Annotated in this window: 54 protein-coding genes, 1 tRNA gene and 2 rRNA genes (1 of these 57 cut by a window edge); 31 read left to right on the forward strand and 26 right to left on the reverse strand. The window is 63.9% G+C overall.

Going from position 1 to position 55,939, the window contains the following annotated elements:
- From J2W40_RS09415 to J2W40_RS09425, 3 genes are all read left to right on the forward strand, one after another.
- Positions 1-89 (forward strand): 23S ribosomal RNA (locus J2W40_RS09415); the annotation flags it as partial.
- Positions 90-283: 194 nt separating this feature from the next.
- Positions 284-398: ribosomal RNA gene (rrf, locus tag J2W40_RS09420) — 5S ribosomal RNA — on the forward strand.
- A 107-nt stretch (positions 399-505) separates the two neighbouring features.
- Positions 506-582 (forward strand) — tRNA-Met (locus J2W40_RS09425).
- A gap of 458 nt (positions 583-1,040) precedes the next feature.
- Here the strand turns inward: J2W40_RS09425 and guaA are convergent.
- From guaA to J2W40_RS09445, 4 genes are all read right to left on the reverse strand, one after another.
- Positions 1,041-2,600, reverse strand: a complete 1,560-nt coding sequence (guaA, locus tag J2W40_RS09430) for a glutamine-hydrolyzing GMP synthase (protein ID WP_310223950.1) — start codon at positions 2,598-2,600, stop codon at positions 1,041-1,043.
- A 43-nt stretch (positions 2,601-2,643) separates the two neighbouring features.
- Positions 2,644-3,897, reverse strand: coding sequence for a TCR/Tet family MFS transporter (locus J2W40_RS09435; protein ID WP_310223952.1), 1,254 nt, complete (start codon positions 3,895-3,897; stop codon positions 2,644-2,646).
- Positions 3,898-3,933: 36 nt separating this feature from the next.
- Positions 3,934-5,307, reverse strand: coding sequence for a glutamate--cysteine ligase (locus tag J2W40_RS09440; RefSeq protein ID WP_310223953.1), 1,374 nt, complete (start codon positions 5,305-5,307; stop codon positions 3,934-3,936).
- 98 nt (positions 5,308-5,405) lie between these two features.
- Positions 5,406-6,152 carry a 16S rRNA (uracil(1498)-N(3))-methyltransferase gene (locus tag J2W40_RS09445; RefSeq protein WP_310223955.1) on the reverse strand — a complete coding sequence of 249 codons (747 nt, stop codon included), beginning with the start codon at positions 6,150-6,152 and terminating at the stop codon, positions 5,406-5,408.
- A gap of 94 nt (positions 6,153-6,246) precedes the next feature.
- On the opposite strand from J2W40_RS09445, the gene ubiA reads away from it, so the two are divergent.
- Both ubiA and J2W40_RS09455 read left to right on the forward strand, forming a co-directional pair.
- Entirely contained in the window at positions 6,247-7,149 is a 903-nt protein-coding gene (gene ubiA, locus J2W40_RS09450; protein ID WP_310223957.1) for a 4-hydroxybenzoate octaprenyltransferase, read from the forward strand.
- Positions 7,146-8,615 carry a phospholipase D-like domain-containing protein gene (locus J2W40_RS09455; protein WP_310223959.1) on the forward strand — a complete coding sequence of 490 codons (1,470 nt, stop codon included), beginning with the start codon at positions 7,146-7,148 and terminating at the stop codon, positions 8,613-8,615. The genes ubiA and J2W40_RS09455 overlap by 4 nt, the downstream gene beginning before the upstream one ends.
- 2 nt (positions 8,616-8,617) lie before the next feature.
- Here J2W40_RS09455 and J2W40_RS09460 read toward each other — a convergent pair whose 3' ends face one another.
- The 4 genes from J2W40_RS09460 to J2W40_RS09475 form a co-directional block, all read right to left on the reverse strand.
- Complete coding sequence (locus tag J2W40_RS09460; RefSeq protein ID WP_310223961.1) at positions 8,618-12,061, reverse strand: chromosome segregation SMC family protein; 3,444 nt, start codon at positions 12,059-12,061, stop codon at positions 8,618-8,620.
- Positions 12,062-12,129: 68 nt separating this feature from the next.
- Positions 12,130-12,864, reverse strand: a complete 735-nt coding sequence (locus tag J2W40_RS09465) for a thioredoxin domain-containing protein (RefSeq protein WP_310223963.1) — start codon at positions 12,862-12,864, stop codon at positions 12,130-12,132.
- A 45-nt stretch (positions 12,865-12,909) separates the two neighbouring features.
- Complete coding sequence (locus tag J2W40_RS09470) at positions 12,910-13,581, reverse strand: thioredoxin domain-containing protein (protein WP_310223965.1); 672 nt, start codon at positions 13,579-13,581, stop codon at positions 12,910-12,912.
- A gap of 47 nt (positions 13,582-13,628) precedes the next feature.
- Entirely contained in the window at positions 13,629-14,171 is a 543-nt protein-coding gene (locus J2W40_RS09475) for a DUF721 domain-containing protein (RefSeq protein WP_310223967.1), read from the reverse strand.
- Positions 14,172-14,197: 26 nt separating this feature from the next.
- On the opposite strand from J2W40_RS09475, the gene mutY reads away from it, so the two are divergent.
- From mutY to J2W40_RS09495, 4 genes are read left to right on the forward strand one after another with little or no spacing between them, the layout of a single operon-like run.
- Entirely contained in the window at positions 14,198-15,271 is a 1,074-nt protein-coding gene (gene mutY / locus J2W40_RS09480; RefSeq protein WP_310223969.1) for an A/G-specific adenine glycosylase, read from the forward strand.
- Entirely contained in the window at positions 15,258-16,175 is a 918-nt protein-coding gene (gene nudC / locus J2W40_RS09485) for an NAD(+) diphosphatase (RefSeq protein WP_310223971.1), read from the forward strand. The genes mutY and nudC overlap by 14 nt, the downstream gene beginning before the upstream one ends.
- A gap of 42 nt (positions 16,176-16,217) precedes the next feature.
- On the forward strand, positions 16,218-17,564 hold the full coding sequence (locus J2W40_RS09490; RefSeq protein WP_310223973.1) for a TldD/PmbA family protein: 1,347 nt from the start codon (positions 16,218-16,220) through the stop codon (positions 17,562-17,564).
- Positions 17,551-18,354, forward strand: coding sequence for a 3'(2'),5'-bisphosphate nucleotidase CysQ (locus tag J2W40_RS09495; RefSeq protein ID WP_310223975.1), 804 nt, complete (start codon positions 17,551-17,553; stop codon positions 18,352-18,354). Before J2W40_RS09490 ends, J2W40_RS09495 begins: the two co-directional genes overlap by 14 nt.
- A 10-nt stretch (positions 18,355-18,364) precedes the next feature.
- Here J2W40_RS09495 and J2W40_RS09500 read toward each other — a convergent pair whose 3' ends face one another.
- Positions 18,365-18,895 carry a hypothetical protein gene (locus J2W40_RS09500; RefSeq protein ID WP_310223977.1) on the reverse strand — a complete coding sequence of 177 codons (531 nt, stop codon included), beginning with the start codon at positions 18,893-18,895 and terminating at the stop codon, positions 18,365-18,367.
- 61 nt (positions 18,896-18,956) lie between these two features.
- Complete coding sequence (purD, locus tag J2W40_RS09505; RefSeq protein ID WP_310223979.1) at positions 18,957-20,234, reverse strand: phosphoribosylamine--glycine ligase; 1,278 nt, start codon at positions 20,232-20,234, stop codon at positions 18,957-18,959.
- Between the two features lie 7 nt (positions 20,235-20,241).
- Here purD and xseA point away from each other — a divergent pair, with 7 nt between their 5' ends.
- Genes xseA through J2W40_RS09520 form a run of 3 tightly spaced genes read left to right on the forward strand, consistent with a single transcriptional unit; the run spans position 20,242 to position 22,807 of the window.
- Positions 20,242-21,738, forward strand: a complete 1,497-nt coding sequence (gene xseA, locus J2W40_RS09510) for an exodeoxyribonuclease VII large subunit (RefSeq protein WP_310224449.1) — start codon at positions 20,242-20,244, stop codon at positions 21,736-21,738.
- A 20-nt stretch (positions 21,739-21,758) separates the two neighbouring features.
- Entirely contained in the window at positions 21,759-21,971 is a 213-nt protein-coding gene (locus J2W40_RS09515; protein ID WP_069065681.1) for a DUF2093 domain-containing protein, read from the forward strand.
- Positions 21,968-22,807, forward strand: coding sequence for a M23 family metallopeptidase (locus J2W40_RS09520; protein WP_310223982.1), 840 nt, complete (start codon positions 21,968-21,970; stop codon positions 22,805-22,807). Before J2W40_RS09515 ends, J2W40_RS09520 begins: the two co-directional genes overlap by 4 nt.
- Before the next feature lie 6 nt (positions 22,808-22,813).
- Here J2W40_RS09520 and J2W40_RS09525 read toward each other — a convergent pair whose 3' ends face one another.
- Complete coding sequence (locus J2W40_RS09525) at positions 22,814-23,362, reverse strand: hypothetical protein (protein ID WP_310223984.1); 549 nt, start codon at positions 23,360-23,362, stop codon at positions 22,814-22,816.
- 394 nt (positions 23,363-23,756) lie between these two features.
- Here J2W40_RS09525 and J2W40_RS09530 point away from each other — a divergent pair, with 394 nt between their 5' ends.
- Positions 23,757-26,771 (forward strand): TonB-dependent receptor domain-containing protein, encoded by a 3,015-nt coding sequence (locus tag J2W40_RS09530; RefSeq protein ID WP_310223986.1) that lies wholly within the window; start codon positions 23,757-23,759, stop codon positions 26,769-26,771.
- A 108-nt stretch (positions 26,772-26,879) separates the two neighbouring features.
- Here the strand turns inward: J2W40_RS09530 and J2W40_RS09535 are convergent, their stop codons facing one another.
- Positions 26,880-27,932 carry a hypothetical protein gene (locus J2W40_RS09535; RefSeq protein WP_310223988.1) on the reverse strand — a complete coding sequence of 351 codons (1,053 nt, stop codon included), beginning with the start codon at positions 27,930-27,932 and terminating at the stop codon, positions 26,880-26,882.
- A gap of 91 nt (positions 27,933-28,023) precedes the next feature.
- On the opposite strand from J2W40_RS09535, the gene J2W40_RS09540 reads away from it, so the two are divergent.
- The 3 genes from J2W40_RS09540 to tnpA all read left to right on the forward strand — a co-directional run bounded on the left by J2W40_RS09540 (position 28,024) and on the right by tnpA (position 30,251).
- Complete coding sequence (locus tag J2W40_RS09540) at positions 28,024-29,304, forward strand: aspartyl/asparaginyl beta-hydroxylase domain-containing protein (RefSeq protein ID WP_310223990.1); 1,281 nt, start codon at positions 28,024-28,026, stop codon at positions 29,302-29,304.
- Positions 29,305-29,369: 65 nt separating this feature from the next.
- Positions 29,370-29,627 carry a hypothetical protein gene (locus J2W40_RS09545; protein WP_310223992.1) on the forward strand — a complete coding sequence of 86 codons (258 nt, stop codon included), beginning with the start codon at positions 29,370-29,372 and terminating at the stop codon, positions 29,625-29,627.
- A gap of 135 nt (positions 29,628-29,762) precedes the next feature.
- Complete coding sequence (gene tnpA, locus J2W40_RS09550; protein ID WP_310223994.1) at positions 29,763-30,251, forward strand: IS200/IS605 family transposase; 489 nt, start codon at positions 29,763-29,765, stop codon at positions 30,249-30,251.
- 27 nt (positions 30,252-30,278) lie between these two features.
- Here the strand turns inward: tnpA and clpB are convergent, their stop codons facing one another.
- Both clpB and J2W40_RS09560 read right to left on the reverse strand, forming a co-directional pair.
- Complete coding sequence (gene clpB / locus J2W40_RS09555) at positions 30,279-32,858, reverse strand: ATP-dependent chaperone ClpB (protein WP_310223996.1); 2,580 nt, start codon at positions 32,856-32,858, stop codon at positions 30,279-30,281.
- Between the two features lie 86 nt (positions 32,859-32,944).
- Positions 32,945-34,567: a M28 family metallopeptidase gene (locus tag J2W40_RS09560; RefSeq protein ID WP_310223998.1), complete on the reverse strand. Its 1,623-nt coding sequence runs from the start codon at positions 34,565-34,567 to the stop codon at positions 32,945-32,947.
- A 153-nt stretch (positions 34,568-34,720) separates the two neighbouring features.
- Here J2W40_RS09560 and J2W40_RS09565 point away from each other — a divergent pair, with 153 nt between their 5' ends.
- The 3 genes from J2W40_RS09565 (at position 34,721) to J2W40_RS09575 (ending at position 38,471) form a co-directional block, all read left to right on the forward strand.
- Entirely contained in the window at positions 34,721-37,588 is a 2,868-nt protein-coding gene (locus J2W40_RS09565) for a M16 family metallopeptidase (RefSeq protein ID WP_310224000.1), read from the forward strand.
- Positions 37,589-37,613: 25 nt separating this feature from the next.
- The gene (locus J2W40_RS09570) at positions 37,614-37,916 is read left to right on the forward strand and encodes a hypothetical protein (protein WP_310224001.1); all 303 of its coding nucleotides are present in this window, start codon (positions 37,614-37,616) and stop codon (positions 37,914-37,916) included.
- Positions 37,917-38,018: 102 nt separating this feature from the next.
- Positions 38,019-38,471 (forward strand): MarR family winged helix-turn-helix transcriptional regulator, encoded by a 453-nt coding sequence (locus tag J2W40_RS09575; protein WP_310224004.1) that lies wholly within the window; start codon positions 38,019-38,021, stop codon positions 38,469-38,471.
- A gap of 229 nt (positions 38,472-38,700) precedes the next feature.
- Here J2W40_RS09575 and pal read toward each other — a convergent pair whose 3' ends face one another.
- From pal to J2W40_RS09605, 6 genes are all read right to left on the reverse strand, one after another.
- Positions 38,701-39,213, reverse strand: a complete 513-nt coding sequence (pal, locus tag J2W40_RS09580; protein ID WP_310224006.1) for a peptidoglycan-associated lipoprotein Pal — start codon at positions 39,211-39,213, stop codon at positions 38,701-38,703.
- A gap of 116 nt (positions 39,214-39,329) precedes the next feature.
- Positions 39,330-40,664, reverse strand: a complete 1,335-nt coding sequence (gene tolB, locus J2W40_RS09585; RefSeq protein ID WP_310224008.1) for a Tol-Pal system beta propeller repeat protein TolB — start codon at positions 40,662-40,664, stop codon at positions 39,330-39,332.
- The gene (locus tag J2W40_RS09590; protein WP_310224010.1) at positions 40,661-41,686 is read right to left on the reverse strand and encodes a cell envelope biogenesis protein TolA; all 1,026 of its coding nucleotides are present in this window, start codon (positions 41,684-41,686) and stop codon (positions 40,661-40,663) included. The genes tolB and J2W40_RS09590 overlap by 4 nt, the downstream gene beginning before the upstream one ends.
- Before the next feature lie 19 nt (positions 41,687-41,705).
- A complete protein-coding gene (tolR, locus tag J2W40_RS09595) occupies positions 41,706-42,161 on the reverse strand; it encodes a protein TolR (RefSeq protein WP_310224012.1) in 456 nt (151 codons plus the stop codon).
- A 121-nt stretch (positions 42,162-42,282) separates the two neighbouring features.
- Complete coding sequence (tolQ, locus tag J2W40_RS09600; RefSeq protein WP_310224014.1) at positions 42,283-42,990, reverse strand: protein TolQ; 708 nt, start codon at positions 42,988-42,990, stop codon at positions 42,283-42,285.
- Positions 42,987-43,457, reverse strand: coding sequence for a YbgC/FadM family acyl-CoA thioesterase (locus tag J2W40_RS09605; RefSeq protein ID WP_310224016.1), 471 nt, complete (start codon positions 43,455-43,457; stop codon positions 42,987-42,989). Before J2W40_RS09605 ends, tolQ begins: the two co-directional genes overlap by 4 nt.
- A gap of 169 nt (positions 43,458-43,626) precedes the next feature.
- Here J2W40_RS09605 and J2W40_RS09610 point away from each other — a divergent pair, with 169 nt between their 5' ends.
- The gene (locus J2W40_RS09610) at positions 43,627-44,505 is read left to right on the forward strand and encodes a 3-hydroxyacyl-CoA dehydrogenase NAD-binding domain-containing protein (RefSeq protein ID WP_310224018.1); all 879 of its coding nucleotides are present in this window, start codon (positions 43,627-43,629) and stop codon (positions 44,503-44,505) included.
- Between the two features lie 22 nt (positions 44,506-44,527).
- Here the strand turns inward: J2W40_RS09610 and J2W40_RS09615 are convergent, their stop codons facing one another.
- From J2W40_RS09615 to pspF, 3 genes are all read right to left on the reverse strand, one after another.
- The gene (locus J2W40_RS09615) at positions 44,528-44,785 is read right to left on the reverse strand and encodes a BrnA antitoxin family protein (protein ID WP_037474265.1); all 258 of its coding nucleotides are present in this window, start codon (positions 44,783-44,785) and stop codon (positions 44,528-44,530) included.
- Positions 44,736-44,873 (reverse strand): BrnT family toxin, encoded by a 138-nt coding sequence (locus tag J2W40_RS09620; RefSeq protein WP_310224021.1) that lies wholly within the window; start codon positions 44,871-44,873, stop codon positions 44,736-44,738. The genes J2W40_RS09615 and J2W40_RS09620 overlap by 50 nt, the downstream gene beginning before the upstream one ends.
- Positions 44,874-45,105: 232 nt before the next feature.
- Complete coding sequence (gene pspF, locus J2W40_RS09625) at positions 45,106-46,140, reverse strand: phage shock protein operon transcriptional activator (RefSeq protein ID WP_310224023.1); 1,035 nt, start codon at positions 46,138-46,140, stop codon at positions 45,106-45,108.
- A 185-nt stretch (positions 46,141-46,325) separates the two neighbouring features.
- Between pspF and J2W40_RS09630 the strand changes: the two genes are divergently transcribed.
- Genes J2W40_RS09630 through J2W40_RS09665 form a run of 8 tightly spaced genes read left to right on the forward strand, consistent with a single transcriptional unit; the run spans position 46,326 to position 49,081 of the window.
- Entirely contained in the window at positions 46,326-46,502 is a 177-nt protein-coding gene (locus J2W40_RS09630) for a fimbrial protein (RefSeq protein WP_476470235.1), read from the forward strand.
- A 47-nt stretch (positions 46,503-46,549) separates the two neighbouring features.
- Positions 46,550-47,218, forward strand: coding sequence for a phage shock protein PspA (pspA, locus tag J2W40_RS09635; RefSeq protein WP_310224025.1), 669 nt, complete (start codon positions 46,550-46,552; stop codon positions 47,216-47,218).
- A 4-nt stretch (positions 47,219-47,222) separates the two neighbouring features.
- Positions 47,223-47,489, forward strand: a complete 267-nt coding sequence (gene pspB / locus J2W40_RS09640; protein ID WP_310224027.1) for an envelope stress response membrane protein PspB — start codon at positions 47,223-47,225, stop codon at positions 47,487-47,489.
- Between the two features lies 1 nt (position 47,490).
- Positions 47,491-47,865: an envelope stress response membrane protein PspC gene (gene pspC / locus J2W40_RS09645; protein ID WP_310224029.1), complete on the forward strand. Its 375-nt coding sequence runs from the start codon at positions 47,491-47,493 to the stop codon at positions 47,863-47,865.
- A 30-nt stretch (positions 47,866-47,895) separates the two neighbouring features.
- Entirely contained in the window at positions 47,896-48,186 is a 291-nt protein-coding gene (locus tag J2W40_RS09650; protein WP_310224031.1) for a hypothetical protein, read from the forward strand.
- Positions 48,187-48,215: 29 nt separating this feature from the next.
- Entirely contained in the window at positions 48,216-48,527 is a 312-nt protein-coding gene (locus tag J2W40_RS09655; RefSeq protein WP_310224033.1) for a hypothetical protein, read from the forward strand.
- A gap of 38 nt (positions 48,528-48,565) precedes the next feature.
- A complete protein-coding gene (locus J2W40_RS09660) occupies positions 48,566-48,817 on the forward strand; it encodes a hypothetical protein (RefSeq protein ID WP_310224035.1) in 252 nt (83 codons plus the stop codon).
- 30 nt (positions 48,818-48,847) lie between these two features.
- Positions 48,848-49,081, forward strand: coding sequence for a hypothetical protein (locus J2W40_RS09665; protein ID WP_310224037.1), 234 nt, complete (start codon positions 48,848-48,850; stop codon positions 49,079-49,081).
- A gap of 101 nt (positions 49,082-49,182) precedes the next feature.
- Here the strand turns inward: J2W40_RS09665 and J2W40_RS09670 are convergent, their stop codons facing one another.
- A complete protein-coding gene (locus tag J2W40_RS09670) occupies positions 49,183-50,133 on the reverse strand; it encodes a 2-hydroxyacid dehydrogenase (RefSeq protein ID WP_310224039.1) in 951 nt (316 codons plus the stop codon).
- 88 nt (positions 50,134-50,221) lie between these two features.
- Here J2W40_RS09670 and metX point away from each other — a divergent pair, with 88 nt between their 5' ends.
- Together metX and metW are read left to right on the forward strand one after the other, a co-directional pair.
- The gene (gene metX, locus J2W40_RS09675; RefSeq protein WP_310224041.1) at positions 50,222-51,358 is read left to right on the forward strand and encodes a homoserine O-acetyltransferase MetX; all 1,137 of its coding nucleotides are present in this window, start codon (positions 50,222-50,224) and stop codon (positions 51,356-51,358) included.
- Positions 51,355-51,948, forward strand: coding sequence for a methionine biosynthesis protein MetW (gene metW / locus J2W40_RS09680; RefSeq protein ID WP_310224042.1), 594 nt, complete (start codon positions 51,355-51,357; stop codon positions 51,946-51,948). The genes metX and metW overlap by 4 nt, the downstream gene beginning before the upstream one ends.
- A gap of 6 nt (positions 51,949-51,954) precedes the next feature.
- Here the strand turns inward: metW and J2W40_RS09685 are convergent, their stop codons facing one another.
- On the reverse strand, positions 51,955-53,112 hold the full coding sequence (locus J2W40_RS09685; RefSeq protein WP_310224044.1) for a GGDEF domain-containing protein: 1,158 nt from the start codon (positions 53,110-53,112) through the stop codon (positions 51,955-51,957).
- Positions 53,113-53,200: 88 nt separating this feature from the next.
- Positions 53,201-54,085, reverse strand: a complete 885-nt coding sequence (locus J2W40_RS09690) for a LysR substrate-binding domain-containing protein (protein WP_310224046.1) — start codon at positions 54,083-54,085, stop codon at positions 53,201-53,203.
- A 335-nt stretch (positions 54,086-54,420) separates the two neighbouring features.
- On the opposite strand from J2W40_RS09690, the gene J2W40_RS09695 reads away from it, so the two are divergent.
- Positions 54,421-55,939 carry the 5' portion of a CDC48 family AAA ATPase gene (locus J2W40_RS09695; protein ID WP_310224048.1) on the forward strand. It continues 773 nt past the right edge of the window, so only the first 1,519 of its 2,292 coding nucleotides appear in the window; its start codon is at positions 54,421-54,423; its stop codon lies off the right edge, out of view.

The raw sequence follows: 55,939 nt of genomic DNA on the forward strand, positions 1-55,939 counted from the left end.
GTCGTAGACCACGACGTTGATAGGCTGGATGTGGAAGTGGAGTAATCCATGAAGCTAACCAGTCCTAATTGCTCTGTTCGCGCTTAAACGGTTCACTTGTGAACCGCAGAGTCCCACCATCAATGACAGCACTGGCAACAGTCGCTCGGATTAGATGGCGTGGTTCTTAAGCCAGCCAGAAATCACATACACACAAAATGTGTCTGCTGACGCATTTTCCAAGTAAAATGCTTAAACGTGCACGGTATCGATTATAAACCCTGATTTTGCGCCAGCTTCATTGCTTGGTGACCATAGCGTCTGTGACCCACCCGATCCCATCCCGAACTCGGCCGTGAAACCAGTCTGCGCCGATGGTACTATTGCTCAAGCACTGGAAGAGTAGGGCGTCGCCAGGCATTGAAGCTCGCGCAAAATCAGAAAAAACCCATTCACCTTGTCAAGATAAAGGCGGCCCCAAAGCCGCCTTTTTTGCGTTACCCCACAAACAAGGGGCAACCAGTGTCGCGGGATGGAGCAGCCCGGTAGCTCGTCAGGCTCATAACCTGAAGGTCGTAGGTTCAAATCCTACTCCCGCAACCAACACACAAAAACACAAAAACGAACGCCCGCCCTTGAGGCGGTTTTTTGCGTTCTGCCGCTATCGAGAGAATACCCGCCAGATCGCCGCGCACGTCGATCTTGAGTTCGCCGCCTTCAGGGACCAATATGATCGCGTCGATGAGCGAACGGATAATCTCAGCCGCCTCGAAGCGCTTGCTCTCGTCGTCGCCTCTTCTCGTAACCGCCCCCGATCACCCCACGCAACGCGCCGTCCCGTAAGCTACAGGCCAGACGTCCAACAGAAGCTGCCAACGGGACAACGTGTTCGTAGAAGAATGTACTGCCGGCCAATTCGGGGACGAGGCTCGTCAGCGAGACCGCTGAATGCAAACTATGTCCACCGATAGATGTCGATAGGCATAGGAGGAATTCATTTTGTGTTCAGTGCCTTAGGCCGTAACCCGAAGTGAATTCGGCGGCGCGCATGCGGGCCTAAATCATTCCCACTCGATCGTGCCGGGGGGCTTGCTGGTATAGTCGTAGACGACGCGGTTGATGCCCTTGACCTCGTTGATGATGCGGGTTGCGACGCGGCTCAAGAAGGCGGCGTCGAAGGGGTAGATGTCGGCGGTCATGCCGTCGGTCGAGGTGACGGCGCGCAGGGCGCAGACGCTGTCATAGGTACGCAGGTCGCCCATGACGCCGACGGTCCGCACCGGCAACAGCACGGCGAAGGCCTGCCAGATCGCATCATAGAGGCCTGCATTGCGGATTTCCTCCAGATAGACCGCGTCGGCCTTGCGCAAAATGTCGCAGCGCTCCTTGGTCACTTCGCCGGGGATGCGGATGGCAAGGCCGGGGCCGGGGAAGGGATGGCGGCCAACGAAAATGTCGGGGAGGCCCAGTTCCTTGCCCAGCACGCGGACTTCGTCCTTGAAGAGTTCGCGTAAGGGTTCGACCAGCTTCATGTTCATGCGGTCGGGCAGGCCGCCGACATTATGATGCGACTTGATCGTGACCGAAGGCCCGCCGGTGAAGCTGACGCTTTCGATAACGTCGGGATAAAGCGTCCCTTGCGCCAGGAAATCCGCGCCGCCGATCTTCGCGGCTTCCTCCTCGAACACGGCGATGAATTCGCCGCCGATGAATTTGCGCTTCTTTTCGGGGTCGGTCAGGCCCGCCAGGCCGCCCAGGAAGCGGGCTTCGGCCTCCACATGGACCAGTTTGATGCCATAATGTTCGCGGAACAGGCTGACCACCTGTTCGGCTTCGCCCAGCCGCATCAGGCCGTGGTCGACAAAGACGCAGGTCAATTGGTCGCCGATCGCTTCGTGGATCAGCACCGCCGCCACCGCGCTGTCGACGCCGCCGGACAGGCCGCAAATGACGCGGCCTTCGCCCACCTGTGCGCGGATATCGGCGATCTTGGTCGCGCGGAATTCCGCCATCGTCCAGTCGCCCGCCAGACCGCAGACATGGCGCACGAAATTGGCGAGCAGCTTGCCGCCGTCCGGGGTGTGGACGACTTCGGGATGGAATTGGGTGGCGTAGAAGCGCTTGGCCTCGTTCGCGGTGACGGCGAAGGGCGCGCCTTCGCTGGTCGCCACGACCTCGAAACCGGGGGCGAGCTGCGTCACCTTGTCGCCATGGCTCATCCACACCTGATGGCGCTCGCCCTCGCTCCACAGGCCGTCGAACAGTGCGCAGCTCTTCTTGACCTCGATGAAGGCACGGCCGAATTCGCCGCTCTCGCCGCCTTCGACATTGCCGCCCAATTGCTGCATCATCGTCTGCTGGCCATAGCAGATGCCCAGCACCGGCACGCCCGCGTCGAAGATCGCCTGCGGTGCGCGGGGGCTATCCTCCCACATGACCGACGATGGCCCGCCCGACAGGATCACGCCCTTGGGCTGCATCCGGGCAAAGGCCTCGTCGGCGCTGTTGAAGGGGGCGATCTCGGAATAGACGCCGGCTTCGCGCACGCGCCGGGCGATGAGCTGGGTCACCTGGCTGCCGAAGTCCACGATAAGGATGGAATCCTGAAGGGGCAGCGTCATAGAATCGCCTTTGTCAGTCCGAGGGATAGGGATTCGCGTCCGGTTACTGTCCTGTTGCGTTCTTGTCCAGCACAGGTGCGCGCGCGCCGCGCCCTGCGGTCCATCCCAGCAGCGCGCCACCGGCCAGAACGGCGGCGGCGATCAGGAAGGCGCTGCCGATGAAGGGCAGGATCGGCGCGGTGCCGACCGAGGCGGAGTAGACCGCGCCGAAGAAGAGCGGCGAGGCGATGCCCGCAATGCTGGAGACGCTGTTGTTCGCGCCCTGCAACTGGCCTTGTTCGCTTTCGGACACGCGCCGGGTCATGAGCGACTGGAGGGTGGGCATGGCCAGGCCCCAGAGCGCGTTGGGCAGCATGGCGGCGACGAACAGCCATCCCGTCGGCGCCAGGCCCATCGCCGCAATGCCGACCGCGCCGAACGACAGGCCGACGACCATCGTGGTCCGATCGCCCAGCCGCTTGACCACTGGCCCGACGAGCAACCCCTGTACCCCCATGTCCATCAAGCCGACGAGCGCCAGCAGGGTGCCGACCTGCCATGCGCCCCAGCCATAGCGGTCGCCCGCATAGAGAACGAATACCGCCGAAAACAGGTGATGGGCGAAATAGAGCAGGAAATTGACGGTCGCGAGGCTGGACAGTTCGGGGTGCGACCGCAGCAGCCGGAGCGCGCCGAACGGATTGGCGCGCCGCCAGCTGAACGCCATGCGCTTGTCGCGCGGCAGCGATTCGGGCAGCACGATCAGGCCGTAGAGGAAGGCGAGGCCCGACAGGCCCGCTGCCGCCCAGAAAGGCGCGCGCAGCGAGATATCCCCCAGCACGCCGCCAATGAGCGGTCCGGCGACGAAACCGCCGCTGAACGCCGCGCCGATGAGGCCATAGCCCCTGGCGCGATCTTCGGGCGCGGTGATGTCGGCCATATAGGCAAAGACCGAGGTGAAGCTGGACGAGGTGATCCCGGCGAGGATGCGCCCCACCGCCAGCCACCATAAGCTCGGCGCGAGCGCCATCAGCACATAATCGAGCGCCAGCCCGCAGACCGACACCAGAATGACGGGCCGCCGCCCGAACCGGTCGGACAATGACCCGATCACCGGCGAGCAGAGAAATTGCATCCCCGCCCACAGCGCCACGAACAGCCCGTTCCACAGGCCCGCCGCGCTGGTCGCGCCGGACAGCTGCTCGATCAACTGGGGCAGTACCGGAATGACGATGCCCATCGACATGACGTCGAGCCACGCCGTCACAAGGATGAAGATGATCGCAGCGGTGCGTGCAGGGGCGGGCGGGGCGGACATGACCGCCCCGCTAATCAGTCCAGGCCGATAAAAAGTCTAGAAGCTTTCCTCGGCATAGACTTTGCTGACATCGCCGCCCCATTCGCCATGATAGCGATCGAGAAGCCGTTCGGCGTGGGTCTTGCCCGATGAGACGACATCTTCCAGCGCGGAAAGATAACCCGTCTCATTGTCGCCCGCTGCATTGAGCCGCCCGCGCGCCGCCAGGCCCGATCGCGCAATATCAAGCGCGGGCCGCGCAATGTCGCGCAAGGTGCGGCCCTTGCCGACTGGCGCGTCCAGGCCGAGCCGCGGCACGGAATCGCGCAAGACCTGCCGATCCTCCATGCTCCAATCCTTGACCAGATCCCACGCCGCATCGAGCGCGCCCTGGTCATAGAGCAGGCCGACCCACAAGGCGGGCAGCGCACAGATGCGGCCCCACGGACCGCCATCGGCACCGCGCATTTCGAGAAAACTTTTCAGCCGCACTTCGGGGAAGGCGGTGGAGAGATGATCTTCCCAATCCTTCTCGGTGGGCTTTTCGCCGGGCAGGACGCTAAGTTTTCCGTCGAGGAAGTCGCGGAAACTCAGCCCTGACGCATCAATATATTTGCCGTCGCGAAAGACGAAATACATCGGCACGTCGAGCGCATAATCGGCATAGCGTTCATAACCAAAGCCATCCTCGAACACGAAGGGCAGCATGCCGGTGCGCTTGGGGTCGGTATCCGACCAGATATGGCTGCGATAGGAGAGGAACCCGTTGGGCTTGCCCTCGGTAAAGGGCGAATTGGCGAACAGCGCGGTTGCCAGCGGCTGCAAGGCCAGCGAGACGCGGAATTTCTGCGCCATGTCCGCTTCGCTGCCATAATCCAGATTGGTCTGGATGGTGCAGGTGCGCAACATCATGTCGAGGCCCAGCGACCCCACGCGCGGCATGTGCCGCAGCATGATCTCGTAACGCCCCTTGGGCATGATCGGCAGCTCAGCGCGCGTCTTGTCGGGCCACATGCCAAGGCCGAGAAATCCCAGCCCCAGCATATCGCCGACATATTTCACCTGTTCCAGATGTCGTCCGGTTTCAGCGCAGGTCTGGTGCAGATTGTCGAGCGGCGCGCCCGACAGTTCCAGTTGCCCTGCCGGTTCCAGGCTGATCGTGCCATCGGCCCCCGACAGCGCGATGATATTCTCGCCCTCGAACACCGGATTCCAGCCATAGCGGGTCAGGCCGATCAGCAGCGTGTGGATGCCGCCCTTTTCCTCATAGGAAGGGGCGTGATGATCCTTGCGGCTATAGACGAATTTCTCATGCTCGGTGCCGATGCGCCAGCGGTCCTTGGGTTTTTCACCTTTGGCAAAGGCCGCGATCAATTGGTCGCGGCTTTCGATGATGGGATCATGCTCCCCTGAGTCGGTTCTGGTGCTCATGCCCCGCCCTTACTGCTTCCCCTCTGCCCGTCAAACAATGCGGGCGTCGATCAGATAGGCTTTGTGTCCGTCCGGTTCAATCCAATAGCGAAATGAAACTATTTCCAGTCGCCATTGATCGTCATCCACGCCGCCGTAGCGGCGATAGCAGCCGTTTCCGCGCGCAGGATTCTAGGACCAAGCGAAACCGGCACGGCCTGGGGGTGGGCGCGGATCGCCTCGCGCTCAGTGGGATCAAATCCGCCCTCCGGTCCGATCAGGAAGGCCGCTGCGCCCGGATGTGCGGCAAAGGCCTCCGTCAGAGGCGTGCCGCCGGTTTCATCAGCGAAGAAAAGACAGCGATCGCTGGGCCAATCGCGCAGCAGCGCATCGAGCTTCACCATGGCGGCAAGTTCGGGCAGCGCAGTGCGCCCGCATTGTTCGGCGGCTTCGACCAAATGGGCGTGCAGCCGGTCGAGGTTGAGCTTGTCCACCACTGCGCGGCGAGTCAGCACGGGCTGCAGCTTTGCCACCCCCAATTCGCACGCTTTTTCCGCGATCAGGTCGATGCGCCCCTTCTTGATCGGCGCGCAGCACAGCCAGAAATCGGGCACCGTCTCCGGCCCCTTGGTCTGCGCCACACATTCCAGCACCAGATCGCGCTTGCGGATGTCGCGCGCGCGCGCGGCCCATTCGCCCGACCGGCCGTCGAACAGCAGCACGATGTCATCGGGCTTCACCCGCATGACGGCGATCAGATAATGGGCCGGATTACCATCCACCGGCACCACCACGCCTTCGCCCAACTGGGTTTCGACATGCAGGCGCGGGGCGCTTTGCGGTGGCCAGGCGGGGGTGGCGGTCATTTCGGTCTTTCCGTATGGCAATGCGGCCCCTAATGCCGTTCCTATCAAGGCAAGTCGAGATGCGCCCCGCGATCAGTGGCGAAACGGAGATAGTGTGAGCAGTAGCATCGTCCCCGACACCCAAGCGCGCGGCCTTTTGTCGCGTCTGCCGGACACGCCGCGCGCCCTCGCGCTGCTCGCCCGATTCGACCGGCCGATCGGCTGGTGGCTGCTTCTCTGGCCGGGGGCCTGGTCGGTGGCGCTGGCGGGCGGTGCTTTTGTGCGCTGGCCGCTGATCCTGTGGTTTCTGCTCGGCAGCATTGCGATGCGCGGCGCGGGGTGCGTGTTCAATGATATCGTCGATCGCGATCTTGACGCCAAGGTCGCCCGCACCGCCTCGCGCCCGCTTGCCAGCGGCGCGATCTCGCTCAGAACCGCATGGCTCTGGCTGCTGGTCCTTTGTGCGGTAGGGCTTGTCGTGCTGTTGCAATTGCGGCCCTATGCGCAGGTCATAGCCTTGACCTCGCTCGCGCTGGTCGCGGCCTATCCTTTCATGAAGCGGATTACCGGCTGGCCGCAAATCTGGCTGGGTCTCGTCTTTTCCTGGGCGGCCTTGGTCGGTTGGAGCGAAGTGGCCGGTACGCTGACCATGGCTGGCCTGTTGCTTTATGCGGGAACCATTTTCTGGGTGGTGGGCTATGACACCATCTATGCGCTGCAGGATCGGGAGGATGACGCGCTGATCGGGATCGGTTCCAGTGCCTTGTCGATGGGGCGGCATGTCCGCATGGGCGTCGCGCTCTGCTATGGGCTGGCGCTGGCTCTGTGGGCGATCGCCATCTGGCAGGTGCGGCCCTACGCTCTTGCGCTCGTCGCATTGCTCCCCATCGCCGCGCATCTTCTTTGGCAGGTCGTGACCTTGCGGGATGATGGCATCGACCCGCTTGCCAAGTTCCGTTCCAATCGTTTTGCCGGGCTGCTGATGTTCCTTGCCTGCCTCGTGGTGGGCAGCGCATGAGCGCGCATTCGACGGGGCCGGTGCCCGGCGACGATTGCTGGAAGATCGCGACAGCCACCCGCGCCAGTGTCATCATCGACGCGGATACCTATTTTCGCCATGCTCGCGCTGCGATGCTCAAGGCGCGCAAGCGGATCATGCTCATCGGCTGGGATTTCGATGCCGCGATCAGCCTTGTTCGCGAAGATGAGGTCAAGGACGGCGCGCCCGCCATCATCGGTGATTTCATCAGTTGGCTGGTCAATCGCTCGCCCGACCTCGAAATCTTCCTGCTGCGCTGGGATGTCGGCGCGATGAAGTCGATGGTCAGTCCCGTCAACCTCTTCACCACGCTCAAATGGATGGCCCATCCGCGCGTCACGGTGAAGCTGGATGGGCATCATCCGCCTGCGGCCTCCCATCATCAGAAGATCGTGGTAATCGACGATTGTTTCGCCTTTTGCGGCGGCATCGACATGACCGGCGATCGCTGGGACACGCGCCATCATCGCGACGATGAAGCCGGGCGTCATCATCCCGACGGTTCGCCCTATGGCCCGTGGCATGATGCGACCACGGCCCTGGCCGGGCCGGTCGCCGCCGCGCTCGGCGCCCATGCGCGCATGCGCTGGAAGATGGCGGGCGGTGATGATCTGGAACCGGTGGAGGACGGCGAGGATTGCTGGCCTGATCGGCTGTCCGTGCAATTTGAAGGCGTGGAGGTCGCCATTTCCCGATCCGCGCCGCAAATGGACGATCAGGATGGCGTGACCGAGATTGAAAGCCTCTATTGCCACCAGATCGCGGCGGCCAAACGCTGCATCTATGCCGAAAGCCAGTATTTCGCCTCCCGCCGCATCGCCGAGGCGATCGCCAAGCGGCTGGCTGAACCCGATGGCCCGGATATCGTTATCGTCAACCCGGAACAGGCCGATGGCTGGCTGGAACAGCAGGCGATGGATACGGCCCGTGCCCGCCTCTACGAAGCGCTCAAGGCGCGCGATACCCATGGCCGCTTCCGCATCTATCACGCCTTCACCACGCGCGGCGTGCCCATCTACATCCATGCCAAGATCTTGATCGTCGATGATCGGCTGATCCGGGTCGGCTCCTCCAACATGAACAACCGGTCGATGCGGCTCGACACCGAATGCGACGTGACGATCGACACGATCCTGCCCGCCAATGCCGGGCGACAGGACCGTATATTGGCCATTCGCAACGACCTGATCGCCGAACATCTCGACATGCCGGTCGAGCGCGTCGCCGCCGTGATCGCGGAACGCGGGCTGGTCGCGGGTATCGAGGAAATGCGCCAGAAGCCGGGGCGGACGCTACGCCCCTATGTCACCCCGGACCTGAACGACGTCCAGACTTGGCTCGCCGATCATGAAGTGCTCGACCCCGAAGGCCCCGAAGAAATGTTCGAATCGATCAGCGAACGCGGCCTGTTCCGCCGGATGAAGGGCTGGTTCGGCAGGAGCTAGGTCTACTCCGCCGCCAGCAAGGCCTCCGCGCTCTGAAGGTTGACCGACACCAGGCGACTGACCCCCTGTTCGACCATGGTGACGCCGAACAGACGGTGCATCCGCGCCATGCTGACGGCATTGTGGGTGACGATCAGATAGCGGGTCTGGGTCTGCGCGACCATCGCGTCGAGTAGATCGCAGAAGCGCTCGACATTGGCATCATCCAGCGGCGCATCGACTTCGTCCAGCACGCAGATGGGCGCGGGGTTGGTCAGGAACAGGCCGAAGATCAGCGCCACCGCCGTCAAAGCCTGTTCGCCGCCCGATAGCAAAGTCAGCGCGGCCAGCTTCTTGCCCGGCGGTTGGGCCATGATTTCCAGCCCCGCCTCCAGCGGATCGTCGCTGTCGATCAGTTCCAGATGCGCCTGTCCGCCGTTGAACAGCGTGGTGAAAAGGCGACGGAAATGGCCGTCGACTGCCTCGAACGCGGCGACCAGCCGTTGCCGTCCTTCGCGATTGAGGCTGCCGATCGATCCGCGCAGCCGGTGGATGGCTTGCGTCAATTCTTCGCTCTCCGCGCGGCTGGCCGCTTGGCTGGCTTCCAGCTCGCCCAGTTCCTGCGCCGCGACCAGATTGACCGGGCCGATGCGTTCGCGCTCGGCGACGAAGCGGTCATGCTCGGCCTGTTCGGTCTGGGCGATGCGGATGTCGGCGCTGGCAAAACCCAGCTTCTCCGGCAGCAATGGCGGCGGACATTCGAACCGCTCGCCCGAAAGCCGATTGGTTTCGATGCGCTTTTCATCTGCGGCTTCCGCGCGGGCGACGGCCGTGGCGCGTGCCTCGCGCGCTGCGGCTAGCACTTCGCCCGCCTGCGCTGCGCGATTTTCGGCGGTGCGCAGCGTCGCTTCCGCCTCATATTCCGCGCGCCGCGCTGCTTCGGCGGCCTCCGCCAGTGCCACGCCCTGATCATCCAATGCGGCGATGGCCTGCGCCAAGTCGTCGGGCTGATCCTCGATCGTCGTGCGTTCGGTAGCGATCGCCTCCCCGCGCGCGACCATCGCCGCAATGCGCTTGGCCGCTTCGCCCGCCCGTCCGCGCCAGCTCTTGATTTCCGCTTCTGCCGCCGCCTGCCGTTCGCGGTCGCTCGATAGTGCGCGATCGGCCAAGGCTTGGTCGGCCTGCAATTGGCTAACGGCCGCGCGTGCCTTCTCGCTCGCCTGCGTCAGTGCGGCGACCAGCGCCCGCGTATCCGCCCCATCGGGCATCGCCGTGCGCGCGGCCTGCGCCATATCCAGCTCGGCTCGCGCGGAGTCGCAATCACGCCGGGCTTCGATCAGCCGCTCCTCTATCCCTTCGCGCCGTCCCGACAGGCGCTCCAGCGCCGTCGTCGCCTCGTCGGCTGTACGTAGCGCGGCGCGCTGCTGCTGCTCCGCCTGGGTCAGTCGCGTGCGTCCCGCCGCCAGTGCATCGCTCGCCGCCTGTTCGGATGCCCGCGCGGCCTGCTCTGCGTCCTGGGCCGCATCCACCTCGGCCGCAATCGCGGGCCGAGCCGCCATGATCGCCTCCAGCCGGTTGAGCCGGATCAACCGTTCGGCCGCCGCCGCGCCGCCTTCGATGGCGACATAGCCGTCCCACCGCCGCATCTGCCCGTCGCGTGTGACCAACCGCTGGCCAACGCGCAACATCTGCCCCGCATCCTGCTCGGCAAAACCAATCTGGGCCAGGCGGCGCGCCAGTTCGGGCGGCGCGCTGATATGGTCGGCAAGTGACTCGCAGCCATCAGGCAGCGCCGGATCATCGGACTGCGCCTGCGCCCCCGCCCAGCGGCGCTTGCCTTGCGGGGCGATAGGGCTTTCCAAATCATCGCCCAAGGCAGCAGCCAAGGCGCGTTCATAACCGGGCGCAGCTTTCACTTGGTCCAGCGCCCGCGCGCGCCCGCCCGAACCGCTATCGACGGCACGACGCAACGCCACCGCTTCACTGTCCAGCGCCGCCAGTCCCGCACGCGCGGACGACAGGGCCGCCTGCGCTAACGCCCGCGTCTCGCTGGCGGACTGACGCGCCGTTTCTGCCTCGCGGATCGCCACCTCGGCCGCATCCCGATCCAGGCCTGCCTGCTTTTGTCGGGCAACCGCCTCGGCGCGTTGCGCCTCCAACGGTGCCGCATCGGGTAGCGCCGCCGTTTCGGCGGCCAGGCGAGACGCCTCGCGCTCCGCCCGCTCCAACCGGGTGCGCGCGGCCACCAGCGCGGCTTCCGCGACGCGCAGTTCAGCCTGCTCGCCCGCCTGCTTCGCCATCGCCTTGGCCAGTTCCAGCTCGGCATCACGCGCGCCACTCTCGGCAGCCGCGATCCGTGCCGCAAAATCGGGCCGCAATGTCTCGGTCTCGGCGATCCGCGCCTTGAGCGTACCAATCTCCGCCGTCAGTCGCGCAATCGCCTCGGCCGCGTCATTAGCTAACGTGCCTTCCCGCGCCCGATCCTCTTCCAGTCGTACGCTTTGCTGTAGGAGATCCTGCAAACGTCGCACCACCGCATCGCGCTGCGTCCGCAATGTCTGAAGCCTATGCCCCGCTTCGCTGGCATCCTCGCGCGCCTGCTGAGCGTCGGCACGCTTGTCCGCCAACAGGGCTACTGCTTCCTGCGCTTGGGCTACGGCCGCCCCTTGCGCTTGCTGCGCGACGTGCACGCCATGATCGGCTTGTTTCGCGTCGGCGCGGGCGGCTTCCGCGCTGGCATTGGCCTCGCGCCAGCGCGCAAACAAAACGCGCGCCTCGGCCACCCGGATCTGGTCGGACAGGCGAATATAGCGTTCGGCCGCCCGCGCTTGCCGCCGCAGGCTGTTGGCCCGCGCGTCCATGTCGATCAATATTTCGTCGAGCCGCGCCAGATTCGCTTCGGCAGCGCGCAATTTCTGTTCGGCATCCTTGCGCCGGACATGCAGGCCCGCAATCCCCGCCGCTTCCTCCAGCATCGCGCGCCGTTCCTGCGGCCGGGCGGCGATCACGGCGGCGATCCGCCCCTGGCTGACCAGCGCCGGGCTATGCGGCCCGGTGGCGGCATCGGCGAAGATCAGCGCCACGTCACGCGCGCGGACATCCTTGCCATTGGCGCGATAGGCGCTGCCCGCGCCGCGCTCGATCCGGCGGGTGACTTCCAGTTCGCCATCCGCGCCGACATCGACGGCGCTGAACAATTCGCCCTGTTCCTGCACCGTCAGCAGCGACACTTGCGCGAAATCGCGCTGCGGCCGGGTCGCGGTGCCTGCGAAGATCACATCTTCCATGCCGCCGCCGCGCATCGACCGGGCACTTGATTCGCCCATCACCCAACGGATGGCTTCCAGCAGGTTGGATTTACCGCAGCCATTGGGGCCGACAATGCCCGTCAGGCCGGGTTCGATCCGCAATTCGGTCGCATCGACGAAGCTTTTGAAGCCGGAGAGTTTGAGCCGCTTTATCTGCACGGGATTGGACCGGAGCGATACATCGCCCCGGTTCCCTCACGCGCCGATGTCAGCCCCCCGGCCGGCAATCAGAGTCCCGCTGCCTTGAGCTTGGGCTGGAGCGCGGCCCAGTTCGCGGCATTGTCGACCAGCACGCCGTTGATCAGGAAGCTCGGCGTCCCGGTGATCTGATATTGGCTGTTGGCCGTCTCGACGCCCTTCGCCAGCTTTTCTGCCGCTGCCGTGTCGGCCAGGCATTGCTTGGCCTGATCGGCCGAAATGCCGCGCTGCTGGGCGAATTCGACGAGGCCCAAATCATTTGCCAACTGTCCGAATCGCTGTGCGGGCGGCGCGTTCATCACCGCCTGATAGCGCGCATCGCCCATCGCCTGCGCCTTGTCGAACATTGCTGTCTGATTGGCAAAGAACTGCTCGGACAGCGGATAATAGATATCCTTGCCGCCGCAACGCGCCAGCAAGGCCGTCGAAATGTCGATCGGATCACGCACATAGGGGCGGAACTCGAAGCTCATTTTGCCGGTATCGACCAGCTTGTTGATTTCTTCCGATGCTTCGGCGGTGAAATCCTTGCAATGGCTGCACGTATAGGAACCGAATTCGACCAGCTTCACCTTCGCGGCGGGATTGCCCATCAGATAATAGCCATCCGGCGTTTCGGCGACGGTCTGCGACCAGCTGGTGCCAGCAGGCGGCGCGACGGCCGCGACCGGTTCACCTGCGGACGTAGCGTTTTCCTCGCTCTTCCCGCACGCGGCGAGGGTCAGGCTGAGGGCGACAAGGGCAAGACCGGAAAAGGCTTTCACGACGGGCAAGGCTCCGATGATGGATGGTTGGGGGGCGAGTCTAGATCAGCGCGCGGCTGGCGGCAATGCGGCCTGAAGGATGGTCCAGGTCGATCCTTCGACCCGCGTACCGTTGACGGTAAAACCGGGCGTGCCGGTGATCTTCACCTTGTTCCACGCATCGTCGGTCATCGCCATCACCTGCTTCATGCCCATGGGGCTGGCGATGCAGGCGTCGAGCTGTGCGGGCTTATAACCGCGCTTGCCCATCAGCGTATAAAGTCCAGTCTTCTGGCCGATGTCACGCAGCGCCGCGATCTGGTCGGTCGGCTTGGTCGCGTCGCGATCATAGGTCTCGATCTGCGCCATCCATGCATCCTGATTGGTGAACAGCGCTTCATGATTGCCCATGAAGCGGGCCGGGCCGCCGCAGCGCGCCAGCAGCGCGGCGGTCAGGTCATATTTGTCGCGCACCGCGTTGCGCACCTCGACGCTGACCTTGCCGCCCTTCACATAGCCGGTCTTGAGCGGCCCGCTCGCTTGCCCCACGAACTGGGCGCAATGGCTGCAGGTATAGCTCACATATTCGACCAGCTTGGTCGTGGCGGACGGATTGCCCATCACATGCCCGCCGATTGGCGAGATGACCACGCGGTTCACCCAGTTGGTGGCAGGCGCGGCAACCAGGGCAGCTGGGAGGGCGATGAGAGCGAAAGGCAGGAAGCGGGCGACGGTCATGGGGACGGGTTCCTGGCAGATATCGGCTGAACAAAAGCGTAACGGCATCAGCCGATCTTGGGCGGGCCGCTGCTATTGGCAAGCCCCTGTGCCAGTGATTCCAGTACGGTGCGCAATTCGGGATCGCCAATGCCCCGCAACGAATCGCCCAGTTCGACCGGGATCGGCCGCAAATTCCGTGGCGGCGGGCGGCGTTCGGTCGTGGCGGGCAGGATATCGCCCTGCCGCATCGCCACCTTGGCGACGGCGGCATAGCCAAAGAAGCGGTTCACCCGCTCGATCATGTCGGGCAGCATATGCTGCACCATCGGTCCATGGCCGCTCATCACCGTCAGCTGCAATGTGCCGCCCGCCTTCTTGCCGACCGGGAAGCGAATCGATTCGGGCGCGGTGATCGCGGCATAATGGCTGCCGACAATCTCGGTCCAGCGGGTGACGATGCTGGACTGGACGAAGCCGAACTTGCGGAACGCCGCGCGGCCGATGTCGGGCATCAGGTCCGCAATCTGGCGGCTCGCACCGATCCGGGGCCGCTCCACGGGCAAGGCGGCGCGGCTTTTCACTTTCGGTACTGGGGGGCGTTCCGTCATCGCCCACACCATGGCATAGGGCCGCCATGCGCGTCGAGGGTAGAGAGTCAAAAATCGCGAGCGACCTGCTCGCTCATTATGACGTCCATGCTCGTCGCCTGCCCTGGCGCGCGCCGCCGGGGAGCAATGCGACCGATCCCTATCGCGTCTGGCTGTCCGAAGTGATGCTGCAACAGACCACGGTGGCAGCAGTCGGTCCCTATTTCGCCAAATTCACCGAACGCTGGCCGAGCGTGGAGGCGCTGGCGGCGGCAGCGGATGCCGATTTGATGGCCGCCTGGGCCGGGCTTGGCTATTATGCCCGCGCCCGCAACCTGCTCGCCTGCGCGCGCGCGGTCACGAGCGACCATGGCGGGGTGTTTCCCGATACGGAAGACGGCCTGCGCGCGCTGCCGGGCGTGGGTGCCTATACTGCCGCTGCGGTTGCGGCGATTGCCTTTGGCCGCCGCGCCGTGGTGGTCGATGCCAATGTCGAGCGGGTCGTTGCCCGGCTGTTCGCGATCACCACCCCGCTACCCGCGGCCCGTCCGGCGATCCGCGAAGCGGCGGATAGAATCACGCCTGATGCCCGCGCGGGGGATTTTGCCCAGGCGATGATGGATCTGGGTGCGACCATCTGCACCTCCCGCAATCCCGCCTGTGGCATCTGCCCCTTGCGCGCCGATTGCGCCGCCGTCCTGACCGCCGATCCGGCCGCCTTCCCGGTCAAGGCCGCGAAAAAGGCCAAGCCGCATCGGCTGGGTCACGCTTTCTGGATCGAACGGGCGGACGGTCATGTCTGGCTGGCGCGCCGCCCGGACAAGGGACTACTGGGTGGCATGCGCGGCTTGCCCGGATCGGCGTGGAACGACGTGCCCGATCCGACCCCGCCTTTTGCCGGGGCCTGGCAAACGCTGGAGCCGCCGGTCGCGCATGTCTTCACCCATTTCTCGCTGGCATTGACGGTCCATGCGATCCAGGTGAATCAAGGTCATGTGCCGTCGGGTGCGGGCGAATGGTGGCCGATTGATCGACTGGCGGAGGCGGGATTGCCGACGCTGTTCGTGCGCGCGGCCGAAACGGCCATGAAGAAAGAGGATGTCAGCGATGCACGGCACTAATCCGTTGATAGAGAAGCTACCCGGCTTCGCTGGCGGCACGATCGACCGGGTGGATCATATCCGCACCAACCCGGCCAAGCTGGCGGAAGCCTTTGCTGATCCCGCCGCGCGCCTGCTCGTGCTTGACGGGCTGGAGCCAGTCGAGGTGAATGGCCATCTGTTGCTGGAGCCGCTGGCGGCGGATGCTGATGTCGCGGATCATGTGCTGCTCGGCATCGACCCTGCCGGACAGCCGATCTTCGCACGATTGGTCGCCGATCTTGGCCCCAATCTCGTCCCAACTCCGCGCAGCCGCGCTATTGCCGGGCTGGTGCCAGCGGCAGAGGTCGCGCTTTATGGCACCGCGCGCAGCCTCGTTCACTGGCATGCACGCCACCGCTTCTGCTCGGTCTGCGGCGGGCCGACCCAGCCGGTCAAGGCAGGCTGGTCGCGGCGTTGCGATCTTTGCGCCGCCGAACATTTCCCGCGCACCGACCCGGTCGTCATCATGCTGGCGGAATATCGGGGCCGGGTGCTGGTCGGGCGGCAACATGCCTGGCCGCAGGGGCGCTATTCGGCGCTGGCGGGTTTTGTCGAACCGGGTGAGACGATCGAGGAAGCCGTCTCGCGCGAGCTGTTCGAGGAAGCGGGCATCCGCGTCCGCGACGTGCGCTATGTCATGAGCCAGCCCTGGCCCTTCCCCTCCTCCCTGATGATCGCCTGCATCGCGCAGGCGGACGACGACGCGCTGACGCTCGATCCGACCGAGATCGAGGATGCCTTCTGGTGCGATGCCGATGCGGTGCGTGCCGCGTTGGCGGAGGAGCCTGGCGCGCCTTTTCTCGCGCCGCCAACCATGGCGGTCGCCTGGCACCTGTTCGACCGCTGGCTGGCGGGCGTTGCCCCATCGGATGCAAGCGCGTAAGGCCACAGGCTCCTCTTATCGTTTCGGGAAACCCACGCCTCCATGCTCAGCCTAGAAGAAGCCCAGTCGCGCGCGCAGGATCTGGTCAGCGCCGCGCGCAAGGCAGGGGCGGATGCGGCCGACGCCATTTACGCCTGCAACGCCTCGACCAATGTGTCGGTGCGGCTCGGCCTGCTGGAGGATGTCGAACGGTCGGAGGGCGAAGAGATCGGCCTGCGCGTCTTTATCGGCAGCCGGTCGGCCAGCATCTCCGCGTCGGACATGAACCCGGCGACGCTGGCCACGCTGGTTGACCGCGCCGTCGCGATGGCGCGCGAAGCGCCGGAAGACCCTTATGCGGGTCTCGCGCCCGAAGATCGCCTGATGAAGAAGCGCCCGCCTGCGCTCGACCTGACCGATGAACGAGAGCCCGAACCCGCCGCTTTGCGCGAACGCGCGCTGCTGGCGGAGGAAGCCGCGCGATCGGTGCCCGGCATCACCAACAGCGAAGGCGGCGGCGCATCGAACGGCCGCAGTCAGGTGGCGCTGGCGACCAGCCATGGTTTTGCCGGTGCCTATGCAGGGACCAACCACTCGACCTGGGCCAGCGTGCTGGCAGGCGCAGGGTCCGACATGCAGCGCGACCATGCCAGCCATAGCGTGCGCCATCTGGAGGATCTCGACAATGCCGAGGCAATCGGCATGCGCGCAGGCCAGCGTGCGGTCGCCCGGCTCAATCCGGTGAAGGTGGAAAGTGGCGTCATGCCGGTAATCTTCGATCCGCGCATCGGCTCCAGCCTGCTGGGCCATCTGATCGGCGGCATGGTCGGCCCGGCGATTGCGCGCCGGTCGAGCTTCCTGCTCGAATCCTTGGGCGAAGCCCTGTTCGACGCGGGCGTCACTATTATCGACAATCCGCAACTGCCGCGCGGGTTGCGCTCGCGACCCTTCGATGGCGAAGGGCTGCCGGTTGCGCCGCGCGCGCTGATCGACCGGGGCGTGCTGACCGGCTGGCTGATGGACAGCGCCTCGGCCCGGCAACTGGGCCTGCAGCCCACCGGCCATGCCAGCCGGGGCGGCAGCGGCGCGCCGGGCGTCAGCATCACCAACGTCCATATGGAGGCCGGCACGGTCTCGCCGGGCGACCTGATGGCGGACGTCAAGCGCGGCCTCTATGTCACCGAATTGATCGGCATGGGCGTCAATGGCGTGACCGGCGACTATAGCCGGGGCGCGGCGGGCTTCCTGATCGAAAATGGCGCGGTCGCTCATGCGGTGTCGGAAATCACCATCGCCAGCAATTTGAAGGCCATGTTCCGCGCGCTCATCCCCGCCAACGACCTGCATTTTCGCTATGCCATGAACGTGCCGACGCTGCGCGTGGATGGAATGACCGTTGCCGGGGGCTGAGATAGACCTGCGCGCGATCGTATCGGCGGTCGCCGATGCCGCTGATCATGCGCTGACCCTGTGGGCGGGCGGCGATACCCGCGTGCGCCAGTGGGAAAAGGTGCCGGGCCATCCGGTGTGCGAGGCTGATCTGGAAGTCGATGCGCTGCTGCGCGAACGGCTGGGCCTGATCGACCCGGAAGCGGGCTGGCTGTCGGAGGAGACGGCCGACACGGTGCATCGCCTGGGCGTGCCGCGCGTCTGGGTGGTCGATCCGATCGACGGCACGCGCGATTATCTGCGCGGACGGCGCGGCTGGGCGGTGTCGGTCGCGCTGATCGAGGATGGCGCTGTGCGCCTCGGCATATTGGCCGCGCCTGCTCGCAATGAATTGTGGATCGCGCAGGCGGATGGCCCGGCGACACGTAATGGACAGACGCTGCGCGCTGGCAACCGCACCACGCTGCCGGGTGCCCGCGTCCCCGCCGATCAGTTACCGCGCATCGACCGGGATCTGGTGACGGTCGAAAAGCCCAACAGCATCGCGCTGCGCATGGCGATGGTGGCCGCCGACGAGGCCGATCTGGTCGCCACGGTGCGCTGGGGCAATGAATGGGATGTCGCCGCCGCTGCGCTCATCTGTCAGCGGGCCGGGGCGACGGTCACCGACGCCCTGGGTGCGCCCATGCGCTTCAACCGCCCCAAACCGACGGCTTTTGGCCTGCTTTGCGCTGCGCCCGGCATTCATGCCGCCGCCACGGATCGGCTGGCCCCCCGCGCTCGTGAAATATTGGGCGGTGCGCCGGGCTGACGGTCAGGCTTTACAGCTTGCCATAATGCGCTTCGAATCCGGCAATATCGCCCGCTGCCAGATATTTCGCCTGATCGATCCACTGGTCGCGGATCGGACGGCCCTTGAAATTGCCCAGCCTTGCGTCGATCGCAGCGATATCCGTATCAGTCCAGGCGGCGATCTGCGCAAAGCGGGTGATGCCCAACTCATTCAGCAGCGCCTTGAGCTTGGGGCCGACCCCTTTCATGCGCAGCAGGTCGTCCTCGCCCGCTTCCTGTGACACTTCCGGCACGACGGCGGCTACGGGTGCAGGTTCCGCTTCGACCACCCTGACAGGCTCGACAGCAATCGGCTCTACAGCAACGGGTTCGACAATGACCGGCGCGATGACAACCGGCGCAACCGGCTCGACTGCAACCGGATGGGATTCCGCTTCAATTGCGGCCGGCGGCGCAACTTCGCCGCCTTTGCCCTTGCCCGACACCAGGAAGACAAGACCGATGATCACCAGCAAACCGACCAGCAGCCACAGCCCATAGTCCATGAAGAATTCCTGCATCACGCGCCTCCCTGAATATTGTGCCGCTATGTAGGGACGCTTTGTCCCGAACGGCAAGCCTTCACGCCTGTTCGCGCGCAACCTCGCGCCAGCCGATATCGCGACGGCAGAAGCCGGTCGGAAAATTGATCGCATCGACGGCGGCATAGGCGGCCGCCTGCGCTGCGCCGACCGTCTCGCCCGTCGCGGTCACATTGAGAACGCGTCCGCCATTGGCGACCAGCGCGCCACCCTGTTGCGCCGTCCCTGCATGAAACACCATCGCCCCCTGCGCCTGCGCCGCTTCGATTCCCTGAATCGCGCCGCCCTTTTCCGGCGTGCCTGGATAGCCATTGGCGGCCATCACGACGGTCAATGCCGTGCGCTCGGCGAGTTGCACCGGCCCCTGTTCGGCCAATGTCCCCTTCGCGACGCTCAGCAACAGGTCGACCAGATCGCCATCGAAGCGCATCATCAACACCTGGCACTCTGGGTCGCCGAAACGGGCATTATATTCGATCAGCTTTGGCCCTTGGTCGGTCAGCATCAGCCCGGCATAGAGGACGCCCGAATAAGGCATCCCCTCCGCCGCCATCGTCGCCACCGTCGGCGCGATGATCGTGTCGATCACCTGCCGCTCCAGTTCGGGCGTCAGCACACGCGCGGGGCTATAGGCACCCATGCCCCCGGTATTGGGGCCGGTGTCGCCATCGCCCACCCGCTTATGATCCTGCGCCGATCCGAAGGGCAGGATGGCGCTGCCATCGGTGAGCGCGAAGAAGCTGGCTTCCTCGCCGGTCATATATTCTTCCAGCACCACTTCCTCACCGGCCGCGCCGAACGCGCCCGAAAACATGGTGTCGAGCGCATCCAGCGCCTCTTGCCGCGTCTCCGCGATGATGACGCCCTTGCCCGCCGCCAGCCCATCGGCCTTGATCACGACCGGCAGCGTGAAATCGTCGAGCGCGGCGATCGCGCCGTCCTTGCTGGTGACGCGCTGATAGGCGGCGGTCGGGATATGGGCGCGCTGGCACAGATCCTTGGTGAACCCCTTGGACCCCTCCAATTGTGCCGCCTTCTTGTTGGGGCCGAATACCGGAACGCCCATGGTGCGCAGATTATCGGCCAGCCCGTCCACCAGCGGCGCTTCGGGACCGATCACGACCAGCCCGATCGAATGGCGGGTGCAGAAATCCAGCACGGTGCGATGATCCGTCGCGTCGAGGTCGACCAACGTCGCTTGCTCGGCTATGCCGGGGTTGCCCGGCGCGGCGTAGAGCGTATCGAGCCGGGGCGATTGCGCCAGCTTCCACGCCAGCGCATGTTCGCGGCCACCGCCGCCAAGCAAAAGGATATTCATGTCGCCCATGTCCCCGGATTTCGATGCCTATGACAGTAAGGGCCGCCTGTTAGCGGAGGAACGCGCAGGGGACAACGCGCCGCCGCTCTCGGTCAGTGAATTGTCGGGCATGCTCAAGCGCACGGTCGAGGACCGCTTCGGCCATGTCCGCCTGCGCGGCGAGATTTCCGGTTTCAAGCGCGCGGCGTCTGGGCATCTCTATCTGGCGCTCAAGGACGATAATGCCGTGCTGGACGGCGTGATGTGGAAGGGCGGGGCGCAGCGCCTCGCCTTTTCCCCGCAGGACGGGGTGGAGGTGATCGCCACCGGCAAGCTGACTACTTATCCCGGCCGCTCCAAATATCAGATCGTGATCGAGCGGATGGAGTTGGCGGGCGAAGGGGCGCTGATGGCGCTGCTCGAAAAGCTCAAGGCCAAGCTCGCCGCCGAAGGTCTGTTTGCGGCCGAGCGCAAGCAGGCTTTGCCCTTCCTGCCGCGTACCATCGGCGTCGTCACCTCGCCCACTGGCGCTGTGATCCGCGACATTCTCCATCGTCTTGCCGATCGCTGCCCGACCAACGTCCTGGTCTGGCCGGTATTGGTGCAGGGCAATGGTGCCGCCGAGCAGATCGCGCGGGCGGTGCGCGGCTTTTCCGCGATGGATGGCAGCGGTCCCGTGCCCCGGCCCGATCTCGTCATCGTCGCGCGCGGCGGCGGGTCGATCGAGGATTTGTGGAGTTTCAACGAGGAGATCGTCGTCCGCGCTGTTGCCGATTGCACCATCCCGATCATCTCGGCGGTCGGGCATGAGACGGATACGACCCTGTGCGATCATGCCGCCGATCGCCGTGCGCCCACGCCGACCGCAGCGGCGGAGATGGCGGTGCCAGTGCGCGCCGACCTGCTTGCCACCCTCGCGGAAATGGGCCTGCGGGCCGGACGCGCCGTCCGTCGCAATGCGGCGCAGGCGAAAGAGCGCCTCGACATGCAAGCGCGGCTGATGCCCACCCCCGACATGCTGCTTGCGCCGCAGCGTCAGCGGCTCGACCAATTGTCCGAAGCCCTGGCCAGCGGCCTGCGCCACCGGATTGCCGATGCCCGCGCGCAACTGGGGCAGGCCGGCGGCGCGTTGCGACCGGCGCTGCTTCAGCAGCAACTCGCGCGTGCAAGCGAGCGGCTCGACCGGTTGCGACTGCGTCCCGATTATCTGGCGCGGGTCTTGTTCGACCGCGCGACGGCCTTCGACCGGGTGTCGCGCCATTTCATCTCGCTCGATCCGGACCGGCCGCTGGCGCGCGGCTATGCCCGCGTGATGGCGGGGGGACGGCTGGTCCAGTCGGTCGAAGCCGCACAAGCCGCGGGCGCGGTGACGCTGCATTTCAAGGACGGAACGGTCGATGCGACAGTCGGGCAGGGCGCAGCCTTGCTTGAGAAGCCAGACCCTGCCGCTATATCCCCGACATCCCGCCCGCCGCGCAAACCGCGCGGGGCCGACGCACCGCCGCAACAGGATCTCTTCTCCTGACTATCTGAAAGGCCCGACCGATGCTCATGTCCAACCGCGACCGGATCGCGCGGCTTCATTATATGCCCTACAGCTTCCGCGTGTTGCAGGCGGGCGATCATGTGCTGTGCGCGGTCACGGGGCAGAAGATCGCGCTCGAAGATTTGCGCTATTGGAGCATCGCCCGGCAGGAACCCTATGCCAGCGCGGAAGCCTCGGTGCAGGCGGAGCGCGCGGCGAAACGCATCCCATGAATCGCCTCGCCTTCATCCTGTTGCCCGCCGTCTTGGGAATAACGATTGCAGCCGCACCGCCCCTATCCGACGAGCTCCGCCTTACCGGCACGATGACGCAGGGTGGCGTGGTGACTGGCACCGCGCCGGCCGATACGGTCTCGCTTCGGCTGGGGGAGGAGGTCGTGCCGGTCGATGCCGAGGGCCGCTTCCTGATCGCTTTCGACCGGGACGCAGCGCCCGCCGCGCGGCTGACGGCGGCACTCGCCAACGGACGGACGATCGAAAAAAGTCTGACCATCGCGCCCCGCCCCTGGCGGATCGAGCGCATCAACGCGCCCATGCGGCCGACCAAAAGCACGGAAGCCTTCCTGGCGCTGCGCAAGCCGGAACTGGCGCAGATCGCGGCCGCCCGGAGGCTTAAAACCGATGCCAAGGGCTGGCGGCAACGCTTCATCTGGCCCGCGATGGGGCGGATTTCCGGCCTGTTCGGCTCACAGCGCGTTTATCAGGGGCAGCCGGGCGCCTATCATGGCGGCGTCGACGTCGCTGGCGCGACCGGCACGCCGGTTGTCGCCCCCGCCGATGGGGTGGTGATCCTGGCGGCGGCGGTCAAACCCTTTACGCTGGAAGGGCATTTGCTGATGATTGACCATGGCCATGGCCTCAACAGCGCCTTCCTCCATCTGTCGCGAATCGATGTAAAGCCCGGCGACACTGTGACCCAAGGGCAACGCATCGGCGCGATCGGGGCGACCGGCCGCGCGACCGGCCCGCATCTCCATTGGGGCATGAAGTGGAACGACGCGCGCATCGACCCGCTGCTGGTTGCGGGGCCGATGCCGCAGGGAAGATGAAGCGTCCTAGCTGACCCGCTTCATCCGCACCGCGCGGCCACCTTCAACCTTGCCCATGAAGCTGCCCATGGCGGCGCGCTTGAGTTCGATCTTCTGGCCGACCTTCGGGTCGCGCGCCGTCAAGGCCTCCGTAGTGGCCCAGACCGCGCCATCGTCCAGCCCGATCTGCCACTTTCCATAGCCAAGGCTGCGGACCGAAGCGATAACCGCCTCGATCTGGTCAACGCCGTCCACCTTCGCTTCACCCCTATCATCGACCTCGTCGCCGCCGAGGAAGGGAAGTTTGGGAAAGGAAAAACCGAACAATGTCTTGCGTGTCTTGGCAAGTTCGCTCTTGTCCAGCACAACGACCTCATCGCGCTGAGCAGCGGCATCAATCGCGCCGACCTGCCGGTCGAAGCAGGCCAATCGCTCACTATTGTCGGTTATGGTTCGGCACTGCAACAGGTCAGTGAAAATCTCCGGTCGCGGCTGCTGTTGATTGGGCGCGGCCGCCGCATTTGTGGCGGCTATGCTAAAAAGCACCACCAATAATGTCGTGCCAAAGCGCTTCATGCCGTCTCTCCTAACCATTCGACCCGTCGATTGCTCTACCATGCATTGGTCAGAGACAAGGTCAATATATCGCTGGAACGCCACGAGTGGCCGCTCCTGCGCCACTTTCATTCGATGACAGGTGGACCGTGGACATGAATGCTTCGCGTTCACGCTCCAATGAGACATTATGTTGCTATTCGGCTGTAAAACAGGTCTATCACGGTCTTGTTGCATTTATGATACAGCCGCGTTCAAAAGCGGTGAATGCCCTTTTCCCGCGCTTTACAGCGCCCTGCTCCCCGCGCAGTTTCGCGACCATGCATATGGGGGGATCGCTGTCGGGCACCTTATCCCTCCATAGGTAGAAATAGTGGCAGATCATCTGCCAACCTCCAGAGCAAGGGACTGGACCGTGAAGACATTTTCCAAGAGGGCACTTTTGCGTGCCAGCGCCGCACCGGCGATCCTCGGCGCGTCGCTGATCGCAACCGCCGCATTCGCACAGGAAGCGCCGCAGGCCGCTGAAGTCGAAACCGGCGACACCATCATCGTAACGGGTTCGTTGATCCGCAATCCGAACCTGGTGCGTTCGACCCCGGTGACGGCCACTACCGCTGACCAGATCGAACTGAAGCAGAACAACACCGCTGAAGAAATTCTGCGCGAAATTCCGGGCATTGTTCCCAGCATCGGTTCGGCTGTTAACAACGGTAACGGCGGCGCTTCGTTCGTAGATCTTCGCGGTCTGGGTTCCAACCGTAACATCGTTCTGATCGACGGCAACCGTTTGGTGCCGGCCGAATTGAACGGTCGTTTCGATCTTAACAACATTCCGCTGGCACTGATCGATCGCGTTGACGTACTGACTGGTGGCGCTTCCACCACTTACGGCGCGGACGCAATTTCGGGCGTCGTCAATTTTGTAACCAAATCTGATTTCGCGGGCATGGAAGCCAACATCGCGAATCAACTGACCGAACAGGGTGACGGCCACTACATTCGCGCCGATCTCACGCTGGGTGCTAATTTCGATGATGGTCGCGGTAATGTGGTCTTCTCGGTTGGCTATCAGCAGTCTGACCCTGTTTATCAGGGTGACCGTCCTTTCTCAGATGTATCGATTGACTCTTTCTCCGGTCTTGGCGGTGGTTCCGGCACTGGCACCCCGTCGCGCTTCACCAACGTCAACACCACCGGCGCTGACTCAATCACGACCGGTTGCGGCCTTACCGGACAGCCTGCGTGTAACGCGGTCCAAGGCAACCGTCAGGTAACCGCCGCAGGTGGGGCGTTCCGTCCAACGTCGGCCTTTGATGCCTATAACTTCAACCCCTTCAACATCTTCCAAACGCCGTTCGAGCGTTTCAACATGTACGGTGCTGGTCGCTACGAAGTCAGCGATGCTGTGGAAGTTTATTCGCGCGGTATCTTCTCGAAGAATACCGTCAGCACAATTATCGCTCCGTCGGGTGCTTTTGGCATCTCGGTGAACGTCCCGCTCAGCAATCCTTATCTCTCGGCCGCACAGCGGAATGCGTTCTGTGCTTTCGACATTAACCCCGGCGCTGGTTATACCCCGCGCTTTACCCAAGCGCAGTGCGACGCGGCTGCTACGGCGCAGCCAACTTTGGCCGACGGTACTGCTAATCCCGATTATCGGACCGTCACGACGACGCTGTCACGTCGCGCAACTGAATTGGGTCCGCGTATTTCGGACTTCACCACGACTTTCTTCGATTATCGCATCGGCGCGCGTGGCGGTATCACCGACACGATTGATTGGGATGTCGCAGGTGCCTATGGCGAGTCTGAAAACGTTCAAACACAGCAGGGCTATTGGCTGAACTCGCGTGTTCGTCAGGCGCTGCTGGCAACGAACACGTCGACCTGTCTGACCGATACCAATGGCTGTGTTCCGCTCAACGTGTTCGGGCCTGACGGGTCAATCACCGCTGAACAGAATGCCTTCTTGAACGCGAACAGCCAGATCATCACCAAGACTTCACTGGCGCAGGTAAAGGGCACCGTCAGCGGCGATGTTGGTTTTGCGGCTCCCTGGGCCAATGATGCCATCGCTTTCGCCATCGGTGGCGAATACCGCAAATATGGCGCATCGCGGGAATCCGATCTGCTTTCGCAATCTGGCGACCTTGGTGGTGCGGGCGGTGCTGCCCCGAACATCAATGGCGGTTATGAAGTTTATGAAGCCTACGGCGAACTCATTTTGCCGATCGTTCAGGATAAGCCCCTCTTCGAAGATCTGACGCTTGAAGCCGGTATCCGCTATTCCGACTACACCGTTGACGGTGGCACAGGCTACAACACCACCACCTGGAAGGCCGCCGGTAGCTGGACGCCAGTCAATGGTATCAACATCCGCGCCAACTATTCGCGTGCTGTTCGTGCACCGAACATCGCTGAATTGTTCGCGCCGGTGAATACCACTTTGACGAACTTGGATAGCGATCCTTGCGCCGGTGTGGCACCGACCCAGAACGCAAATCTCGCTGCTGTCTGCATAGCGCAAGGTGCCAGTGCTGCCCAACTCGGTTCGATCATCAACGATCCGGCTGGTCAGGTGAACTCGACCGGCGGTGGCAACCTTTCTGTCGGTCCGGAAAAGTCGAACAGTTGGGGCGTGGGCCTCAGGTTGCAGCCTGCCGCCTTGCCGGGATTCAGCATGACTGTTGATTATTACAACATCAAGATCACGGATGCGATTACCTTCCCGACTCCTGATGACGTGATTTCAGCTTGCTTCGACAACATCACCGCCGCCAGCGCCACCGACCCCGCCTGTACCGGCATTCGCCGCGATCCGGGTACGGGTGCGCTGTTCGGTGAAGCCGCGGTCGTAGGTGGCCTTCCCCAGACACTGTCTAACCTCGGTAAGTTGGCGACGGACGGTATCGACGTTCAACTGAACTACATGAAGGAAGTGGGCTTTGCGAAGTGGTCGTTGAGCGCGAACGGCAACTGGACGAACAGCTCGACGTTCCAAGCGACGCCTAGCTCGATCAATCGTGAATGCGTCGGCCTTTACAGCGTCAACTGCGCATCGATCCAGCCTAAGTTCTCGTGGTCGGTGCGTAACACGCTCTCGTTCAGCTCGGTCGATCTGTCGCTGTTGTGGCGCTATATCGACGGCGTGAAGTATGAGGATGGTGATGCTTTCGTTGGCACGCTGGATGGCAAAGAGGTCGATTTCAACCGTATCCCGGCTGAACATTATTTCGACCTTACCAGCCGCTTCCATGTAAACGATGAAGTCACGATCACGATGACCGTTCAGAACCTACTGGACAACCAGCCCAAGGTGGTCGGTAACACGATCGGTTCGACCAGCTTCAACAGCGGCAACGTCTATCCGTCGACCTACGATGCATTGGGTCGCCGCTATACTGTTGCGGCAAAGCTGCGCTTCTGATCCGTTCGGATTAAACATGAAAAGAAAGGGGCTGGTGGCGACACCGGCCCCTTTTCTTATGGGCTGAAAATTACGGTGGACGTGGCGGCCAGCCTATTCGGTTAATGTCTAAGAAAGCAGCGGCCGCGGCAACGTTTCTGATATGCCGACATTGTGAGCGATCACGCGCGCCCAATGACCCACTTTTTCGATCTCGTCAGCATATAGGTTGATAGCTTGTCGTGCATCACGCTCACGTTGTCCGGCACTAAATTCAGTTCCTGTCTTTGCATCACGCGCAAATACTGGTCCGTTTACGATCGTAGAGATGGCATCCGTGTCGAGGGCAAGGCCGAACAATTCTGCCAAACGTGCGAGAACGCCCCGCGGTTGTTCATTCAGGACGTCACTGCGCAAAGTAGCAACTCTCATGCCCAGCTTTTCGCATAAGGATTGAAAATGGAACTGTTGAGCCAGCCAGCCCGCCGCAGCGACCTGTATATCGGTCAGGCGAAGATAATCGGCAGGCTCAATACCGAGCGATGTCAGCATCCCTTCGCGCATAAGCTTGCCGAACAGATCGCGCACCCAGAGCCGCCCGGCGAGTCCCTTGCGCGCGATTGAGGCAAGGTAGGCGTCGAGCGGCGCATGCAGCAGCAGGGCGCGCGCGTCAGGTCGCAGTCCCATAATTGCGGGAATCAGAGGATTGACGATATTGGATGGTTTAATAATGGTGGCCTCGCCCGTCGTAAAGGGCCGCGCCAGCAACCGCAGGCCTTCGTCCAGTACGCGAGCGGCATCCGCCCCCTTCGCGCCACGATGTCGCCAGCCGACAATGTCATTCAGCAGCACAGGTTCTTTGAGGCCCATAGCGGTCCCCGGCACGTCGAACGCCGCGGCCAAAAGCGTCGAGCAGCAATAAGCGGAATGGAAGATGAAATGGATAGGGCCGGGGGGCGACGCCAGCGCGACGGCATCGCTGCGCTTTATGACCAACGGGGACCTAGCATTAGGCAAATTTTCGTCGGTCAGGAAGGGAATGGTTGCGTGATGAGCGCGTGACACGTCGACAAATTGGAAGGCGTCATGGCTAGGGTCGTAGCGATGCGCGAGCCATCGGGCGTCGACCATAGCATCGGCAACAGGTGGAAAAGTGGCAGACATGGCGATGAGCTTTCGCATGAGCACCAGGATCGCACAAGCAGGTCTCAAACCCCTGCTTGCTACTCCAGCACCTTGTGGTAGCCATAATCCATAAGAGCTGGGGGGCTATATGGACGAAACGGTTATACGGTTGTTGCAGCAAGCTGGGGATGCACGGCGACTAGGTCGTACAGCCGAAGCCGAAGCACTACTGGGTCATGTGCTGGTCCATCAACCTAATGCACCACAGGCCCTTAATCTGCTGGGTTTGATTGCGCTCGACCGGCAGGATTTCGTTAATGCCATTTCCCATTTTTCTGGTGCAGCGCAGTCTGATCCGGGCGAGGCTGCCCTTTGGATGAACCTCGCCTCGGCGTATCGCGGTATCGGTGATGCCTCAGGCGAACGCATGGCGCTGGACCGTGCGCTCGCAGTGGATCAGTGTAATTTGATGGCGCAAATTCGCATGGCGCAATTGCAACAGCGTCTGGGCGAGGACCATGACGCTGCCAGTAGTTGGAGCAAGGCCTTGGCGCTGGCGGCTGGACTACGCGACATGCCGCCGACATTGGCTGATACGCTGGCAGAGGCGCGGCGCTATATAAGCGATCATAAAGCACGCTTTGCAGAGTTCATTGAAACCGGACTCGCCGCCCCATTGCGCAGCGCCGACGCGGTATCGCAGCGCCGGTTTCAGGCCTGCCTAGATCGAGAATTTGGGCGGCGAACCATCCACCAGAACCATTGTTCAGGCCTTCACTACCCTTTCCTGCCGGCAGATGAATATTTTGACCGTCATCATTTTCCGTGGATGGCGCAATTGGAAGCCAAGACCGATGCCATCCGGGCGGAGTTTTTGGCGATGGCCGAGCGGGATGGCGGCAATATACGTCCCTATGTGCGGCAGGATCCAGGAACGCCGCAGAATAAATGGACTGAACTGGATGGATCGCTCGATTGGGGGGCGGCATTTCTATGGGAATATGGGGTTCGTAATGAAGTGGTGTGCGCGGCCTGTCCTCAAACGGTTGCTGCGCTCGAAGCGCTCCCGCGCGCTGACATTCCCGGACGGGCCCCATCTGCTTTTTTTTCCTTGCTCAAGCCCAAAAGTCACATACCGGCACATACCGGCGTTACCAATACCAGGGCGATTGTTCACCTGCCGTTGATTGTTCCGCCTGGCTGCAGCTTTCGTGTCGGTGATGAAACAAGAACATGGCAGGAAGGCGTTGCTTTCGCTTTTGATGACACAATAGATCATGAGGCATGGAACGAGTCCGAACATCTGCGTGTGGTGCTGATATTCGACGTGTGGAATCCGCATTTGTCGCTTGCGGAGCAGGCGCTATTGAAGCAATTCTATGCTAAGGCGGATGCAAGCAAGGCGCAGGATCTGGCGCGGCGCATCTAAACGGTGGCATGGTCAATGGCCGTTATCGGCCAACTATTTCCATTGCCTTTTCTGGGAGATATGCAGTGCATTATGTCAAGGCGATGATGGCATTAGGACTAATTGTTGCGGCAATTCCCGCTGTTGCGCAGGAAACGCCGCAGCTCGACAAGAATGACCCGGATGCCGTACGATGCAAGAAATTCGCGGTCATCGGGTCGCTGGTAAAGAAAGAGCGTATCTGCCGGACGAATGCTGAGTGGCGGAAACTGTCCGAGCAGCAAAATCGCGATGCCGACGACTTGATCACCCGAAGCCGGGCAGGCATGAATCCGAGCGGTTAATTGGAAACGGGGCGTTGCGGTCGGCCGCAACGCCCTCTTTCTTTAGAGTCCTCCATGAGGAGAAACCCCTCCGACTTCAGTCGGATACTGGCTTCAGCCCCGGACTCGGCCAGTAGCCTGCTATCCTCGGAAAAAATGAACAGCCCGAAGGGCGAGAGTTCATTTTTTCCGAGGATAGCAGGCTATGGGCTACAGCAGCGGTTGTCACACAACATTTCATCATCGCTATCATCTCGTCTGGGCACCGAAACGCAGTTCAGCGCAGCTAAATATCGGTTCAAGGTGTTGCATGGCGAGGTGCGTCTGCGGGTTCGCGAGATTATCCGACAGGTCTGTGCCGAAATGGGCGTGACGATCGTTCACGGCGTGCTTTCGCGCGACCACGTCCACATGTTCGTCGAGATACCCCCGCACGTATCGGTCAGCGATTTCGTGCGACGGGCCAAGGGCAGGTCATCACGTAAAATCCAGCAGGAGTTCGAGCATATCCGCAAGCGCTACTGGGGCCAACGCTTCTGGCAACGCGGCTACTTCTCGACAACATCCGGCAACATCACCGATGACACTATCCTGCGTTACCTGGACAAACATGGCCACAAAAACGGCTTCAGCCCCGCCCCATGATCCTACCGGCGTCAGCCGGTCAGTCATTCAGCTGATGCCCAGCACCAGCGCCCCATCGCCATCCTCGACCCGTACCGTCGATCCGTCGGGCACCTGGCCGCGCAGGATCATGTCGGCGAGGGGGTCTTGCAGATAGCGTTGCACCGCCCGCTTCAACGGGCGCGCGCCATAGACCGGATCATAGCCGACCCGGCCAAGCCAGGCGCGTGCGCCGTCGGTCAGGTCGAGCAGGATCTTGCGGTCCTTGAGCAGCTTGCCGACCCGTGCGACCTGGATGTCGACGATCGGTGCCATATGCGCGGCCCCTAAGCGGTGGAACAGGATGACCTCGTCCAGTCGGTTGAGGAATTCCGGGCGGAAATGGCCGCGCACGACCTCCATCACCTGATCCTCGACCTTTTCGACCGGTTCGTCGTCGGCGAGGCCTGCAATATATTGGCTGCCCAGATTCGATGTCAGGACGATGATCGTGTTGGTGAAATCGACCGTGCGACCCTGCCCATCGGTCAGGCGGCCATCGTCCAGCACTTGGAGCAGGATGTTGAACACATCGCTATGGGCCTTCTCGACCTCGTCGAACAGGACGACCTGATAGGGGCGACGGCGCACGGCTTCGGTCAGGACGCCGCCTTCCTCATAGCCGACATAGCCCGGAGGCGCGCCGATCAGCCGGGCGACGCTGTGCTTCTCCATGAACTCGCTCATGTCGATGCGGACCATCGCATTGTCGTCGTCGAACAGGAAACCGGCCAGCGCTTTGGTCAGTTCGGTCTTGCCGACGCCCGTCGGCCCCAAGAAGAGGAAGCTGCCAAGCGGCCGGTTGGGGTCTTGTAGCCCGGCGCGGGCGCGGCGGACGGCGGTCGACACGGCGCGCACCGCATGGGCTTGGCCGATGACGCGCTTGCCCAGAGTCTCCTCCATGGCGAGCAATTTTTCGCGCTCGCCGGTCAGCATCCGTTCGACCGGGATGCCGGTCCAGCGGGCGACGACGCCAGCGATGTCCTCGGCGGTGACTTCCTCGCGCAGCATCGCGCCGTCCGACGCGGTGGCTGCTTCGGCCAGCCGCTTTTCCAGCGCCGGGATGGTGCCGTAGGACAGCTCGCTCATCTTCGCGAGATCGCCTGCGCGCTGCGCCTGCTCCAGTTCGAGCCGGGCGGCGTCGAGCTGTTCCTTGATCTTGGCCTCGCCTGCGATCTTGTCCTTTTCCGCCTGCCAGCGGCTGGTCAGTTCGCTCGACTGCTGCTCCAGATTGGCAAGGTCGGCCTCCAGCGCGGACAGCCGGTCCTTGGATGGCTGGTCGGTTTCCTTCTTGAGCGCTTCCCGCTCGATCTTGAGCTGGATGATGCGGCGGTCGAGATTTTCGATCTCTTCGGGCTTGGATTCCACCTCCATGCGCAGGCGTGAGGCCGCCTCGTCCATCAGGTCGATCGCCTTGTCGGGCAGGAAACGGTCGGTGATATAGCGGTTGGAGAGCGTCGCCGCCGACACGATCGCGCCATCGGTGATCCGCACGCCATGGTGCAGCTCATATTTTTCCTTGAGGCCGCGTAGGATCGAGATGGTGTCCTCGACCGTCGGTTCGCCGACGAATACGGGCTGGAACCGCCGCTGGAGCGCGGGGTCTTTCTCGACATATTTGCGATATTCATCGAGCGTGGTCGCGCCGATGCAATGCAATTCGCCGCGCGCAAGGGCGGGCTTCAGGAGATTGCCCGCGTCCATCGCGCCTTCGGATTTGCCCGCGCCGATCAACTGGTGCATCTCGTCGATGAAGAGGACGACATGGCCCTCGGCGGCTTTCACTTCGTCCAGCACGCCCTTCAATCGTTCCTCGAACTCGCCGCGATATTTGGCCCCCGCGATCAGCGATCCCATGTCGAGCGCCATTAAGGTGCGGTCCTTGAGCGTGTCGGGCACGTCGCCATTGGCGATGCGCAGCGCCAGCCCTTCGGCGATGGCGGTCTTGCCGACGCCGGGTTCGCCGATCAGGACGGGATTATTCTTGGTCCGGCGGGCGAGAATCTGGACGGTGCGGCGGATTTCCTCGTCGCGGCCGATGACCGGATCGAGCTTGCCGTCGCGCGCGGCTTGCGTGAGGTCGCGGGCGAATTTCTTGAGCGCGTCATAGCGATCTTCCGCGCCCGCCGTATCGGCGGTGCGGCCCTGGCGCAGGCTGTTGATCGCGGTGTTGAGCGCTTCGGGCTTCACGCCAGCGATGCCCAGAGCCTTGCCCGCCGCCGTGGTGGTGGCCAGCGTGAGCGCGAGGAGGAGCCGTTCGACGGTGACGAAGCTGTCGCCCGCCTTGGCCGCGACCTGTTCGGCCGAGTCCAGCACGCGCACTATGTCATTGTCGAGGCCGGGCGTCTGCTGCGCGCCGCTGCCCGATACGGCAGGGATTTTCGCCAGCGCGGCGTCGGTTTCGCGGAGCGCAGTCGGGGCGTCGCCGCCAGCCGCTTTGATCAGGCCCGACGCCATGCCCTGCTCATCCTCCAGCAGCGCTTTCAACAGATGGTCCGGGCTGATCCGCTGATGGTTCATGCGGATCGCGACGGTTTGCGCCGATTGCAGGAAGCCTTTGGCGCGGTCGGTGAATTTTTCGAGGTTCATAACAGGCCCTTCGTGATGCTGCCCCTCATGTGGTGTTGCCTAAAAACCACACAAGGGGCGATACGCAATTTCCGCAGGCGGGCGATTTACTTGGGGCTGGGTGCCTTGGGTTGGTCGGCGGCGAAGGCGTCGCCGAAGAAATCCTGCGCATACCAGCGCGGCGCTTCCGGCGCGTCGGCGATCTGCCGGGCGATGGCATAGTTGACGCGGGCGAATTTGGCGGCGGCATCCCAGTTGAAGGGCAGGTCGATCTGGTCGGATGGCTGGTGATAATGGGTTTTGAGGAAATGTTCGAACGCCGCTTTGCCCGGCCCGGCAAAGCCGGTCATAAGAAACACGGCGGGCACGCCTTCCTGCACGAAGCGATAATGGTCCGAGCGGGTGAACAGCCCTTCGGCAGGCAGCGGGTCGGGCGAGAGGGTGACGCCGACCGATTGTGCCGCGCGATCGACGATCGGGCCGAGCGTCGAATGCTCCGCGCCGAACGCCACGACGTCCTGGAAGTCGTAAGTCAGGATCGGCATGTCGAGATTGACGACGCCGACCAGCTTGCCGCCTGTCGGCAGGACTGGGTGTTTGGCGAGATATTGCGAGCCGAGCAGCCCGTCCTCTTCCGCCGTGACGGCCGCGAACAGGATCGAGCGTTTGGGCCGCGCGCCGCCTTCGGTAAAGGCCTTGGCCACCGCCAGCATGGTCGCGGTGCCCGACGCATTGTCCATCGCGCCGTTATAGATTTTGTCGTCGCCCTTCGCGCTTTCCTTGACGCCATTATGGTCGAGATGGGCCATCAGCAGCACATATTCATGGGCCAGTGCCGGATCTGAGCCGGGCAGCACCGCCAGCACATTGGCCGAGGGGGCCGTGCTGACGGAACTGACGCGCTCCAGCGTGACGCGCGGCTTGAGCGCAAAGCCCTTGGGACGGCCGCCCTTCTTGCCCGCCTGCTTCAGGATGGCGGCGAGATTGCCGCGCGACCCGGCGAAGAGCGCCTCTGCGGCCGGGCCATGGACCGTGGCCGTGGCGCGGATGCCGGGGGTGCGGACATAGGGCTGGCCCTGGCCGTCGATCCAACTAACGACCGGATCGTTGCTGCGCTCGCGCAGCTTTTCCCAGGGCATACGGGCGAGCAGGCTGGGGCTGGGCAGGGTGATGAGGCCGATGGCCCCGGCCTTCTGCGCCGCCAGCGCCTTTTCCGCGGCGAGATGCGCGCCGACTTCGCTCGGCATACCGACGGGCGAGCCGGAGAGGGCGACGGCGAATTTGCCCTTGAGGTCCAGCCCCGCATAATCGTCGATCTTCTCGCGATCCGATTGCAGGCCATAGCCGACGAATACGGCCCCGGCGGCGATGCTTTGCTTGGCTTCGCGGCCGAAGCCGCCGATGGCGACATCGGTGCCATTGGCGAAACGCTGGCCGCCGATGGTGAGTGCGGCGGGGGCGCTCTTGTCGAGATCGGCCAATGCCAACGTCACGGGTTGATACCAGCTATCCTTGACCGCTTGGGTGAGGCCGAGCGCCGCAAAGCGCGCGGCGACGAAGCGGGCGGCGATGTCATAGCCGCGTGTGCCAGCGTCCCGTCCTTCGAGCAGGTCGTCGGCGAGGAATGTCACGTCGGCGCGGATCGCGTCGGGGGAGAAGGTCGGTTCCTGCGCGATTGCGGGCGCGGCGAGGGCGAGCAGGGAGACGAGGACGGGGAGGCGAAAGCGCATGGGTTACTCTTTTAAGGTCGATGATGGAGTGGAACCTATCGTCGCCGTTCGCGCTGTCCAGCCGTATGCGTATTGCGCTGCTAAAACGCTCCGCTATTCTAGCGCCATCCTGCGGGCGGTTTCACCCCGCTGCTTTAGTCAGAAGGCTCCTTCATGATCCTGTCTTCCCTGCCGCGCCGCCTGCCCCTGCTGATCGGTCTGTCCATGCTGGCGATGACGCCCGTGACCCAGGCGGTGGCGCAGGGTGCGGCCGCCGTTGCCGCGCCCGCGCCGCTTTCCAGCCTCGTGGCGGCGGTCGATATTCCCTATGAAGAATTCAGGCTGAAAAACGGCCTGCGCGTCATCGTCCATACGGACCGCAAGGCGCCGGTGGTGGCGGTGTCGGTCTGGTATCATGTGGGGTCGCGCTTCGAGCCTGCGGGGAAGACCGGCTTTGCCCATCTGTTCGAACATCTGATGTTCTATGGGTCGGAAAATGCCGATGGACCGTTTTTCGGGCGGCTGGAGGATATAGGCGCGACCGACTGGAACGGGACGACCTGGTTCGATCGCACCAATTATTTCGAGACGGTGCCGACGGGCGCGCTCGACCGGGCGCTGTTCCTCGAATCCGACCGGATGGGCCATTTGCTGGGCGCGGTGACGCAGGCGAAGCTCGATACCCAGCGCGGCGTCGTCCAGAATGAAAAGCGGATGGGCGAGAATGAGCCTTATGGCCTGGTCGAATATGCGCAACTCGCCGCGCTGCTGCCCGAAGGTCATCCCTATCGCCACTCCACCATCGGGTCGATGGCGGATCTGAATGCCGCGACGCTGGCTGACGTGCAGATGTGGTTCAAGACCCATTATGGTCCCAACAACGCCGTGCTGGTGCTGGCGGGCGATATCGACACGGCGACAGCGAAGAAAAAGGTGGAACGCTGGTTCGGCAACATCCCCGCCGGGCCGCCGCCCCAGGATGTGGACGCGACCGTCCCGACGCTCGACAAGGATGTCGAGAAACTGATGAAGGATAATGTCGCGGCGACGCGGCTTTATCGCAACTGGGTGGTGCCGGGCGTCAATGGCGCGGACCTGCCCGCGATCGACCTGGCGTTGTCGGTGTTCGGCGGGCTGGGATCGTCGCGGCTCTACACGACGCTGGTGCGTGACGAGAAAGTGGCGGTGGGCGTCAAGGCCAATGTCCAGCCGTTCGAGAAGCTGAGCATCGCCGAGATCACGGTGGACGTGAAGCCGGGCGCGGATGCGGTGGCGGTGGGCAAGCGGCTCGACCAGCTGCTGGCCGATTATCTGGCCAACGGGCCGAGCGCCGATGAAGTGCAGCGCGCCGCCACGCAGCGGGTGGCGGGGACGATTTCGGGGCTGGAAAAGGTGGGCGGCTTTTCCGGCAAGGCCGTGACGCTGGCCGAGGGGGCGGTCTATTCGAACGATCCCGCGATCTACAAGAAGGATCTGGCCGCCTATGCCGCGGCGACCCCGCGCCAAGTGACGGAAGCGGCGCGCAAATGGCTGGGTCGGCCGGTGTTCCGACTGACCGTGGCGCCGGGCGAGCGGACGGCGGCGGATAATGCGCTGGCGGGCAATGCGACGATGAAGCCCGCTTATTTCCGCGATCCCGATGCGCCTGCGCCCACGGCCGCAACGCCACCCAAGCCGACCAGGATCGCCGAACCGCCGATCGAGCCGGTCGCGGACCTCGACTTTCCGCCGGTCGAACATGCCAAGCTCAGCAATGGCATCCCGGTCGTCTTCGCGCGCCGCGCCACGGTGCCGACGGTGCGGGTGTCGGTGGCCTTCGATGCGGGCAATGCGGCTGACGATCGGGCGAAGCTCGGCACGGCGGCGCTGACCACGGCGCTGCTGGACGAAGGCACCAAGACCCGCAGTTCGCTGGTCATCGCGCAGGAACAGGAGCGGCTGGGCGCGGCGGTGAGCGCGGGCAACAGCATGGACCGCACGACCGTTGGCCTGTTCGCGCTCAAGCCCAATCTGGATGCGTCGCTGGGGCTGCTGGCCGACATCGTGCGCAACCCGGCCTTTGACCCCAATGAGGTGGAGCGGCTGCGCGGGCAGATGCTGACCCGGATCGCGTCCGAGAAGACCCAGCCGATGGCGATCGCCCAGCGGATGCTGCCGCCTTTGCTCTATGGCACGGCGCATCCCTATGGCATCCCCTTCACCGGCTCCGGCACGGAAAGCGGGGTCAAGGCGGTGACGCGGACCGATCTGGTCGCTTTCCATGAGGGCTGGCTGCGGCCCGACAATGCCAAGATTTTCGTGACGGGGGACACCAACCTTGCCGAATTGCTGCCCTTGCTGGAAAAGCGCTTTGGCGACTGGAAGGCGCCGGCGGCGGCGAAGGGGACCAAGCTGTTCCGCATGGACCGGATGGCGCGCCCGGCGCGGATCATCCTGATCGACAAGCCGCAAAGCCCGCAGTCGATGATCTTGGCAGGTGTGCTGACGAGCAAGAAGGGCACCGACAATCCGGTGACGCTCCAGTCCGCCAACGAGGTGCTGGGCGGCAGCACGACGTCGCGGCTGACCATGGATCTGCGCGAGACCAAGGGCTGGGCCTATGGCGCGGGGACGGCGTTGCCGGGGGTCAAGGACACGATCCCGCTGCTGGTCTATGCCCCGGTACAGAGCGACAAGACGGGCGAGTCGATCATCGCGGCGCGGCAGGACATCAAGGATTTCCTGACGACCAAGGGCACGACCCAGGCGGAGCGCGACCAGACGATCAACGGCCAGATATTGTCCTTGCCGGGCAGTTTCGAGACGTCGTCGGAACTGATGGGCGCGATGATGCGCAACGACCTTATCGGGCGGGCGGATGATTTCTACGAGACGCTGCCCAAACTCTATCGGGCGATGACCGCAGCCGATTTCGACAAGGCGGCGCGCGAGGCGATCAACGCCGACGGGCTGATCTGGGTCGTGGTGGGCGACGCGAAACTGGTGCGGCCACAGCTTGACGCGGTGGGCTTGCCGGTCGAAACCGGCACCCTGGCTGACTGAGAAAAAACCTAAAGGAGTGAATGAGATGGCAACTGTCGATGGCGCTTATGATTGCGTGGCCAAGACGCCGATGGGCGACCAGAATGGCGTCTTTACCGTCATTAGCAGAGGGGACCGGTTCAACGGCACCTTTGCCGGGATGATGGGATCGCTGGATGTGGTCGATGGCAAGGTCGCGGGTGACACGCTCACCTGGAAGATGGAAATGACCATGCCGATGCCGATGACGCTGGAATGCGAAGCGACGGTCAGCGGTGACGCGATTACGGGCACGATGCAGTTGGGCGCGTTCGGGGCTTCGGCCTTTACCGGTACGCGGCGGGCCTGACGGCGCAGGGGGTTTGGGTGCTTCCCGAACCCCCAAAGCGGACAGCGAGGCGGACATAGGTTGCGACTTGTGCCAAATTGATTAGTTAGCTATCTAATAATTATGGCGGACGCGGAACAGGAATTGGCTTTGTTGCATCTGCTGGCCCCGGTCGCGCGGGGCTGGCGGCAGATGGGCGATGCGGCGCTGGCGCAATTCGGCGTGTCGAGCAGCGCGGGATGGTGCCTGGTGCATCTCGACCAGCTCGCGGAGCCGCCGCGACAGGCGGAACTGGCGCTGCTGCTGGATATCAGCCCGCCGTCACTGGTGCGGACGCTGGACCAGTTGCAGATCGCCGGGTGGATCGAGCGGATCGCCGATACGGATGATAAACGCTCCAACCGGCTGGCGCTGACGGAGGCGGGCAAGACGCTTGCGGAGAAGATCGCGGCGCGGCTGGCGGACGTGCGCGCGGGGTTGCTGAGCGGACTGCCCGATGGCGCGGTCGAGGTCGGGGTCGAGTTGCTGGGCTTGCTGAGTATGCGGATGGCCGAGCAGCGGGCTGGGGTGGGGTGATCTCACCGTCTCGCCTGGGTTTTGGGTTGGGAGATGGGTTCCCGCCTTCGCGGGGATGACGGGGGATGGTGCGGGTCTGGTTGGAAGGGTGCGCGTCGTTGATAGGGTTACACCCCTCCACCGGCTTCGCCGGTCCCCCTCCCCTTACAGGGGAGGATTTTAGCAGTGCCCATGAAATAGGCCCGCCGGTCTGGGACGGGCGGGCCTTTCTATCAGCGCGTAAGAGCGATCAATATTGGATCGTTACCGTTACCGCGCGGCGATTCTGTGCCCAGGAGGCTTCGTCCGAGCCGAGGGCGGCGGGGCGTTCCTTGCCGTAGCTGACGGTAGTGATGCGGCCCGAATCAATGCCCAGCGAGGCGAGATAGTTTTTCGCGGCGTTGGCACGGCGTTCGCCGAGCGCGATATTATAGTCGCGGGTGCCGCGTTCGTCGGCATGACCCTCGATCGTGACGCGCACGGCGGGGTTCTGTTGCAGCCAGGCGGCCTGGCTCTGGAGCGTTGCCTGATCCTGCGCGTCGACATCATATTCGTTGAGCGCGAAGAAGATGCGGTCGGAAGATACCGAGGCGACGAAATCTTCCTGGCTGCCCTTGATCGGGCCGCTCGATCCGATCGGACCGCTGGGCATCGTTGTGCCGGTGCCGCCGGGGGCGGGGGGCAGTTCGGCGGGCGGCTTTTTCGAGCAGGCGGCGAGCGCGATGATGGCGGTGGCCATCAAAAGGGTGCGGGACATTTTCATGACGTGTCTCCTTATTATAGCGCTGTCTGCTTGGGGGGATGGCAGACAGGGTCCGTGAAGTTCGTTACGCTGTCAAGACGAATGGGTTCCATCGGGACAGCGCGGTAGAAGAATTATCAAGGCAGCAACGGACCCCAGGCCGGATCGGAGCCGCTCAAAGGCGTCGGGATGCGCCGTTCGTTGACGCCGGTCAGATCGACCTGCCACACCTGGCTGGCCCCTTGCCGACCGGGCGTGGTGCGGAAGAATTGCAGCACGCGGCCATTGGGCGACCAGGTGGGCTGTTCATCCTGCCAGCCATTGGTCAAAATCCGTTCGTTACCGCCGCTGGGCGTCATCACCGCAATCTTGAAGTCGCCGGACATTTTGGTGAAGGCAATGAGGTCGCCACGCGGGCTCCATTCGGGCGTCGCATAGCGGCCGCCGCCATGGCTGATGCGGCGCTGGTTCGAGCCATCGGCATTCATGATATAGAGTTGCTGCCCGCCCGACCGATCGCTTTCGAACACGATCTGGCTGCCATCGGGCGAGTAGCTGCCGCCGACATCAATGCCGGGCGAGGTGGTGAGGCGCACGGGCGTGCCGCCATTGGCCCCGATGCGGTAAATGTCGGTATTGCCCGCCACCGCCATCGAGAAGAGGATGTTGCGGCCATCGGGCGACCAGCGCGGGGCGAAGGTCGGGTTGTTGCTTTCGGTCACGAGGCGTTGCTGCCCGGCCCCGATGTCATAGACATAGAGGCGGACCCGGCTGCCCAGATAGCTGACATAGAGAATGGATTTATAGTCGGGCGAAAAGCGCGGGGTGAGCGCCATCGACTGGCCGTTGGTGATGAAGCGATGGTTTGCGCCATCGCTGTCCATGATGGCGAGGCGCTTGACCCGTGCGCCCTTGGGACCGCTTTCGGCGATATAGGCGATGCGGCTGTCGAAGAAGGGGCTTTCGCCCGACAGGCGCGCGTAGATGGCATCGGCGCATTTATGCGCGGCGCGCCGCCAGTCGCGCGGTGCAACGACGAAACCCTGGCGGGTGAGTTCCTGCTTGAGCGCGACATCATAGAGATAGCAGCCAACGGTAATGTCGGATTCGCCGCCGCTGGTGCGGACGAAGCCCTGGACCAGCGCTTGATAGGCACCCCATTTGTCGAACTGGGGGAAGGTGACTTCGGCAAAGGGAATGACCGGCAGGCCGCCCGGACCCGATGGATCGAACAGGCCGGAGCCTTTGAGGTCGGCAGCGATGACTTCGGCGATCTTGCGGCCAAGTTCGGTCGCGGACCCGGCGGGGGTCGTCACCTCCTGCTGCGCGGGCAAGGGCGGCACCGCGACCTTGACATTGCTGTCGATCTCGCCGGTGACATCGACCGACAACTGGGCCTGGGCAGGCAGGGCGGTGAAGGCGAGCAGCGCGGCGGTCGCCATGCCGATACGGTGGAGCAGGGTGGGTTTCATCGGTTCAGCCTCGCGTCAAAGCGGAGTGGCCGGAGCCATTTCCATTGGTCGTAAAATTCAGGTGGCATGTTGCGGAAGGGGGAAGCGAGCTTCACCGCCTGGATTGCGCGTTCGGCATGAAGCTGCGCCTGTGGCCGGTTGCTGGCGTTGACGCCAAGCTGGTCGATTATCTGGGGCGTGCCGATGACCGCGCCATTCCGGTCGAGCCGTACTTCGAGCAGCGTCACGAGCTGATCGGCATCCGCGCCCGATGGCGGACGCCAGTGCGGTTTCAATTGGCGGCGCAATTCGGCGTCGAGCGCCGATTTCTGCGCCGGACCCATGGCGGCGGCGGGTGCGGGGGCAGGTGGACGACGCGGCGCGTCGGCGTTGGTGTCGATGCCCTTGAGGAAATCCTTGCCGAGCAGCGAGCCTTTGGGCTTGTCCGCCTTGCCCTGGCCGGAGGCGCGCGCGGGGGCGTCGGCCTTGGTCGCGGGCTTGGTGGAGGGCTTGGCCGATGCGGCCGCGGCGGGCTTGGTCGGCTTGGCGTCCGCCTTGGCCTTGGCCGGTGCCGTCTTGGCGGGCGTGGGCTTGGCCGGGGTCGATTTGGCCGCAGGCGTCGGCTTTTCAGGCGCGGGCTTGGGCTTCGCCTTGGCCACTTCCTTCTTGGCGGGCGCGGGTTTTTCCGGCGCAGGCTTGGCCACCTCTTTGGACGGCGCGGGCTTGGGTTGCGGCTTGGGAGGGGCAGGTTGGGGTGGGGCAGGCTGGGGCGGCGCCGGCACCGGCGCGGGTTCGGGTTCCGGCGCGGGTGCGGCGTCCTGCGTCGGTCCCTGCTCCGGCGCGATGCTGGGCGGCGGCGGGGCGGTCGAGATTTGCGGCGCGGTCGATTGCAGCGCGACTTCGTCCACCATGGAAACTTCCATCGGCGGGGTCTTGAGCTTCAACGGGTTGGGGGTCGCCAGAAATCCGGCCGACAACAGCCCGAACAGCAGGACATGCCCCGCCGTCGCGACACCCAGCCCAATCTTTTCCGCGCGCTCCATCCAGCCTGTCCTACGGACTCTAGTCTGAACCGTCGCTGGCTGCGTCAGGCGACGAGACCAGCGACACCTTGTTCAGGCCGGCGCGGTTGAGTTCGGCCATGACCCGCATGACCCGACCATAATCCAGCCCCTTGTCGGCGCGCAGGAAGATTTGCGGCGCGTCCGGATTGCCGGCATTGGCAGCTACGATTTCGGCGAGCCGGTCGGGCAGGTCCGCGTCGGTCACGGCGTCCTCATCGACATAGGTTGCGCCGTCGCGGTCGATGGAGACGACGGTGGGCTTGGCATCCTGGTCCAGCCCCTTGGCGCGGGTTTCGGGCAGGTTGACCGGCACGCCAGTCACCAGCAGCGGCGCGGTGACCATGAAGATGATCAGCAGCACCAGCATGACGTCGACCAGCGGGGTGACGTTGATGTCGGCCATGGGCGCGCGGCCGCGACCCCGGCGGGCGGAGGGAGGGCCGGACATGGCCATTAGCGGGGGGCTCCCGTCCCGGTCGCCGTTCGGTTCGAGCTTGTCGAGAACGAAGCGCGCCGTTCTCGACAAGCTCGAACCGAACGGGGTTGGGAATGTGCGGTGAAAAGGACGGAAGCGCTCATCGCTGGGCCTCCAGTTCGCGGCTCAGGGTCGCGTAGAAGCTGTCGGCGAAGCGGGTGAGGGCGGATTCGAGGCGGTTTATGCCATGGCTGAAGCGGTTATAGGCGATGACCGCCGGGATAGCCGCGAACAGGCCGATGGCAGTGGCGAACAGCGCCTCCGCAATGCCCGGTGCGACGACGGCAAGCGAGCTATTCTGTTCGGCCGCAATCGCGGTGAAGGCGCGCATGATGCCCCAGACGGTGCCGAACAGGCCGACGAACGGCGCGACCGAACCGACCGTCGCCAGGATGTTGAGCCGATCGGACAGCCGATCAATCTCCGCCGCGATGGTACTGGACATGGCGGTCGCGAGCCGGTCGCGCGTGCCGTCGCGATCGACCACCTTTTGCGCGGTCGATCGCCGCCATTCGGTGACGCCCGCCGCCATCACCTTGGCCGCGGGATGCTCCGCCTTGCCACGGGTCTCGTAGAAGCGGTCGATATCCTCCGCCTTCCAGAAATCCGCCTCGAACTTGCGGCTTTCCTTGCTGGCGCGGCGCAGGCTGACCGAAAAGCCGATGATGATCGCCCAGGTCCAGATGCTGGCCAGCAACAGGCCCAGCATCACCCCCTTCACGACGATGTCGGCCTGCAGGAACAGGGCCAGCGGGGAAATGGTGGCGGCGTCGGCCACCGCGGCGACGTCTGGCAGGTTGAGGGTCATGGGTGGAGGTCTTCCCCTTGGCAAAGGCGGCTGAAAATGTCGGTCCAGGCTTTGGGTTGCCGTTGCGGGCGGCCCTGCGGCGTCAGCCATGCAACGCAAATGCTGGCATCGGTCAACTGTTCGTCGCCGCGCATGACTGACTGATGAATGGTGCAGGTCGCTGCGTTCACCTGAGCCACGCGGCTGACCACCATCAGGTCGTCGTCCAGCCGGGCGGGGCGGCGATAGCGAATCTGCAGGTCGGTGACGGCATAGACGCCGGTGCCGGCTTCATGCGCGGCGCGCTGGTCGATGCCCGCAAGGCGCAGCATGTCGGACCGGGCGCGCTCCATATAGCGCAGATAATTGGCGTGGTAGACGAGGCCGGACAGGTCGGTATCCTCGAAATAGATGCGCAGCGGGAAATGATGCACGGCCGCGATGAAGCGTCCGGTCGCGGGAGAGGGCATCATTTCGGCAACAATCATGGCGGGCTTTTAACCATGGCGCGCGGTCGAGGCAAAGGCCGAAACGTCCTTCCCCCGCGCAACAGGCGCATTTTGTCGCCTGCGCTTTTTGAGGAGTGGGCCGCTCTGGCCCCCGGACGGGGGGAAGGCTAGGAAGGGCGCACGGAATCAAGCCAGGGAGAGAAGGCGCATGACGGATATTCGCACGGTAGGCGTGATCGGCGCGGGACAGATGGGCGCAGGGATAGCGCAGGTGGCGGCGCAGGCGGGCTATGACGTCATCCTGTCGGACATCGACCTGCCCCGCGCGGAAAAGGGGCTGGCGGGGATCGCCAAGCTGCTGGCGCGGGCGGTGGAGAAGGAGAAGATCAGCAAGGCCGATGCCGACGCAGCGCTGGCGCGCATCCGGCCGGTGGGCGAGATCGCGCCGCTGGCCGATGCGCAACTGGTGATCGAGGCGGCGACCGAGCGCGAGGAGGTGAAGCGCGCTATCTTCGCCAATGTCGGGCCTTTGCTGGCGGCTGATGCGATCCTGGCGACCAATACATCGTCCATTCCGATCACCCGGCTGGCGCAGGCGGCACCCGATGCGGGGCGCTTTGTCGGCGTGCATTTCTTCAATCCCGTGCCGGTGATGGTGCTGGTCGAGGTCATTCGCGGCCTCGCCACAACGCCGGAGACGGTGGCAGCGGTCGAGGGCTTTGCGGCACGGATCGGCAAGACGGTGGTGCAGGCGTTCGACGCGCCGGGCTTTGTCGTCAATCGCATCCTGCTGCCGATGCTGAACGAAGCGGTGTTCGTGCTGGGCGAGGGCGTGGGCAGCGTGGTCGATATCGACATGGGCTGCAAGCTGGGGCTGAACCATCCGATGGGGCCGCTGACGCTGCTCGATTTCGTCGGGCTGGATACGGCGCTGGAAATTCTCAACGTGTTCCTCAGCACCACCGGCGACCCCAAATATCGCCCCGCGCCGCTGCTGGTGAAATATGTCGAGGCGGGCTGGTATGGCCGCAAGACCGGGCGGGGCTTCTACGATTATTCGGGCGCGGAGCCTGTGCCGACGCGGTGACGGGGGTGGGCGAAAGGGGGCGCTAGAGACGCGCCGCCTTTCGCAAGGCCTCGTTGATGCGGGCTTGCCAGCCGGGACCGCCCGCCTTGAAGCTGGCGATCACATCGGGGTCGAGCCGCAGCGACACATGCTGCTTGGTTTGTTCAAGTTTGGGGCGTCCGCGGCGCACCAGCGTCTGGCCCACATAGGCATCTGCGCCATCGGCCCAGTCCTGCGTCAGCTTTGGGGCGTCATCGGGATCGATCCAGTTCCCGCCAGTAGATTTCTCGTTCGTCATCATCTGCTATCCTCATCGAAATGACGCGAATGGCGTCACCCCTGGGTGTCCAGACACATATGACCGGCCGTTCATCCAACAGGCCAAGCATGATATAGCGGACCTCGCCATAATCCTTCCGATCGTCGGTTCAGATCAGGTGGAACCTGTCGAACATCGTAACGATGGATTCGAAATCCAGACCGCGCGCATCGAGAGTTTTTTGTCGCTTGGACGGATCATACTCGATGCGCATGGCATATTTTCCTCCGACTACGGCGCTGCCACGCATATTTAATGTAGCACAAAAATAGCGAGCCGCAATATTTAATGGAACATCAAAGCTACCCCGCGCTGAGGCTATGTTTCTTCATGCAGTGGCGGAGCTGGTCGTAGGTAAGGCCCAGGCCCTTGGCGGTGGCGCGTTGGTTGAAGCGGTAGCGTTCGAGGGCGGCGGTGATGATCGCGGATTCATAGGCGTCGACGGCGGCGCGCAGGTCGCAAATGTCGTCGACTGACGCCGCAGCGGAGGCAGCGCTGGCTTGGGCGGTCGGCACCGGCGGATCGCACGGGTCGGCGGCGCGCGGCATGAGCGGCTTGGGCTTCCAGGGGGAAGCGAAGGGGTCGAAGGTGATGCGGCTGATCGGGCGGGTTGGTGCGTCCCAGCGATAGACGGCGCGCTCGATGACGTTGCGCAATTCGCGGACATTACCTGGCCAGGCATAGGCTTCGAGTTCGGCGAGCGTCGCCGCGTCGAAACCGGGCCATTGCGGCCAGCCGAGTTCGGCGGCCATGCGCCGCCCGAAATGATCGACCAGCACCGGCACATCGCCTTCGCGCGCGCGAAGCGGGGGCAGGGTGATGACTTCGAAGCTCAAACGGTCGAGCAGATCGGGGCGGAAGCGCCCGGCATCGGCGGCGGCGGGCAGATCGTCATTGGTCGCCGCGACGATGCGAACATCGACGCGCAGCGGCTTGGATGCGCCGATGCGGGTGACTTCGCCATATTCGACTACGCGCAGCAGCCGTTCCTGCGCCGCCATCGATAAGGTGCCGAGTTCATCGAGGAACAGCGTGCCGCCATCGGCTTCCTCGAACCGGCCCGGCCGCGCGCGGTTGGCGCCGGTGAAGGCACCCTGTTCATGGCCGAACAATTCAGCTTCGATCAGCGTTTCGGGCAGCGCGGCGCAGTTCATGACGATCAAGGGTTCGCCCCAGCGCGGGGACAAGTGATGCAGCCGCTCGGCGATCAGCTCCTTGCCGGTCCCGCGCTCGCCGATCACCAGCACCGGGCGGTTGAGTTCGGCCGCCCGGCCCGCCAGTTCGACGGCGTCCAGAAAGGCCAATGACTGGCCGACAAAATGGGTCGTTTTCTCCATGCCCCAACTTATGGTGAAATTTCCCACCTTGTCGCAAGCGAAATTCCGCACTCGACCGAAAGGAAGGGGCAAAAATGACGGAAATCTGCGCCATTCGGCAAATTGGCACGGCCCCTGCAGAGCTATGGGCAATCCGCAGATAATCGCGGAACCACATGAAGGCCAAGGTTCAGGGAGTGTATAAGATGGAAGACAACAGCAACAGCGTTCGCGAAATCGGCCAACTGATGTCGGTCGCCGTCGCCGCCCTGCTGGTAGGATCGACCCTGATCCTGGCAGCGATCGGCCCGGCCCGTGCCAGCGAAACACCGATCCTCGCCAGCGAAACCCACAATTCGGCGACCCTGCGCTATCTCGCATAAGGTCATCGAAGGCACCAAGACAAGCCAAGACCAGGAGTGACGTTAAAATGGGTATTTTTTCCCGCACCCGCGACATCATCGCCGCCAATGTGACCGATCTGCTCGACAAGGCGGAAGATCCGGCGAAGATGATCCGCATGATCATCCTCGAAATGGAGGAAACCCTGGTCGAAGTGCGCGCGTCCGCCGCCCGCACCATCGCCGACCAGAAGGAAATGCGCCGCCACATCACCAAGCTGACCGCGTTGCAGGATAGCTGGACCGAAAAGGCGCAGCTTGCCCTGTCCAAGGATCGCGAAGACCTGGCCAAGGCGGCGCTCGTTGAACGGCAGAAGGCGACCGACATGGCCGAGCATCTCGCCCATGAGATCGAGACGCTGGACGAAGCGCTGCGCGCCGCCGAAGAGGATATCGCCAAGCTGCAGGCCAAGCTGCGCGAAGCCCGCGTGCGCCAGAACAGCCTGGTCACCCGGATGCAGAGCGCGGAAAACCGCCTGCGGGTGCGCGAAGCCTATGCCGGCGAGAAGGTCAACGAGGCCTTCGCCCGCTTCGACATGCTGGAGCGCCGGGTCGACATGGCCGAAGGCCGCGCCGACGCGATGGACCTGGGCAGCCAGCCCAAAACGCTGGAAGAAGAGATTGCCGAACTGCGTTCCGCCGACAAGGTGGATGCCGACCTCGCCGCGCTCAAGGCCAGCATGAACAGGGAAGGCTGATCCGATGGAAGATGTCTTTCTGCCCATCATGGTGTGCGGCATGTTGTTCATCGGCATGCCGTGGCTCATCTTCCACTATGTCACCAAGTGGAAGCAGGCCCCCAAGATCACCGACGAGGATGAGAAGCTGCTGGATGAACTCCACCTTCTTGCCCGCCGGATGGAGGAGCGGCTGCAGACGGTCGAACGGATCGTCGCCGCCGACAATCCCGATTTCCGCCCGCATCGTCCGCAGGAGCCGGACGAATTCACCTTCGACCGGAGAAACTGACATGACCGCCCGCCGCACCAAATTCTACCTCGACAAGCAAAATGGCAAGTTCATGGGCGTGTGCTCCGGCATCGCGGATTATACCGGGATCGACGTGGTCTGGGTTCGGGTCGCCATGGTCCTGTCCTTCTTCATCATCGGCTGGACGCTGCTGGGCTATTTCGTAATCGGCTTCGTCGCCGACAAGAAACCCACCGGCCTTTATTGCGACCGGGATGACGAGAAATTCTGGCAGGGCGTGCGCGCCAACCCGGCGCGCTCCACCCGCGACGTCCGGTCCAAATTCCGCGACATCGACCGCCGCCTCGCAGACATCGAAATCTATTATACCAGCCGCAACACGCGCCTGGCCGACGAGATCGACAGCCTGCGCTAAACAGCCTGGGGCAAAACAGGGAGACTAATCATGAATGTCGGTGGACCTTTCTTTGTCCTGGCCATCATCGCGATGTCGACGCTGGGCTGGATGTTCACCACCTGGGTCCGTGCCCGGCATGGATACCCGGTGGAAAATGAATGGACCGGCACCGTTGATCGAACCGACGCCGACGCTGGTCGAAAAATCGACCTTCTTTCCAATGAAAACGAAAAGCTGGTGGGCCGGATCAGCCGCCTGGAGGAACGCATCGCCGTGCTGGAACGGATCGCCACCGATCCTGCCACCCGCACCGCGCGCGATATCGAGGCGCTGCGCTGAGGCGCGGCCGACAAAGGGAGTAGATTATCATGGTTCCAATTGAATCTTTTGCGCCCGTGGCGCTGATCGTCGGCACGTTGGGGATGGTTGGCTGGGTCGTAACCACCTGGCTGCGGGTCAAGCATGGCTATCCGCTGGAAAATAGCTGGGGCAAGCCCGTCTATCCGCAGAAAAACGCGGAAATGGCCGAGCGGATCACGCTGCTGAGCCAGGAAAATGCGCAACTGCGCGCCGAGATCGGGTCGATGAAGGACAGGCTGGCCGTGGTCGAGCGGATCGTCACCGACGAAAGCCATCAATTGACGCGCGAGATCGAGCAATTGCGCGGCGTGGCCAACTGAAGGCCGACATAACGCGCCAAACAGGGAGTTAAAGCGCCATGAATCCTTTTGAGATGGTGGTTGCCATCATTGCCATCACCGCCATCGCCAGCGTGTTACGGGCCAAATATGGCGTCGTGCGCCGCGACAAGGGCGAAGACGTCATCCAGCGCGGGCCGGACCCCGATACCGAGCGGCTGCGCGCCGAGGTGAGGGCGCTGAAAGAGCGGGTCGCGGTGCTGGAGCGGCTGGCAACTGATGGCTCCACTGCGCTGGAGCGGGAATTTGAAAAGCTGCGGGACCGCGACTAAGCGCGGTTCCGGTTCGACAGGGAGGCACATATGCAGGACCCCTATCTCTATCTGGCCATGGCGCTGACCACGCTGGCAGGCGTGGCGATCATCGCGGTGACGGCCTTGCGCGGCTGGAATGGCTGGCTGGCGTTGAAGCGCGCTGAACTGAACCGCCGCGCCGACGATGCCGCGCCGCCATCGGCGGTAGCGCGGATCGAAGTGGCGGACCTGAAGGAACGCATCCGCAAGCTGGAGGCGATCGCGGCGGGGGTCGATTTGTAAGCCATTGAGCGCGGCATACCGCTGAGATTGGCCGGCCCTTCCTTGGCATGAAGGGGCCAGCGTCGTTGAGGGGGAGGCCATTCCTGACGATAGGCGCTGTTCTACACCACTGGCGTCACCAGCGCTTCACCGGCAAAATGCGCGTGGAGATTGGCCAGCACCAGATCCGCCATGGCGGCGCGGCTGTGGACGGTCGCGCTGCCCTGATGCGGTTGGAGGACGACCTGATCCATCGCCAGCAGTGCTTGCGGCACATGGGGTTCGGCGGCGAAGACGTCGAGGCCTGCGCCAGCGATCCGGCCCTCCGCCAGCGCGACGACCAGCGCATCTTCGTCGATCACGCTGCCCCTGCTGATATTGACGATCACCCCATCGGGGCCGAGCGCGTCGAGCATGGTGGCATCGATTAGTTTGGCGGCTTCCGGCCCGCCCGATGTGGCGACGATGATCGCGTCGCTCTGCCGCGCAAAGTCGATCGGGTCGGCGACATAGCGATAGGCGGTGTCGGTCGCCGCGCGGCGGTTGTGGTAGAGGATGTCGCCCGCCACGGGTTCCAGCCGCCTGGCGATGGCGTGGCCGATACGGCCGAGGCCCAATATGCCGATACGGCGGCCCGTCACCCGGCCCGACAGCGCAGTTTTTTCGCCGCGCGCCCATGCGCCCGACCGGACCATCCGGTCGTTGGCGGCGATGTTGCGGATCGTGGCGTAGAGCAGGCCCACGGCCAGGTCGGCGACATCGTCGGTCAGGACATCGGGCGTGTTGGTGACGCGGATGCGCTTTTGCCGGGCATGGTCGATATCCACCTGATCATAGCCGACCGAGAACAGCGCGATCAGTTCCAGCCGGGGCAGCGCATCCATGATCGCCGCCGAGGCACCGACCGATCCGAAGCTGACCAGCGCGCGGGCATTGCGCACGGCCGTCGGCAGGGCGGTCAGGTCGGCATCGGCCGCGACGGTGTGGACGGTGAAGCGGCGCTCCAGACCCTGCGCCAGATAGGGATAGAGCGGGCCATAGGCGACGATCGGCGGGCGGTTGGTGTTGGTCATGCGGTTTATCTAGGGGTTGATCCGGCCCGCCGCCACCTGTCGCTGGCAATTGACAGGAACAGGCGGCGGTCCTAGCGGGGCTGGCACCATGGCCAGCATCATCGCGACTGAAGACAGCCGTTTCGGCCTGCGCCGCCAAGTCCGCCTTGCCGGGCCGCTCAACCTGTCGAGCGGGGCGACGCTGGGGCCGGTCGATATCGCCTATGAAACCTATGGGCAGCTGGATGCCGACGGCTCCAACGCCATCCTGATCTGCCACGCGCTGACCGGCGACCAATATGTCGCGTCGGAGCATCCGGGCACGGGCAAGCCCGGCTGGTGGTGGCGGATGGTGGGCGAGGGCAAGCCGGTCGACCCGGCGCGCCATTTCATCATCTGCGCCAATGTCATCGGCAGCTGCATGGGGTCGAGCGGCCCGGCAAGCGTCGACCCGGCGACGGGCGACCCATATGCGATGCGCTTTCCAGTGCTGACCATCGCCGACATGGTGCGGGCGCAGGCGTTGCTGCTCGACCATCTGGGCGTCGCGCGGCTGTCTGCCGTGATCGGCGGGTCGATGGGGGGGATGCAGGCGCTGACCTGGCCGACCTTGTTTCCCGACCGGGTCGAAAGCTGCGTCGTCATTGCGTCGACCGCGCGGCACAGCGCGCAGAATATCGCCTTTCACGAAGTCGGGCGCCAGGCGATCATGGCCGATCCGCAGTGGCGCGGCGGCGACTATTATGCCGATGGCCAGGTGCCGAGCGCTGGGTTGGCCGTCGCGCGGATGGCGGCGCACATCACCTATCTGTCCGAAGCGGGGCTGACCGAGAAATTCGGGCGGCGCTTGCAGGGGCGCGACGCCAAGACGTTCGGCTTCGACGCGGATTTCCAGGTGGAAAGCTATTTGCGGCATCAGGGATTGAGCTTCGTCGATCGGTTCGACGCGAACAGCTATCTCTACATCACCCGCGCGATGGACTATTATGACATTGCCGAGGACCATGGCGGGTCGCTGGCCCATGCCTTTACCGCGAGCAAGGCGCGCTTCTGCCTGGTCAGTTTCGATACCGACTGGCTTTATCCCACCACCGAATCGCGGATCATCGTCCATGCGCTGAACGCGAGCGGCGCGCAGGCGAGCTTCGTCGAACTGTCCAGCCCGTTCGGCCATGACGCCTTCCTGCTCGAATGCCCCGAACTCAACCGGGTGGTCGATGGCTTCCTGAAGGGCGGGCGGGCATGAGCGAGCAGTTGCGGCCCGACCTGGCGCTGATCGCGCGGACAGTGCGGCAGGGCGCGCGCGTGCTGGACGTGGGCTGTGGCGAAGGCGCGCTGATGGCGGCGCTGCGCGACAATGCCGGGGTCGATGCGCGTGGGCTGGAGATTGACGGGTCGAACGTCGCAGCGGCGGTGGCGCGCGGCCTGTCGGTGGTGCAAGGGGATGCGGACACGGACCTGCGCTATTATCCCGACGCCAGTTTCGACTATGCGATTTTGAGCCAGACGCTGCAGACGACGCGGCGGCCCGACCTGGTGGTGGAGGAATTGCTGCGCATCGGCGGGCAGGCGTTCGTATCCTTCCCCAATTTCGCGCATTGGCGCGGGCGGCTGTCGCTGCTGTGGGGCGGGCGGATGCCGGTGACGCGGCTGTTGCCCGACACCTGGTACGATACGCTCAACATCCACCATGTCACCGTCGATGATTTCCGCGCGCTGGTGAAGGAGCGCGGCTGGACCATCGACGGGCAGTGGTTTTTGAAGGGCGACCGGGAAACCACCCATGCGAACGCCAATCTGTTCGCGGAACATGCGGTGTTCCTGCTGCGCAAATAGCGCCGATCAGTCGGTTTCGGCGGCGATATAGACGCGGTTGCGGCCATGTTCCTTGGCCAGATAGAGCGCGCGGTCGGCGGCTTTGAGCGCGGAGCGGGCGTCTTCATAGGCCAGCACATTGGCGACCCCGGCGGAAAAGCTGACCCGGTCCATCCGCTCGCCGGTCGCGCGATTGACGAGGCTGCGGTTGGCGAGATCCTCGCGCACGCCATCGACCACTTCGCAGGCCTCGCCAGCGCCCTTGCCCCGGAACAGCATGACGAATTCCTCGCCGCCATGACGGGCGACATGGCAGCGGTCGTTGGAGGCCTTGGCCAGCAGGCCGGCCACGAATTTCAGCACCCGGTCGCCGGTGTCATGGCCATGGGTGTCGTTGACATGCTTGAAATGGTCGATGTCGCAAAAGGCGACCGACAGTTGCTCGCCCTGCGCCTGCGCCAGCGCGACTTCCTCACGCAGGACATTTTCGAAGGCGCGGCGGTTGGGCAGGCCGGTCAGATGGTCATGTTCGGCGGCGCGACGGGCATTTTCCAGGCTGGATTTGAGCGCCTTGGTCTGTTTCTGATTTTCGCGGAGCTGGGTTTCGACGAGGCGGGTCTTTTCGACCATCGAGCGGGTAAGGCCGACGAGGCGCGCCAGCACCGGCTCGCTGTCGCCGCCTTCGACCAGATCCTTGGCCTGTTCCTGCAGCGCCGCGCCATAATCCTTCGCCGAATTGCGCGATTCGTGCATCAGGCCCGTAAACTGGGTCAGATTTTCCTCGACCTTGTCGAGCATGGTCGCCAGCGAATCGGGGGTCACTTCATCGGCGCGCTGTTCGGCCGCGATCGTCTCGATCCAGCCGTTGGTGATCTTGCCCCGCTCCATCATCACCGCGCGGATCGCCTTTTCCACGCCGATATTCGCGCCGGTCAGATAATCGAGCGCGACGCTGAAATTGATGGGCGTCAGGTCCAGATCATGGGCGAAGAGAAAATCGCCAATATCTTCATAAAGTTGGCGGCGGCGGTTGATTTCGCGGCTGGACGAGGAGCCAGGCCGGGGCCGGGCTTCGACTTCCGCGCTTTCCTCCTCCGCCTTGCCCGACAGACCCTTGGCCCAGCGCGCCAGCCGATCGGTCAGCCCATGTTGCGAGCTTGCGGAAGAAGAAGATGCCCCGGTCATGACCCTCATAACGGCAGAGGTGGAACAGGGTTAAGAGCATAGCGCGAAAGAATCGGCCCGTCTCCCCTTCCCCGCCCATGTCGGACGATCAGATGTCGGCGGCGACCAGCCAGTCGCGGAAGATGCGCACTGCCCGCGTCTGGAGCGCGCGGGGGCGGCAGACGAAGAAATAGCGATAGGGGCTGTCGACATGGGTGTCGGGGAAGAGTCGCACCAGCCGGGTATCGCCCGACTGGTTGAAATGGCTGGCGTGCATCACCGCCACGCCCAGTCCCTGTGCCGCGGCCTCCAGCATCAACTGGCCCGAATCATAATTGTCGATCGCCAGCGGTTGCAGGTCGGGGATGCCGACTGCTTCCTTCCAGGCGTCGAAGGACTGGGCCATGTCGCGGTGGATCAGCACGGTATGTTGCGCCAGTTCCTGCGGCGATGTCAGCGCATGGGGTGGTTCGAGCAGCTCGCGCCGCCCGATCAGATAGACTTCGTCATGGTCCAGCTCATGCGCGTAAAGCGCCGGGTCGATATCCTTGGCCAGCAGCACGATCGCCGCGTCCAGCCCTTCGCCAAGCCGCGCCACCGCATGAGGCGTGGTTTCAATGTCGATATGCAATTGGGGGTGGAGCGCGCGCAGGGCGCCCAGATGCGGGAACAGGCGCTGGGTCGCGAACAGCGGCAGCACCGCGAGCCGCAACCGCAACTGGTTGCCGCCGCTTTGAATATTTTCCAGCGCCTGTGCCAGCGAATCGAGGGCAGGGGCGATGTCGTCGAGCAGCCTCTGCCCCTCGGCATTGATCTCCAGCGCCTGATGCTTGCGATCGAACAGGGGACGGCCGATGAAGCGTTCCAGCGCCTGAACGCGGCGGCTGAGCGCGGGCGTCGAGAGCGCAAGCTCCTCCGCCGCCGCCTTGACCGAGCCAAGGCGGGCAACCTGCACAAAGGCCTCAAGGGCCGTAAGGGGCGGCAATCTCCGCATTGTCTTTCACTATTCCATCGCCGGTGCGCTGCGCCGCGTCATCACTTATTGTCAGGCGGCTGCTTCCGGTCTCAAGCATCCTCGCCCTACAGAGCAGGAAAATCAGGCGAATGGCAAGATGCAATTTTTGCAACCGGAACTTTTACGTTCGCACTTGCAATATCGCGTTTACCGCTACATATAGAACAGGCCTTTCAGGCATCCTCTCCTAAAACTTTACGGGCTGGCCCTTGTGGTCGGCCCTTTTTTTATGCCCTGGGCACGGTGCATGGCCCCCTTTTCGCGGCGGCCGACGTTTCCTATCTCGTTACGGAACAAGAAGGACGGGGTGCCCGATGGCCGATGAGGAAATGACTGGACGCCGCATCCAGGTCGCCAATGCGCGGCCCGAAGATGCGGGGCGCGGGCTTGCGCGGCTGCCCTTGACGGTGATGGCGGCATTGCAGCTAAGCGAAGGCGATGTGATCGAGATCGTCGGCAAGCGATCGACGCCCGCGCGCGTGGTGCGTCCCTATAAGGAAGATGAGGGGCTGGACGTGTTGCGCCTCGACGGGCTGCAGCGGGCCAATGCCGGTGCCGGGTCGGGCGATTTCGTGCATATCGAGAAGGTCGAGCCGCGCCCGGCGCAGCGTGTCGTGTTCGCGCCTGCACAAAATAATTTGCGGCTTCAGGGGCATCCCGAAGCGCTCAAGCGGGTCTTCTTCCAGCGGCCGTTGACCGCGGGCGATGTCGTCGCGACGGCGGGGCAGCAGCAGGTGCCGACCGGCGACATGCCGCCACAGTTGCGCCAGATGCTGGCCGCGCCCGCCTATGCCTTGCAGGAAATCCGTCTGGTGGTCGTATCGACCATGCCCAAGGGCGTGGTGCAGATCGACGCGGAAACCGAAGTCGAATTGCGCCCCGAATATGAGGAGCCGAAAGAAGCCCGGCGCGCGGACGTCACCTATGACGATGTCGGCGGCATGGCCGATACGATCGACCAGTTGCGCGAGATGGTCGAACTGCCGCTGCGTTACCCTGAGCTGTTCCAGCGGCTGGGCGTCGATCCGCCGCGTGGTGTGTTGCTGCATGGCCCGCCGGGAACGGGCAAGACCCGGCTCGCCCGTGCCGTCGCCAATGAATCGGAAGCCGAATTCTTCCTGATCAACGGACCGGAGATCATGGGGTCTGCCTATGGCGAATCCGAAAAGAAGCTGCGCGAGATATTCGAGGCGGCGGCCAAGGCAGCGCCGTCGATCCTGTTCATCGACGAGATTGATTCGATCGCGCCCAAACGCGGGCAGGTGACCGGCGAGACCGAAAAGCGGCTGGTCGCGCAATTGCTGACGCTGATGGACGGGTTGGAGCCGCGCACCAATCTGGTGGTGATCGCCGCGACCAACCGGCCCGAAGCGATCGACGAGGCGCTGCGTCGGCCGGGACGCTTCGACCGCGAAATCGTGGTCGGCGTGCCCGACGAGCGCGGGCGGCGCGAGATATTGGGCATTCACACGCGCGGTATGCCGCTGGGCGACCGGGTGGACCTATCCGAACTGGCGCGCACCACCTATGGCTTTGTCGGCGCGGACCTGGCGGCGCTGTGCCGCGAGGCGGCGATCGAGACGGTGCGCCGCTTCATGCCGCGCCTCAATCTGGAGGACGGGACGATCCCGGCCGACGTGCTGGAAGAATTGTGCGTCACGCGCGAGGATTTCATGTCGGCGATCAAGCGGGTCCAGCCATCCGCCATGCGCGAGGTGATGGTGCAGGCACCCAACATCGGCTGGTCCGACATTGGCGGGCTGGACGATGCGCAGATGCGGTTGAAGGAAGGGGTCGAGCTGCCGCTCAAAAATCCCGACGCCTTCCGCCGGA

It is taken from the genome of Sphingobium xenophagum, from assembly GCF_031457465.1.
Taxonomy (GTDB): domain Bacteria; phylum Pseudomonadota; class Alphaproteobacteria; order Sphingomonadales; family Sphingomonadaceae; genus Sphingobium; species Sphingobium xenophagum_A.

Bases quoted from the DNA above. Each gene is read 5' to 3' on its own strand.
- pal (WP_310224006.1), bottom strand. From the start codon at position 39,213: ATGAAAATGTCCCGCACCCTTTTGATGGCCACCGCCATCATCGCGCTC.
- tolQ (WP_310224014.1), bottom strand. From the start codon at position 42,990: ATGACCCTCAACCTGCCAGACGTCGCCGCGGTGGCCGACGCCGCCACC.
- J2W40_RS09565 (WP_310224000.1), top strand. From the start codon at position 34,721: ATGATCCTGTCTTCCCTGCCGCGCCGCCTGCCCCTGCTGATCGGTCTG.
- J2W40_RS09630 (WP_476470235.1), top strand. From the start codon at position 46,326: ATGGAAGACAACAGCAACAGCGTTCGCGAAATCGGCCAACTGATGTCG.
- pspB (WP_310224027.1), top strand. From the start codon at position 47,223: ATGGAAGATGTCTTTCTGCCCATCATGGTGTGCGGCATGTTGTTCATC.
- J2W40_RS09660 (WP_310224035.1), top strand. From the start codon at position 48,566: ATGAATCCTTTTGAGATGGTGGTTGCCATCATTGCCATCACCGCCATC.
- J2W40_RS09560 (WP_310223998.1), bottom strand. From the start codon at position 34,567: ATGCGCTTTCGCCTCCCCGTCCTCGTCTCCCTGCTCGCCCTCGCCGCG.
- J2W40_RS09650 (WP_310224031.1), top strand. From the start codon at position 47,896: ATGAATGTCGGTGGACCTTTCTTTGTCCTGGCCATCATCGCGATGTCG.
- pspF (WP_310224023.1), bottom strand. From the start codon at position 46,140: ATGGAGAAAACGACCCATTTTGTCGGCCAGTCATTGGCCTTTCTGGAC.
- J2W40_RS09525 (WP_310223984.1), bottom strand. From the start codon at position 23,362: ATGAAGCGCTTTGGCACGACATTATTGGTGGTGCTTTTTAGCATAGCC.
- pspA (WP_310224025.1), top strand. From the start codon at position 46,550: ATGGGTATTTTTTCCCGCACCCGCGACATCATCGCCGCCAATGTGACC.
- J2W40_RS09435 (WP_310223952.1), bottom strand. From the start codon at position 3,897: ATGTCCGCCCCGCCCGCCCCTGCACGCACCGCTGCGATCATCTTCATC.
- J2W40_RS09490 (WP_310223973.1), top strand. From the start codon at position 16,218: ATGCTCAGCCTAGAAGAAGCCCAGTCGCGCGCGCAGGATCTGGTCAGC.
- J2W40_RS09500 (WP_310223977.1), bottom strand. From the start codon at position 18,895: ATGCAGGAATTCTTCATGGACTATGGGCTGTGGCTGCTGGTCGGTTTG.
- tolR (WP_310224012.1), bottom strand. From the start codon at position 42,161: ATGGCCATGTCCGGCCCTCCCTCCGCCCGCCGGGGTCGCGGCCGCGCG.
- J2W40_RS09475 (WP_310223967.1), bottom strand. From the start codon at position 14,171: ATGACGGAACGCCCCCCAGTACCGAAAGTGAAAAGCCGCGCCGCCTTG.
- clpB (WP_310223996.1), bottom strand. From the start codon at position 32,858: ATGAACCTCGAAAAATTCACCGACCGCGCCAAAGGCTTCCTGCAATCG.
- pspC (WP_310224029.1), top strand. From the start codon at position 47,491: ATGACCGCCCGCCGCACCAAATTCTACCTCGACAAGCAAAATGGCAAG.
- J2W40_RS09685 (WP_310224044.1), bottom strand. From the start codon at position 53,112: ATGACCGGGGCATCTTCTTCTTCCGCAAGCTCGCAACATGGGCTGACC.
- J2W40_RS09605 (WP_310224016.1), bottom strand. From the start codon at position 43,457: ATGATTGTTGCCGAAATGATGCCCTCTCCCGCGACCGGACGCTTCATC.
- mutY (WP_310223969.1), top strand. From the start codon at position 14,198: ATGCGCGTCGAGGGTAGAGAGTCAAAAATCGCGAGCGACCTGCTCGCT.
- J2W40_RS09655 (WP_310224033.1), top strand. From the start codon at position 48,216: ATGGTTCCAATTGAATCTTTTGCGCCCGTGGCGCTGATCGTCGGCACG.
- tnpA (WP_310223994.1), top strand. From the start codon at position 29,763: ATGAACAGCCCGAAGGGCGAGAGTTCATTTTTTCCGAGGATAGCAGGC.
- J2W40_RS09575 (WP_310224004.1), top strand. From the start codon at position 38,019: ATGGCGGACGCGGAACAGGAATTGGCTTTGTTGCATCTGCTGGCCCCG.
- tolB (WP_310224008.1), bottom strand. From the start codon at position 40,664: ATGAAACCCACCCTGCTCCACCGTATCGGCATGGCGACCGCCGCGCTG.
- J2W40_RS09455 (WP_310223959.1), top strand. From the start codon at position 7,146: ATGAGCGCGCATTCGACGGGGCCGGTGCCCGGCGACGATTGCTGGAAG.
- J2W40_RS09470 (WP_310223965.1), bottom strand. From the start codon at position 13,581: ATGACCGTCGCCCGCTTCCTGCCTTTCGCTCTCATCGCCCTCCCAGCT.
- J2W40_RS09610 (WP_310224018.1), top strand. From the start codon at position 43,627: ATGACGGATATTCGCACGGTAGGCGTGATCGGCGCGGGACAGATGGGC.
- J2W40_RS09515 (WP_069065681.1), top strand. From the start codon at position 21,759: ATGCTCATGTCCAACCGCGACCGGATCGCGCGGCTTCATTATATGCCC.
- J2W40_RS09535 (WP_310223988.1), bottom strand. From the start codon at position 27,932: ATGCGAAAGCTCATCGCCATGTCTGCCACTTTTCCACCTGTTGCCGAT.
- J2W40_RS09520 (WP_310223982.1), top strand. From the start codon at position 21,968: ATGAATCGCCTCGCCTTCATCCTGTTGCCCGCCGTCTTGGGAATAACG.
- J2W40_RS09440 (WP_310223953.1), bottom strand. From the start codon at position 5,307: ATGAGCACCAGAACCGACTCAGGGGAGCATGATCCCATCATCGAAAGC.
- nudC (WP_310223971.1), top strand. From the start codon at position 15,258: ATGCACGGCACTAATCCGTTGATAGAGAAGCTACCCGGCTTCGCTGGC.
- J2W40_RS09570 (WP_310224001.1), top strand. From the start codon at position 37,614: ATGGCAACTGTCGATGGCGCTTATGATTGCGTGGCCAAGACGCCGATG.
- J2W40_RS09615 (WP_037474265.1), bottom strand. From the start codon at position 44,785: ATGATGACGAACGAGAAATCTACTGGCGGGAACTGGATCGATCCCGAT.
- metW (WP_310224042.1), top strand. From the start codon at position 51,355: ATGAGCGAGCAGTTGCGGCCCGACCTGGCGCTGATCGCGCGGACAGTG.
- J2W40_RS09665 (WP_310224037.1), top strand. From the start codon at position 48,848: ATGCAGGACCCCTATCTCTATCTGGCCATGGCGCTGACCACGCTGGCA.
- J2W40_RS09540 (WP_310223990.1), top strand. From the start codon at position 28,024: ATGGACGAAACGGTTATACGGTTGTTGCAGCAAGCTGGGGATGCACGG.
- purD (WP_310223979.1), bottom strand. From the start codon at position 20,234: ATGAATATCCTTTTGCTTGGCGGCGGTGGCCGCGAACATGCGCTGGCG.
- J2W40_RS09690 (WP_310224046.1), bottom strand. From the start codon at position 54,085: ATGCGGAGATTGCCGCCCCTTACGGCCCTTGAGGCCTTTGTGCAGGTT.
- J2W40_RS09620 (WP_310224021.1), bottom strand. From the start codon at position 44,873: ATGCTTGGCCTGTTGGATGAACGGCCGGTCATATGTGTCTGGACACCC.
- xseA (WP_310224449.1), top strand. From the start codon at position 20,242: ATGTCCCCGGATTTCGATGCCTATGACAGTAAGGGCCGCCTGTTAGCG.
- metX (WP_310224041.1), top strand. From the start codon at position 50,222: ATGGCCAGCATCATCGCGACTGAAGACAGCCGTTTCGGCCTGCGCCGC.
- J2W40_RS09590 (WP_310224010.1), bottom strand. From the start codon at position 41,686: ATGGAGCGCGCGGAAAAGATTGGGCTGGGTGTCGCGACGGCGGGGCAT.
- guaA (WP_310223950.1), bottom strand. From the start codon at position 2,600: ATGACGCTGCCCCTTCAGGATTCCATCCTTATCGTGGACTTCGGCAGC.
- J2W40_RS09445 (WP_310223955.1), bottom strand. From the start codon at position 6,152: ATGACCGCCACCCCCGCCTGGCCACCGCAAAGCGCCCCGCGCCTGCAT.
- J2W40_RS09670 (WP_310224039.1), bottom strand. From the start codon at position 50,133: ATGACCAACACCAACCGCCCGCCGATCGTCGCCTATGGCCCGCTCTAT.